56 protein-coding genes and 1 riboswitch (1 of these 57 running past the window's edge) are annotated in these 57,671 nt (G+C 35.4%); of the genes, 44 read left to right on the top strand and 12 right to left on the bottom strand.

The window, feature by feature from the left end; genetic code table 11:
• The 15 genes from H560_RS0117050 to H560_RS23435 all read left to right on the top strand — a co-directional run.
• Window positions 1–497 carry the 3' portion of a M23 family metallopeptidase gene (locus tag H560_RS0117050; protein WP_027381106.1) on the top strand. 379 nt of this gene lie to the left of the window's left edge, so the window shows 497 of its 876 coding nt (coding positions 380–876); its start codon lies beyond the left edge, outside the window; it ends in the stop codon at window positions 495–497.
• Window positions 487–1,197: a hypothetical protein gene (locus H560_RS0117045; protein WP_027381105.1), complete on the top strand. Its 711-nt coding sequence runs from the start codon at window positions 487–489 to the stop codon at window positions 1,195–1,197. Before H560_RS0117050 ends, H560_RS0117045 begins: the two co-directional genes overlap by 11 nt.
• A 16-nt stretch (window positions 1,198–1,213) precedes the next feature.
• Window positions 1,214–3,196, top strand: a complete 1,983-nt coding sequence (locus H560_RS22555; protein ID WP_051289369.1) for a hypothetical protein — start codon at window positions 1,214–1,216, stop codon at window positions 3,194–3,196.
• A 79-nt stretch (window positions 3,197–3,275) separates the two neighbouring features.
• Complete coding sequence (locus H560_RS0117035) at window positions 3,276–3,956, top strand: hypothetical protein (RefSeq protein WP_027381104.1); 681 nt, start codon at window positions 3,276–3,278, stop codon at window positions 3,954–3,956.
• A complete protein-coding gene (locus H560_RS21905) occupies window positions 3,953–9,178 on the top strand; it encodes an Eco57I restriction-modification methylase domain-containing protein (RefSeq protein ID WP_081413998.1) in 5,226 nt (1,741 codons plus the stop codon). The genes H560_RS0117035 and H560_RS21905 overlap by 4 nt, the downstream gene beginning before the upstream one ends.
• 303 nt (window positions 9,179–9,481) lie before the next feature.
• Window positions 9,482–9,664, top strand: a complete 183-nt coding sequence (locus H560_RS0117025; RefSeq protein WP_027381103.1) for a hypothetical protein — start codon at window positions 9,482–9,484, stop codon at window positions 9,662–9,664.
• Between the two features lie 224 nt (window positions 9,665–9,888).
• The gene (locus H560_RS0117020) at window positions 9,889–10,773 is read left to right on the top strand and encodes a DUF3347 domain-containing protein (RefSeq protein ID WP_027381102.1); all 885 of its coding nucleotides are present in this window, start codon (window positions 9,889–9,891) and stop codon (window positions 10,771–10,773) included.
• Window positions 10,774–10,785: 12 nt separating this feature from the next.
• The gene (locus tag H560_RS0117015) at window positions 10,786–11,307 is read left to right on the top strand and encodes a DUF305 domain-containing protein (RefSeq protein WP_027381144.1); all 522 of its coding nucleotides are present in this window, start codon (window positions 10,786–10,788) and stop codon (window positions 11,305–11,307) included.
• Between the two features lie 36 nt (window positions 11,308–11,343).
• Complete coding sequence (locus H560_RS0117010) at window positions 11,344–12,003, top strand: DUF3347 domain-containing protein (RefSeq protein ID WP_027381143.1); 660 nt, start codon at window positions 11,344–11,346, stop codon at window positions 12,001–12,003.
• Window positions 12,004–12,474 (top strand): heme-binding domain-containing protein, encoded by a 471-nt coding sequence (locus H560_RS0117005; protein ID WP_027381142.1) that lies wholly within the window; start codon window positions 12,004–12,006, stop codon window positions 12,472–12,474. It begins immediately after the preceding gene.
• Window positions 12,475–12,555: 81 nt separating this feature from the next.
• Window positions 12,556–15,093 carry a multicopper oxidase domain-containing protein gene (locus H560_RS0117000; RefSeq protein ID WP_027381141.1) on the top strand — a complete coding sequence of 846 codons (2,538 nt, stop codon included), beginning with the start codon at window positions 12,556–12,558 and terminating at the stop codon, window positions 15,091–15,093.
• Window positions 15,094–15,199: 106 nt separating this feature from the next.
• On the top strand, window positions 15,200–15,613 hold the full coding sequence (locus tag H560_RS0116995; protein WP_034753120.1) for a bleomycin resistance protein: 414 nt from the start codon (window positions 15,200–15,202) through the stop codon (window positions 15,611–15,613).
• Window positions 15,614–15,672: 59 nt separating this feature from the next.
• The gene (locus H560_RS0116990; RefSeq protein ID WP_027381139.1) at window positions 15,673–16,047 is read left to right on the top strand and encodes an ArsR/SmtB family transcription factor; all 375 of its coding nucleotides are present in this window, start codon (window positions 15,673–15,675) and stop codon (window positions 16,045–16,047) included.
• The gene (merTP, locus tag H560_RS0116985) at window positions 16,044–16,646 is read left to right on the top strand and encodes a mercuric transport protein MerTP (RefSeq protein WP_027381138.1); all 603 of its coding nucleotides are present in this window, start codon (window positions 16,044–16,046) and stop codon (window positions 16,644–16,646) included. The genes H560_RS0116990 and merTP overlap by 4 nt, the downstream gene beginning before the upstream one ends.
• Window positions 16,646–16,855 (top strand): GDCCVxC domain-containing (seleno)protein, encoded by a 210-nt coding sequence (locus tag H560_RS23435; RefSeq protein ID WP_081413999.1) that lies wholly within the window; start codon window positions 16,646–16,648, stop codon window positions 16,853–16,855. The genes merTP and H560_RS23435 overlap by 1 nt, the downstream gene beginning before the upstream one ends.
• A gap of 495 nt (window positions 16,856–17,350) precedes the next feature.
• Here the strand turns inward: H560_RS23435 and H560_RS23640 are convergent, their stop codons facing one another.
• The 12 genes from H560_RS23640 to H560_RS0116925 form a co-directional block, all read right to left on the bottom strand.
• Window positions 17,351–17,482, bottom strand: coding sequence for a hypothetical protein (locus H560_RS23640; protein ID WP_262486294.1), 132 nt, complete (start codon window positions 17,480–17,482; stop codon window positions 17,351–17,353).
• A gap of 943 nt (window positions 17,483–18,425) precedes the next feature.
• Window positions 18,426–18,983 carry a phosphatase PAP2 family protein gene (locus H560_RS0116975; RefSeq protein ID WP_027381137.1) on the bottom strand — a complete coding sequence of 186 codons (558 nt, stop codon included), beginning with the start codon at window positions 18,981–18,983 and terminating at the stop codon, window positions 18,426–18,428.
• Between the two features lie 41 nt (window positions 18,984–19,024).
• Window positions 19,025–19,447: an EamA family transporter gene (locus H560_RS0116970; RefSeq protein WP_027381136.1), complete on the bottom strand. Its 423-nt coding sequence runs from the start codon at window positions 19,445–19,447 to the stop codon at window positions 19,025–19,027.
• 85 nt (window positions 19,448–19,532) lie between these two features.
• On the bottom strand, window positions 19,533–20,810 hold the full coding sequence (gene eno, locus H560_RS0116965; RefSeq protein ID WP_228372497.1) for a phosphopyruvate hydratase: 1,278 nt from the start codon (window positions 20,808–20,810) through the stop codon (window positions 19,533–19,535).
• A gap of 14 nt (window positions 20,811–20,824) precedes the next feature.
• Window positions 20,825–21,178: a DUF190 domain-containing protein gene (locus H560_RS0116960; protein ID WP_123983439.1), complete on the bottom strand. Its 354-nt coding sequence runs from the start codon at window positions 21,176–21,178 to the stop codon at window positions 20,825–20,827.
• A 9-nt stretch (window positions 21,179–21,187) separates the two neighbouring features.
• Window positions 21,188–22,501, bottom strand: a complete 1,314-nt coding sequence (locus H560_RS0116955; protein WP_027381133.1) for a voltage-gated chloride channel family protein — start codon at window positions 22,499–22,501, stop codon at window positions 21,188–21,190.
• Window positions 22,502–22,529: 28 nt separating this feature from the next.
• Window positions 22,530–22,597: riboswitch (Fluoride riboswitch) on the bottom strand.
• 54 nt (window positions 22,598–22,651) lie between these two features.
• Window positions 22,652–23,683, bottom strand: coding sequence for an ACR3 family arsenite efflux transporter (gene arsB / locus H560_RS0116950; protein WP_027381132.1), 1,032 nt, complete (start codon window positions 23,681–23,683; stop codon window positions 22,652–22,654).
• Between the two features lie 3 nt (window positions 23,684–23,686).
• A complete protein-coding gene (gene gcvH / locus H560_RS0116945; protein WP_027381131.1) occupies window positions 23,687–24,064 on the bottom strand; it encodes a glycine cleavage system protein GcvH in 378 nt (125 codons plus the stop codon).
• An 18-nt stretch (window positions 24,065–24,082) separates the two neighbouring features.
• Window positions 24,083–24,856, bottom strand: coding sequence for a metallophosphoesterase family protein (locus tag H560_RS0116940; protein ID WP_027381130.1), 774 nt, complete (start codon window positions 24,854–24,856; stop codon window positions 24,083–24,085).
• A gap of 1 nt (window position 24,857) precedes the next feature.
• Complete coding sequence (locus tag H560_RS0116935) at window positions 24,858–25,919, bottom strand: ArsO family NAD(P)H-dependent flavin-containing monooxygenase (RefSeq protein ID WP_027381129.1); 1,062 nt, start codon at window positions 25,917–25,919, stop codon at window positions 24,858–24,860.
• Between the two features lie 52 nt (window positions 25,920–25,971).
• Entirely contained in the window at window positions 25,972–26,445 is a 474-nt protein-coding gene (locus H560_RS0116930) for a DUF6428 family protein (RefSeq protein WP_027381128.1), read from the bottom strand.
• 56 nt (window positions 26,446–26,501) lie between these two features.
• The gene (locus H560_RS0116925; RefSeq protein ID WP_002981116.1) at window positions 26,502–26,828 is read right to left on the bottom strand and encodes an ArsR/SmtB family transcription factor; all 327 of its coding nucleotides are present in this window, start codon (window positions 26,826–26,828) and stop codon (window positions 26,502–26,504) included.
• A gap of 196 nt (window positions 26,829–27,024) precedes the next feature.
• On the opposite strand from H560_RS0116925, the gene H560_RS23430 reads away from it, so the two are divergent.
• From H560_RS23430 to H560_RS0116780, 29 genes are all read left to right on the top strand, one after another.
• Window positions 27,025–27,819 (top strand): hypothetical protein, encoded by a 795-nt coding sequence (locus H560_RS23430; protein WP_027381127.1) that lies wholly within the window; start codon window positions 27,025–27,027, stop codon window positions 27,817–27,819.
• Between the two features lie 82 nt (window positions 27,820–27,901).
• Window positions 27,902–28,993 carry a hypothetical protein gene (locus H560_RS0116915; protein WP_027381126.1) on the top strand — a complete coding sequence of 364 codons (1,092 nt, stop codon included), beginning with the start codon at window positions 27,902–27,904 and terminating at the stop codon, window positions 28,991–28,993.
• Window positions 28,994–29,048: 55 nt separating this feature from the next.
• Entirely contained in the window at window positions 29,049–29,372 is a 324-nt protein-coding gene (locus H560_RS0116910) for a bacteriophage spanin2 family protein (RefSeq protein ID WP_123983440.1), read from the top strand.
• Window positions 29,373–29,412: 40 nt separating this feature from the next.
• Window positions 29,413–29,769, top strand: coding sequence for a hypothetical protein (locus tag H560_RS0116905; RefSeq protein WP_027381124.1), 357 nt, complete (start codon window positions 29,413–29,415; stop codon window positions 29,767–29,769).
• Entirely contained in the window at window positions 29,766–31,256 is a 1,491-nt protein-coding gene (locus H560_RS0116900; protein ID WP_027381123.1) for a relaxase/mobilization nuclease domain-containing protein, read from the top strand. Before H560_RS0116905 ends, H560_RS0116900 begins: the two co-directional genes overlap by 4 nt.
• 76 nt (window positions 31,257–31,332) lie before the next feature.
• Complete coding sequence (locus H560_RS0116895; protein ID WP_027381122.1) at window positions 31,333–31,983, top strand: ParA family protein; 651 nt, start codon at window positions 31,333–31,335, stop codon at window positions 31,981–31,983.
• A 45-nt stretch (window positions 31,984–32,028) separates the two neighbouring features.
• Window positions 32,029–32,622, top strand: a complete 594-nt coding sequence (locus H560_RS0116890; protein WP_027381121.1) for a hypothetical protein — start codon at window positions 32,029–32,031, stop codon at window positions 32,620–32,622.
• 135 nt (window positions 32,623–32,757) lie between these two features.
• Entirely contained in the window at window positions 32,758–33,078 is a 321-nt protein-coding gene (locus H560_RS0116885) for a DUF4134 domain-containing protein (RefSeq protein ID WP_371462110.1), read from the top strand.
• Between the two features lies 1 nt (window position 33,079).
• Window positions 33,080–33,394, top strand: coding sequence for a DUF4133 domain-containing protein (locus H560_RS0116880; RefSeq protein ID WP_027381119.1), 315 nt, complete (start codon window positions 33,080–33,082; stop codon window positions 33,392–33,394).
• Window positions 33,366–36,440: a TraG family conjugative transposon ATPase gene (locus tag H560_RS0116875; RefSeq protein ID WP_027381118.1), complete on the top strand. Its 3,075-nt coding sequence runs from the start codon at window positions 33,366–33,368 to the stop codon at window positions 36,438–36,440. Before H560_RS0116880 ends, H560_RS0116875 begins: the two co-directional genes overlap by 29 nt.
• Window positions 36,427–37,152: a hypothetical protein gene (locus H560_RS0116870; protein WP_228372496.1), complete on the top strand. Its 726-nt coding sequence runs from the start codon at window positions 36,427–36,429 to the stop codon at window positions 37,150–37,152. Before H560_RS0116875 ends, H560_RS0116870 begins: the two co-directional genes overlap by 14 nt.
• A gap of 11 nt (window positions 37,153–37,163) precedes the next feature.
• On the top strand, window positions 37,164–37,886 hold the full coding sequence (locus tag H560_RS0116865) for a hypothetical protein (RefSeq protein ID WP_051289371.1): 723 nt from the start codon (window positions 37,164–37,166) through the stop codon (window positions 37,884–37,886).
• A gap of 1 nt (window position 37,887) precedes the next feature.
• A complete protein-coding gene (locus H560_RS0116860; protein ID WP_027381115.1) occupies window positions 37,888–38,553 on the top strand; it encodes a hypothetical protein in 666 nt (221 codons plus the stop codon).
• A 6-nt stretch (window positions 38,554–38,559) separates the two neighbouring features.
• The gene (locus tag H560_RS0116855; protein WP_051289370.1) at window positions 38,560–39,390 is read left to right on the top strand and encodes a hypothetical protein; all 831 of its coding nucleotides are present in this window, start codon (window positions 38,560–38,562) and stop codon (window positions 39,388–39,390) included.
• A gap of 2 nt (window positions 39,391–39,392) precedes the next feature.
• Window positions 39,393–40,640, top strand: a complete 1,248-nt coding sequence (locus H560_RS0116850) for a membrane protein (RefSeq protein WP_027381113.1) — start codon at window positions 39,393–39,395, stop codon at window positions 40,638–40,640.
• 23 nt (window positions 40,641–40,663) lie between these two features.
• Window positions 40,664–41,278, top strand: coding sequence for a conjugative transposon protein TraK (gene traK, locus H560_RS0116845; RefSeq protein ID WP_027381112.1), 615 nt, complete (start codon window positions 40,664–40,666; stop codon window positions 41,276–41,278).
• Window position 41,279: 1 nt separating this feature from the next.
• The gene (locus H560_RS0116840) at window positions 41,280–41,633 is read left to right on the top strand and encodes a hypothetical protein (RefSeq protein WP_027381111.1); all 354 of its coding nucleotides are present in this window, start codon (window positions 41,280–41,282) and stop codon (window positions 41,631–41,633) included.
• Window positions 41,629–42,837: a conjugative transposon protein TraM gene (traM, locus tag H560_RS0116835; protein WP_027381110.1), complete on the top strand. Its 1,209-nt coding sequence runs from the start codon at window positions 41,629–41,631 to the stop codon at window positions 42,835–42,837. Before H560_RS0116840 ends, traM begins: the two co-directional genes overlap by 5 nt.
• Before the next feature lie 4 nt (window positions 42,838–42,841).
• Window positions 42,842–43,711 carry a DUF4138 domain-containing protein gene (locus H560_RS0116830; RefSeq protein WP_027381109.1) on the top strand — a complete coding sequence of 290 codons (870 nt, stop codon included), beginning with the start codon at window positions 42,842–42,844 and terminating at the stop codon, window positions 43,709–43,711.
• A gap of 10 nt (window positions 43,712–43,721) precedes the next feature.
• Window positions 43,722–44,120 carry a hypothetical protein gene (locus tag H560_RS0116825; RefSeq protein WP_027381108.1) on the top strand — a complete coding sequence of 133 codons (399 nt, stop codon included), beginning with the start codon at window positions 43,722–43,724 and terminating at the stop codon, window positions 44,118–44,120.
• A complete protein-coding gene (locus tag H560_RS0116820; RefSeq protein ID WP_027381107.1) occupies window positions 44,120–46,111 on the top strand; it encodes a type IV secretion system DNA-binding domain-containing protein in 1,992 nt (663 codons plus the stop codon). Before H560_RS0116825 ends, H560_RS0116820 begins: the two co-directional genes overlap by 1 nt.
• Window position 46,112: 1 nt before the next feature.
• Complete coding sequence (locus H560_RS0116815) at window positions 46,113–46,988, top strand: M23 family metallopeptidase (protein WP_027381106.1); 876 nt, start codon at window positions 46,113–46,115, stop codon at window positions 46,986–46,988.
• Window positions 46,978–47,688, top strand: a complete 711-nt coding sequence (locus tag H560_RS0116810) for a hypothetical protein (protein ID WP_027381105.1) — start codon at window positions 46,978–46,980, stop codon at window positions 47,686–47,688. The genes H560_RS0116815 and H560_RS0116810 overlap by 11 nt, the downstream gene beginning before the upstream one ends.
• 16 nt (window positions 47,689–47,704) lie before the next feature.
• Window positions 47,705–49,687, top strand: a complete 1,983-nt coding sequence (locus tag H560_RS22550; RefSeq protein WP_051289369.1) for a hypothetical protein — start codon at window positions 47,705–47,707, stop codon at window positions 49,685–49,687.
• A 79-nt stretch (window positions 49,688–49,766) separates the two neighbouring features.
• Window positions 49,767–50,447: a hypothetical protein gene (locus H560_RS0116800; protein WP_027381104.1), complete on the top strand. Its 681-nt coding sequence runs from the start codon at window positions 49,767–49,769 to the stop codon at window positions 50,445–50,447.
• Window positions 50,444–55,669 (top strand): Eco57I restriction-modification methylase domain-containing protein, encoded by a 5,226-nt coding sequence (locus H560_RS21895; protein WP_081413998.1) that lies wholly within the window; start codon window positions 50,444–50,446, stop codon window positions 55,667–55,669. Before H560_RS0116800 ends, H560_RS21895 begins: the two co-directional genes overlap by 4 nt.
• A gap of 303 nt (window positions 55,670–55,972) precedes the next feature.
• Entirely contained in the window at window positions 55,973–56,155 is a 183-nt protein-coding gene (locus H560_RS0116790) for a hypothetical protein (protein WP_027381103.1), read from the top strand.
• A gap of 224 nt (window positions 56,156–56,379) precedes the next feature.
• The gene (locus H560_RS0116785) at window positions 56,380–57,264 is read left to right on the top strand and encodes a DUF3347 domain-containing protein (protein WP_027381102.1); all 885 of its coding nucleotides are present in this window, start codon (window positions 56,380–56,382) and stop codon (window positions 57,262–57,264) included.
• A 12-nt stretch (window positions 57,265–57,276) separates the two neighbouring features.
• A partial coding sequence (locus tag H560_RS0116780; RefSeq protein ID WP_034753117.1) for a hypothetical protein occupies window positions 57,277–57,671 on the top strand: 395 nt, incomplete at its 3' end.

Genomic DNA, 57,671 nt, shown 5'->3' with positions numbered 1-57,671 from the left:
CATCAAAAAAACAAAGCTTTTTCAGCACGTATGATTTGGTTGAAGAACCGGCAGCATATTTTCCAAAAATTGTAATGCCTCTTAAAAACAAGATCACCATTACATCTTCTTATGGGACAAGAACTCATCCTATTTTCGGAACAAAAAAAATGCACAATGGGATTGATTTAAAAGCCAGCTATGAAAATGTCTATTCTGTAATGGATGGAATCGTTACTTCAGCCGGATGGGATTCTAAAGGTGGAGGGAATTACATCAAGGTAAAACATTTTAACCGTTTTGAAACATCTTACCTGCATCTCTCAGAAATATATTATCAAATAGGAGAAAGAGTAAAAGCCGGCTTTATCATTGGAAAAAGCGGGAATACCGGAAACTCCACAGGTCCACATCTGCATTTTTCGGTAAAAGAATTCGGACAAAGCATCAACCCTTCTCATTTTTTAAATGACCTTATTAAAGTAAACAATTTAATAGCAAACCATTATGAACACTAATACTTTACCAACAGACGAACTAAAAAAATACGGAATTATCAATGAAGATCTGTCATTCTCTAAAAAACTAAATGCAGATGATATTCAGAAATTTCTGAAGGGATACACCATTGTGGCGGACAACGACAAAAACAGGGCAACTTTTCAGCTTACGGATAATAATACTCAATTGAAAGTTATCTTTCTAGAAAGAGACAAAAGTATTTCTGAAATTCTTGTAAACAGTAAAAACAAAATTGAATACAGCGAAATTCAAGACATATCAAATCAAAAAGAAGCTGGATTTTCCATTGAGAAAAAAGCTTTCATTTTCGATAAAGAAACCAACAAAATAGTTGAGTTTGATTTTATTAAAAATGCAATAGAATTGACCGCAATTATTGCAGATAAAAAAAACACAGAAGAACTTAACCGTTACAAAGCAGAACTTCTAAAACTTAAATCTTTTCTGCAAGATAAAATTGTTCAGTTCCCAGAAATGGCAAAAGAAATTACGAATGATTTGAATATTGTGTCCAAGGAATTCAATACGGTTGCTGGAATCTCTGAAAAGCAAAATCACTCTCAAAAACAGGAAAAATCAAACGTACAACTGAATGTGAATGACCCCGATGTTTATCAGGATGCCAATCGAATGAGAGAAGAGGAAAGCCAGGAGCAGGACGAGGAAATTCAAAAATCGAGAGGATTCAGAAGATAAATTAAGAACTTGAAAAATGGAAGAGAATCTAACCTGGTTTGATAAGAATATAGTTCCCAGAACGAAGTCTTATAAAAATTTTGTGAAGGAAATCGAAAACACTTCACCTGAACAGTTTTTTCGGGACGGGGAGAGGCTGTTTACTGATAAAGAGAAAAAGTTTATGTCCATTCACCAATCTAAGGGAAGAGAAGTTATCATAGGTTCAAATTTTACATTGAAAACAATTTTTCATTCAAATCCCGATCTCGTTATTAGGGATACATTTAACAATACTGCTGAATTAGTCAGATTTATTGAAAAGCAGCAACTAGCCAATAAACATTTGATTTTGCAAAATAACAGGGCGTCTACTGAAATCTCTATAAGTAGCGAGTCAATAAAGCAGAAATTTCTCTCTGATCTCTGGGCTCAGGAATTGGAGAAAAAAACTGATTTAAGTTCCGGATTGGCCTATACACAAATTGATGAAAAGCAAGCTCATCATTATCGAAATTATGAAGTTGAAGCTGCAAAGTTATCATCAGAAGGGGTTCATGAAATTGAAATGACTGATCTGGAAGAAAATGCAGACTTTTTTTCAGATGAAGGTTTTGAAGAAAATTTAACCCCTGCATCTGACCTTCCGGACGGCTGGACCTGGAACGATTACGAGGATGGAAGTGGTTCGCTGAAGAGTCCAAGCGGTCATAGGTATTACAGCTATGATATGCAAACTCAGGAATATACATTACCGTACGGTCGGCGAGAATGGACAGGTATGAGAGATTTTTATGACGCTCCAAAAAGTTTGAACGAATTCAAAAGCTATGTCGAAAGCGACTTAAAAGCAAAAGCAGTGCAAAATAATCTTTATCCGAAACTTTCCGAAGAGGAAAAAAATGATATTCTCAATTACAGGATCTTTATGAAAGAAAACGAATTCATACTGGGGAACTTGCAGATCACAGCGAACCAAAGAAAAGCTTATTCAGAAAAAATGGAATTCGGAACAACAGATGGAGATTATTCTCTTACAAAGGCACAAATGGACACAATCCCAAATGTTATTGATGGTCATACGCTGTCAAAAAATGACAAATACGAATTGGCTTTCGGCCTATTGGAAAAACAGCTATATGGGGAATCCTACGAATTATTGGATAACGGTGAAATTCTAAAAAATTATCTGGATGAAAATGTTTTTTCAAGACACAGAATATTAACAATGAATGATATAAAATTTAACAATCAAAACCCAAACATTATGGAAACACAGAACGAATATGAACCATCTCAGTATCCGAAATTTCAATTAAAATATCTTGGTTTCGGAGAAGGAGAACAACTGCACAAAGATTTAGAAAATGGGATTAATGCTCCCGAAAAAGAGTTCGAAATTAAAACCACTTCCGACAAAACGATGCCTGGAAATGAAATGGAATTCACATTAAAATTCAATAAGATAGAAAATGGAAGTGTCTTTATGAATTTTTATAATGCTAAACTCACTAAAGAAAATGGCGACGTTATCTCCCATAATTTTCCGGTTAACAGGGTAAATACATTTACAGCTAAAGAAGCAATAAACTTGTTAGAAGGGCGGACAGTTAAAATAGAATTTCACAATCCGAAAACCGAAAAAATAGAACCTGCATTTGCCAAGCTCAATTTTAACGAACCCAAAACTGAAAAAGGAAATTATAATTTCCAGAATTTCTACAAAAATTATGGTGTTGATACGGCTCAGATCGTAGAAAAATCCAAACTGATCTTCGATAAGCCGGAATGGAAGGAAAGTACCATAAAATCTTTGGAAAAAGGAAATATCGTCAAGGTAAAATTTGAATTGGACGATAAAGTGGTAGAAGGCAAAGCGGTGCTGAATCCGCAATACAAAAATCTGAATCTGTATGATTCCGATATGAACAGAATCAACACCAACAAGCCTTTAGAAGGTTTGGAACAAGACAACAGGCACGAAAAAAATAACGTGAAAGAACAAAGTATTAAACGATAGATAAAACGTACAACCAATCATTTATTTCCCAGCGGTAAGTCAAATTAATTAGGCTGCCGCTTTTTTAAACCCTATATCTATGAAAAAACTTTTAATACTACCCAGCTTGTTTTTTCTTTTTGTAAGCACTTCCTGCCACAAAGAAATCAAATCCGAAAAAGGAGGAATCGATGTTGTCTCCAATGTCTATTTTGATGTTTCCAAAAATCTGGACAACATCCAAAGCTTTCATTTGTCAAGCCTTAATTATTCGGGAGATTCCATTATAGAAAGGATTCCGGATGCTGATGCTCCCGAAATAACCCAACAGATTTATTTCATTAAAGATTCATTGTGCTATACCATTGAAAATGAAAATCCCGGCAAAATTATTCTGTCAGACATCATAAAGAAACAAAAGCCTCTTCCTGTTGAAAAGAAAAAAGGAGGAACATTGTTTTCTCAGGAAAAAATCCCCAATTACAGAAACAGAAAAAATCTGAGTGATACGGTTTTGTTTAAGAAAAAATACAAACGATTTGAAATCAACTCACCTTGGATGTATACCCGGTTTTACATTTATCCCACGGATACTATTTTACCGTACTCTATTTACAAACACGCGGAAAAGGACTACCACGGAAGGCTCGAAAGGATTGATTCTTACAATAAAAAGACGGACATATTCGTGACTCTTCAATTAATATCAAGAAAAAACTGGGACAGTGAAACCAAAGAAATTTTTGAATTTAACCACTTCATAAAAAACAGAAAAAAGTGAAAGATGAAGATTTTTTTAATGAGATAAATGATGACATTTCTGTAGTTGAAGGAAATAAAAAGGAACTTATTGTTTTCACAAACAGTAAGGATACGCTTTCATTCTTGGAGCTTCTTCAATTGAACAAGCAAGTCAATAATAGAACATTGATTACCCTTAATTCAGGTTCAAATAGCAAAAAGTTCCTCAATAGATACCAGAATTATGATGGTAAAATGTTTCTTTGTCTTACCGGGGATAGAACGGGAAATGCAATAACCAGGAAAATTCTTACAGAATTTAATGGCAAAAATATCAAAGACGTTCGTCCTTTGTATGAAATTTCTGAAAATGGGAATCAAGACCTGACCGAATATCTACAGAATAAACTCAAGCTTCAAGATAAAAATACTAATTTAGTTGAACCAAAAATTTCTGAAAATGAAAGCAATGCAATTGAATCCGGAAGAACATCCGATTCTCAGCAAGTGGGAAACGGAACACCTGAACAAAACCCTGGAGAACCTAGCCCTAAGATCCAATCCGAGCAAAACGGAAGTTACGGAAGCGGACAAGCAGTGGGCAGCAACAATGCTGGAAATGGACTTGCAAGCGCAGAGCGGAGCAATTTGGGAAACCGAGACCGAGGAAGAGGATCCTATGACGACTCACAACAGAATAATGTTGGAGAGACTCAAGGACGTTCCGTGGGCGGAATCGTACCCGGGAGAACTGTATCCGATAGAAGAAGACCTGATGGAGGACTTTCCGAGATAAGTGAGGAGTCAACAAATAATGTAGAGTTAGATGCTCTTATTTCAAAATATAAAGGGCAAAAACTGAATAATGATCAAGTTGCAGAAGTAGTTTCTGCAGCTTGTTTTGTTTCCGACAATCACAAAATTAATCTGAAGGAAAATCTTAACATCACTTATGACTTAATAGAAATTTGCAGCCAATTCCAAAGTGGCGGGACGGCAAAAGAAGGGAGAGGGATTTTAGACGAATATTATACGCAGGAAAAAATTGTTGATTCAGTTCATAATTTAATTAAAGACCATTTCAAAACTCAAAAAGAGATTTCCGTTTTAGAACCAAGTGTTGGAACTGGAAATTTCATCTATGCTACTCACGGATTATCTGTAAATTCTAAAATTACAGGTTTTGAAATCAACGAGACCACCGCAAAAATTGCTAAAATTCTGCATCCCGAATCTGACATCAATCTTCGTTCGTTTGAAACTGAATTCATTGACGAAAAAGGAAATAAAAAGGACTTTTCTCAGCAATACGATTTGGTAATTGGAAATCCGCCCTATGGTGAACATCGGGGACTTTACAAAGGGTTGGGAGAAGAGCCTAAAATTTCAAAATACGAAGATTATTTCGTTAAACGTTCACTTGACTCTTTAAAACCAAACGGCGTTTTGGCGATGGTTCTTCCATCAGGTTGGCTCAACCGACAAAAGAATTTGCAGAATGCTAGTGTTTTGGAAGGTTTCCGTTTACCCAATGGCGCTTTTGCAGGAACACAAATCGGAACCGACATTATCATTCTAAGAAAAAACACTCAAAATATCTCGACGGATATTTCTAATTATTTTGAAAATAATCCAACAAGAATTTTGGGAGAAACCCGAGAAAAAACCAACCGTTTTGGTCGATTAGAAAAATATATTCACGGTAATTTAGATGAAGCTTTATTTAAGATTGAACAGTTTAAAAATAGGAATGAAACCCAGCGGATCGGAAATCTGTTTGAAGATTTGTTTTTAGAGGAAGAACCTAAAGCTGAAAATAAAGTTCCTGTACCCAAAAAAGGAAGTGCAGAAATCGAAGATTCTACGAGGATTACAAACCAAAATGAAAATGAACTCAATGTAAGAGAAACTCAAGAAAAAATTGACCAGGTACTTTCCAAACTTAATGACATCAAGTTTAAATCTCCCACAATTACGACTGAAATTAGCAAGTATCAAAAACTGCGCGAAGATCTAATCACAAAGCCGAAATCGTTTTCTGATGAAAAATTAAAAGAATTGATTGAAAAAAGTGATAGGATTATTTCTATTTACAATACCAAAAATCAGAACGAGTATAAACTTCAAACAAAACCGGAAATAAAGAAAGGTGTTTTAAAATATCAATTCTCAAAACAGGATGAAATTGTAAATACTTCCTTGCAAAATAGTTCTGATATTACGAAAGAACAAATTGAAGCATTCAGAGATACCTCTTATGACGGCACATTAAATAATCGTGGAAAGCACCATCAGTTTGCGAACTTCATTGATGGAAACTGGGTTCACGATTTTTATTATACTGAAGGAAATATTTACGCAAAACTGGAACAGCTGGAGCGGGATTTTTGCCGAAGTTCGGCTTCCAATTTTTTAATTAATGATAAAATTGGCGCCGGCACTGCCGGTCAATACGAAAAACAAAAAGCATTATTAGAAAATGTACTACCAAAAGCGAAATCGCTAGATGAGATTTATATCAGTCCGAATCACGAGTTCGTACACAAATTTGAGCTAGGTCAAATAGAGAAAGACCAATATAATCATGTTACAAAACGTACCGAATCAGTCATCGTAGATTACAATCTTGCCGAAAGATTCAAAGATTTTCTCGGCACTTTGTCAAGTGAAGCCTTTGCGGGTTCTTCAGCTTGGGAAGTAAAAAGTTTTGTAGATAATGAAACAGTTACAGGAAGCGATAAAGAGAGGAATGCGTTAGTCAGAGAAAGGCGAAAAGCTGCTGCGAATGATTTGTTTTACAAATTTGTCCGGGAGGAACTTTCCGATGATATTAGAAATCGTTTTGTAAAAGACTTTAACCGCAATTACAATAATATATACGTTCCGGATTATTCTAAATTCCCATTATTTTCCAGAATCTATCTGCATTTCAGAGGTCAGGAATTGCGATTGACCGAAGTTCAGAAAGCAGGAATCGGAAGACAGACCACAAAAGGAGTAGGGCTCTTAGCGCACGAAGTTGGTTTTGGAAAAACGCTTTCCGGAATCCTTTCGATGCACGAAGCAATGGAGAGGGGAAATGCTAAAAGACCAATCATCGTAGTTCCCAATGACAGCATTCTGAAACAATGGGTGGAAACCATTTTTGAAACCATTCCCAATGGTAAAGTCAATGTTTTAGGGAATTTGGGGAAAGATTATGACCTTTCAAAATTTGATAATAAAGATGGAGAAATTACCATTGTTACTTATGAGGGTTTCAATAATATTGGATTTTCATCAGAAATTACCGAAGAACTTTCTTCAAAATTCAGTTACATCTCTGCAAACGAAATGAAGGGCATTACCAATACGGAAAGAGACCTCCAAATTGAACTTCAGAAAGAAAAGGAGATTGAGGGAAAAATGAAGCGTGGTAAAATCTATGATTGGGAAGATTTTGGATTCGACCATTTGACCTTCGACGAAGTTCACAATGCCAATCATATTGTAGGAAAAGTAAAAATTGAGGACCGAAGATTTGCTTCCGATTTCAGAAGTCAAAACCAACAGACTTCCAAATTGGGAATCAATACCTGGATGGCAGCTCAGTACATTCAAGACAAAAATGATGGCAGAAATGTAACCTTGCTTTCCGCAACGCCTTTTACCAACAAACCCCTGGAGTATTATTCCATTCTTTCTTTAATAGCAAATAAAAGATTAGAAGAATCGGGGTATTTCAATGTGAATACATTCTTCGAGACCTTTATGGAAGCGGATAATGATATGGAGATTGATGCAAAAGGTGATGTGAAGTTTAAAGCCAATGTTCGGAGATTTAAAAACAATTCGCTGTTTCAACAACTGTTATCTGAATTTATCGATATAAAAGGAGAGGAGGATAACCCTGAATTGATTCGTCCCAACAAAATCAACAAAGAGTATAAAATTGAGCAGAATGATCTGACAAAAGATCAATATGACTTGCTCAATGAAAATTTCAGTGAAACCGAAAAGGGTGCAATTCTAACGCATATTCTCAATGCCCGATTAATTGCGATTTCGCCGTATCTATCACCATACTATGATGATGAAGAACCTTCTGTAAAAGAATTTATAGAAAATTCTCCGAAGTTGAAACAGACGATGGATTTAATAAGGCAGAACAAAAAAGATCTTCCCGAATCCGGACAAATTATTTATTCTGAATTAGCTGTTGCTCAATTTCCAAAACTGAAAGAATATCTCATAACAGAAATTGGTTACAAACCCGAAGAAATCGGAATTATTAATGGAGCGACCAATAAAAATCAAAGGATTTCTATTCAAAATGATTTTAATGAAGGAAAAATAAAAGTAGTTATTGGAAGTGAAGCCATTCAGGAAGGAATGAACCTTCAGGAAAATACAACAGATGTTTATATGCTAACGTTGCCATATAATTTTACTTCTTTGCGACAGGTGGAAGGACGGGCGTGGAGACAGGGAAATAAAAACGAAAATGTGAGAATTAATTTTATGCTGACCAATGACAGTATTGATGTTTTTATGCTTCAAAAACTACAATCTAAACAGGCAAGATATTTAGAAGCTATGAAAAAAGGTGCCGATGTTTTGGACGTATCTGATATTAGCACTCAAGAGCTTAAAACTTCCATCATTACCAATCCCGAAACCCGAGCCAATATTGAAATTGAATTAATGAAAAAAAGGATTGAAAGCGAGAAAAATAAGCATCTCGCAGATAGTGCTTTTGTCTTGAGAAAATACGAAGATGTTTTGAAAGTTCAAGAGTTAGTTACCAAAGCTGAGCATTCATATAATAGAATTGAAGGCTATTCGAAAAATGGCGATGCAAATGCTGAATATTGGGCAACCCAATTACCATCATATCAAAAAACAATTGACCTTCATAAAGTTCAAGTACAAGAAGTAATTGAAAATTTAGCTCAGAAAGGAATAGATGTTACTCAAATTGAATTTCAAACCAAAATGACTGAGGATAAGATTGCGGAACTGGATAAGAAGCTGGAAGAACTTCCAGCAGTTAGAGAAAGTCTAGTAGTTCAATATAAAATTGAAAAGGCGGAACAGTTGAAAATTAATGAGCATAAAGATTATGTAAAAGAGAGGACGATTGAAAATAGTGTTCTGTATAATGCTTTTCTGAAAGTAAAGTCTATTAATGATGTTGAATTTAAAAATTCTTTAGATAAATCACTAAATCAAATTGAAGAAATAAATTTGAAAGATGTACCAGCTGTAATCAGAAAAAGATAAATGAAATATTTTAATTTATACCTAACTCAAGACTGTCATAAAATACAGTATACTACATCCAATAATGATGCAACGGATTTAGCTAATAACAAACATAATTAGTAGATAGATGCTTATTAGTGAGTATAAAGGGCAATACGGATTTGATATTCTGCTTATAATGCAATGTTTAAGATTCAAAGTACATATTATAGCAATTAAAGAAATAATTTCATAATTTTGTTGTGTTGAAAACTTTTAGTAAACATATCAGCTTTATTATCTTACTATGTTTGGGCTTTTTTCTAATTCCAACCATAGGCTATGCTTGTGCAAAAAAAACAGCTAATACAGAACAAAAAAGCTGCTCTAAAGATCAATCTTCAAAAGCAGAACATAAAAGCAGTTGTAAGGATAAGTCCTGTAATAAGTGCAACGATGGTCACGACTGCAACGGTAAGTGTAAACACGGCTCTTGCAAATGTAGCACTTCTTCATCTTCATTAAGTTTACCTATACTGGTAGATATAAAAACAGAAAACCACTTTGCGGAAATTAAAACGCAAAAATTCGGTTTCAAACAAGCCTATTATTCTTCGGGTTACCATTCCTTTTGGCAACCGCCTAAAATAGGTTAAAACGATGGCTTGTAAGCCACAGTTATGTCTTGTCGAAAGCTAATATTAGTTTTCGTAAACTCTCTATTCCTTAATAATTTAAAAAAATTCAGAATGAAATCAATATCAAAAATATTGATGGTAATCATCGTATTACTATCAGCCGTAAATAGTTTTGCCCAAATCAAAAATGCAAAAACAGAAACCGTAAAAATATATGGCAATTGTGAAATGTGTAAAACAACCATAGAAAAAGCGGGAAATTTAAAAGACGTAGCCACGGTAAATTGGAATAAAGATACCAAGATGGCTACACTCAACTACGATAGTAAAAAAACAAATCAGGACGAAATTATGAAACGTATTGCCTTAGCGGGTTATGACAGCGAGAAATTTTTAGCCCCAGATGATGTATATGCAAAATTATCCGGCTGTTGCCAATATAACAGGGAACTAAAACCAGTTGCAAAAGGCAAAGATGATGGTATGAATATGAAAGCCGAACATGCCAACCACAACCCTAAAGAAATGGCTGCCACAACTACGGCAACTACTCAAAATGTACTACAACTGAAAACTGTTTTTGATAATTATTTTTTAGTGAAAGATGCTTTGGTAAAAACTGATGCAGGTAATTCATCTGCAAATGCCGCTGAATTGGTAAAGGCAATAAAAGCGGTAGAAATGGCAAAACTATCTACCGAGGAACATACCGTATGGATGAAAGTAATGAAAGATTTAACAGCAAATGCAGAGAAAATTGCTACAGCTAAAGACGTTTCAAAACAAAGAGAAATTTTCGCTTTACTGGCTGATAATATGTACGAATTATCGAAAGTTTCAAAACAAGAAACACCTGTTTATTATCAGCATTGCCCAATGTATAATAATGGTAAAGGAGCAAATTGGCTAAGCAAAGAAGAAGCAATTAAAAATCCGTACTACGGTTCTAAAATGCTTACCTGTGGAAGCGTACAGGAAACTATTAATAACAAATAAACCCCCTTTATTATGGACAATATGGAAAACCAACACGAAATGCATCATAATCCCGAAAATGAAGAACATAGCGGTAAACATTCTTTAGCAATGTACAAACGCTTTGCGATTATGGCGGTTGTGATGTTCGCAGCAATGTATTTCATTATGTATGCTATGATTGACGGTTTGCAGAACCTTATCCCCAACATAAATAATTTGTATATGACATTGCTGATGGTTTCTGCAATGTTGATAATAGAATTATGGATAATGAAGGGTATGTATGAAAATAAGAAAATCAATTGGGGCATTATAATAATTTCTGCTGCAATAGGTATCTTTTCGTGGTTTGGTATTCGGGAGCAGTTATTTGTTGGTGATAAGGAATTTGTAAAAGGTATGATACCACACCACGCAGCGGCAGTATTAATGTCTGAAAAAGCAAACCTTACCGACCCTGAACTGATACAGTTGCAAAAAAACATACTCAAAACCCAAGCAGAAGAAATAGAATTTATGAAGCGAAAGCTTAAAGAATTTGAAAATAAGTAAAAAAAAACATATTCATTATTATTTAAAATCATTACAATGAAAAATATAATCTTATCCATCATAACAATTACAACAATTGCAGGTGCTACAATTTCCTGCAACCAATCATCAAATAAAAACACGGAAGCAAAAGCGATTGATACTATCGCTACAGCAGAAAAACTATCCATAGAAAACCCAATGCGCAATGATTCAATGAGTGCATCTGCAATGGATACCACAGTAAAAAAAATTGAAAATCAAGAGGTAAAAGACCAGGTTCAAAACTTCTCTATCGCACCTATAGTGAAAGATTATTTGGCTTTAAAAAATGCACTTGTAGCAGATAATGACAGAGCAGCAGCCAATGCAGGTAAGCAATTATTGACGACATTTAAAAACGTAGATATGAAATCCATTCCTGCCGACAAGCACAGTAAATATATGGACATTGCTGACGATGCCAAAGAACATGCAGAACATATTGGTGCCAACGCCGGAAAGATAGACCATCAAAGAGAGCATTTGGCAATGTTGAGTAAGGATGTTTCAGACCTTATCGTATTGTTTGGCTCTACTCAGAAATTGTATCAAGACTATTGCCCAATGTATAATGATGGTAAAGGTGCTATTTGGATTAGCGAAGCCAAGGCAATCAAAAATCCTTACTATGGTAGCCAAATGCTTACCTGCGGTTCAGTGAAAAAGGAATTATAAATGAAAAAAGTTTTAAAGATAATTCTGGTAACTATGCTGATTATTTTTATTGCTATTCAATTTTATCAGCCTGCTCTCAATATAAATAAGGGGCAGGTTTATACAACCGATTTTACCCAAGTCTATAAAATGCCTGTTGAAGTTAAAGCGATATTTCAAACCTCTTGCTACGATTGTCACAGCAACAATACCAAAAATACGTGGTATTCTAATATTCAACCCATGGCTTTGCTGATGAAAAGACATATTGATAACGGTAAAGAAAAATTAAACTTTAATGGGTTTGGCAATTTAGGTAGGCGAAGGCAAATAAGTAAATTGGAAGGAATAGCAAACCAAATTAAAAACGATGAAATGCCATTAGCTTCTTATAAAATAATGCACAGCAATGCGAAGCTTTCAAAGGAGCGAAAAAAAATCATCATAGATTGGATTAACAAAACAGCCGACAGCCTTTCGACCGTAAATTAAAAATAATGCGTAAAATATAATGCAGAAAACTACGCAAGGTTGCCATAAATGCAATTTTTTTTAAATTAATAAAATTAATAAATGAAAAAGATAACACTAATACTATTCATCCTTTCTACATTTTCCTTTGTACAAGCACAGGATATGAAAGGTATGGATATGAGTAAAAAAGAAAAGGCTCAGCACACAACTTATACTTGCTCAATGCATCCCGAAATCCACGCCACAAAACCAGGCAACTGCCCAAGGTGTGGCATGAAATTGATAAAAGAAAAGACTAAAACAGTAAAACAATCATCGAACGAAAAGAACGATGAAATGCAGATGCCCCCAAAAGAGCAGCCAAAAAAGGTAGACAAAATGAACAATATGTCTATGCAAAAAGAAAAGCATCAAACCGTAAAAAGAATTGTAAATACAAAACCCCCAAAAACAGTTCGATACGAATTGTATGTAAAAGATACGCTTGTAAACTATGCAGGTAAAGAAAAAAGAGCCATTGCTGTAAATGGGCAAATACCGATGCCAACCCTAACTTTTACTGAAGGAGATACAGCCGAAATTGTAGTACATAATCAATTAAAAGAAAGTACATCGTTGCATTGGCATGGCGTTTTTTTACCCAATAAGGAAGATGGAGTGCCTTGGCTTACACAAAAACCCATTCCAGCAGGTTCAACTTACACCTATCGTTTCCCAATTATCCAGCACGGAACACACTGGTATCACTCTCATTCGGGTTTGCAGGAGCAGATTGGAATGTATGGCAGTTTTGTAATGAAAAAGCGTGAGGATGATAAAACTTTTAGAGAAGGAATTGATGATTTGCCCACCGTACCAATGATTTTAAGTGAGTGGACAAACTTAGACCCTGATAATATTAATCGTATGTTACATAATGCAAATGATTGGGCAGCTATCAAGAAAAATGCAACCCAGTCTTACGTTGAAGCCATTAAGGAAGGTCATTTCAAAACAAAAGTGACCAACGAGTGGAAACGCATTTTAGCAATGGACGTTAGCGATGTCTATTATGACAAAATTTTAATCAACGGAAATAATACTACAGATTTAAAAAAAGTTGATGGTAAAACACTAAAAGCAGGCGATAAAGTACGGTTGCGAATATCAAATGGTGGAGCATCCTCTTACTTTTGGTTGCGTTATGCAGGTGGTAAAATTACTGTAGTAGCCAATGATGGTAACGATGTAGAGCCAGTAGAGGTAGATAGATTAATCATTGCAGTTTCCGAAACTTATGATATAGTAGTAACAATTCCTAACGATGGAGTTGCCTATGAGTTTCTAGCCACTACAGAAGACCGAACACAATCTGCAAGCTATTTTGTAGGCAACGGCATCAAACAGCTTATTTCTCCGCTTCCTCGCCTTAAATATTTTGAGGGGATGAAAATGATGAATGATATGATGAAAATGAATGGGGATTTGGACGATATGGGAATGAAAATGAGCCTGAACCAAATGGATATGAATGTAGTGATGTATCCTGAAATTACTGGAGATGCGAAGCAAAAGCAAGACCACAGCCAACACAATATGAGGATGGATAACGACCCTAATCGTTATAATGCAAATGCTTTGGGAGAAATCAAAACGCTGAATTATGCAATGCTACAATCTCCTTCCAATACGGAACTTCCTAAAGATGCTCCAGTAAAAGAATTGAAATTTACCCTTACCGGAAATATGAACCGTTATGTGTGGAGCATGGATAATAAAATACTTTCAGAAGTTGATAAAATACCTGTGAAAAAAGGAGAAATTCTACGAATTACCATTTATAATAACTCAATGATGCGCCACCCGATGCACCTTCACGGTTTTGATTTTAGAGTAATTAATGGTAAAGGTGAAAAATCTCCCCTAAAAAATGTGTTGGACATAATGCCAATGGAAACTGATACCATAGAGTTTTTAGCAAATGAAGAAGGAGATTGGTTTTTCCACTGTCATATCCTATATCATATGATGTCGGGAATGAACAGGGTATTTGCTGTTGACGATTATCAAAATCCGAATTTACCTGACAAAAAACAAGCATATAATATGTTGCAAAGAGAAAGCAATATGCCACACTTTATGGTACAGAATGATTTTGCTACCAATGGAAATGATGGTGATGCGATGCTTCAAAACGCAAGATGGAGTTTAGGTACAGAATGGCGATTAGGTTATAATGATATGCACGGTTATGAGGTAGAAACTCACTTAGGAAGGTATATTGGAAAAATGCAATGGTTTATGCCATTTATAGGTTTTGATTGGAGGTATCGTAAAATGGGTATGGATGAACACGAAACCAATTTATTCGGACAGAAAAACGAAAAAGATACACGTAGAGCATTTAGTTTAGGTTTTATGTACACCTTACCAATGTTGGTTAATTTGCAAGCAGAAGTATATCATGATGGCATAGTTCGCCTTTCTCTAATGCGTGAAGACATTCCCATTACAAAAAGATTGAGGGCAGGTTTTATGGTCAACACCGATATGGAATATATGACAGAGCTAAAATATATTATCAATAAAAATGTGGGCATTCGTACACATTATGACAGTGATATGGGCTGGGGTATAGGATTATCTTTAAATTATTAAAACAAAGGATAAACAGCTAAGCCAGGAAACCGAAAACGTTTTTTCAACCCGTTTGTGCTGTCTCGACTATTTAGCACAATATTACAATTTAAAATTGCACAAAACAATGATAGAACTTATAAAGACAACACCCGCATTTCCTGTCAGGGAAATTGACAAAGCAGTTCAATTTTACAAAGACAAATTTGGTTTTGATTGTCGGCACAAGGAAGACACTTTTGCAATTTTGGTTCGGGGCAACATAGAACTGCATTTGTGGGCTTCCTGCAATTATAGTTGGAAATGGAAAAGCATTTTTCTATTTCTAAAACCTATTAGTAGTGGGGCAGAAAGCTTTTTAGCAGGAACACACAGTTGCAGAATTGAAGTAAAAGGAGTTGAAGAGCTGTATAAGGAGCTAAAAGAAAAAGAGGTGCTTCACAATGAAAAAACAGAGATAGAAAGTACCTATTATGGCACAAGAGAATTTGCAGTATTAGACTTATACGGAAATCTTTTATCCTTTTATGAAAATGTATAAAAATATGTTTTTAAATTTTAGTATTTGCTTAAATAAACAATTTGCATATCTTTGTACTTATGGATAATCTTTCTTGTATAAGGCAGCAGGCGGACGTTAAGCAGATAATGCGTTGCAAAGACCGGATTAGTGAAATCAAAGGGACAGTTGATTATTTATCCAGCGGACTTGAGTTAGCGGGTAACAATGTAAGACTGAAAATACTTTTTCTTCTTTATGAAGAAAAGAAACTTTGTGTTTGCGACCTAAGCGATATTCTCAGTATGACCATTTCGGCAGTTTCTCAGCACTTGCGAAAACTCAAAGACAGAAAACTCATTGAAACGGAAAGACAAGCGCAAACTATTTTCTATTCGTTGGCAAAAGAGTATGAAAAAATGCTCAAACCTTTTTTCAAAATCCTTAACGAAAACAAAATTTTGGAAGCAATATGAAAACAGAAAAAAAATTAATCGGTGCAGGACTTTTGACAGCAATTGCTTCGTCCTTGTGCTGTATTACGCCAATTTTGGCTATAGTTGCGGGTTCAAGCGGAATTGCTTCTACCTTTTCGTGGCTTGAACCTTTTCGACCTTATTTTATTGGTATGACTGTTTTAGTTCTTGGCTTTGCTTGGTATCAAAAACTGAAACCTCAAAAACAAATTGACTGTAATTGTGAAACAAATCAAAAACAAAATTTTATGCAAACGAAATCATTTTTAGGAAGTATTACCGTAATATCAGTTTTACTTCTATCATTTCCGAGTTATGCTCACATCTTTGTTCCAAAGACAAAAATCACGGCAATTGTTACCTCGACTTCTAAAATTCAGAAAGTTGAATTTACTATTAAAGGAATGACTTGTTCAGGATGTGAACATCATGTAAAGACAGAAATTAGCAAACTAAAAGGCATTGTTGAAGTTATTGTTTCTTACGAAAAAGGCAACGCAATTGTAAAGTTTGACAACAAACAAACCAGCATCGAGCAAATCGAAAAAGCTATCAACTCGACTGGTTACAAATCACTAAAAAGCAAAATTATTTCATAATGGACATCATTTTAATATCCGAAATAACTTGTCCAACCTGCGGACATAAGAAATCCGAAGAAATGCCAACTGATGCTTGTCAATTTTTCTATCAGTGTGAGAATTGCAAAACAATCCTAAAACCAAAAAAGGGGGATTGTTGCGTGTTTTGTAGTTACGGCACAGTGAAGTGCCCACCTATTCAAGAGGGAAATGCTTGTTGTAAATAAATGGAAGTGAGGTTAAATTTAGCCTCACTTTTTATAACTATGATTTTGTCATTTACAAGTTTGGGTATCAACTCATCTATAAGTAAAATTCCTAACCTTGCTATATATAGCGATCTTAAAAAAGCATCATTAAATACATTGTTATAATGCAACTTAGAGAGGATGTATTGATAGCTTTTCATTTCAACTGCTGAAGAAATTAGTTCTTTTTTAATATCTTTAAATGAGAAATTTATTTTGACAGGAGTGTTCAGTGAGAGTTCCGGATATGGTTTGCTGGATTTATAAATCTATCTTATATTCATTTCCTTCAATATCTACAATAGAAATATCGGTAATCGTCATTTTTTTGTTCTCATCTTTTGTTTAGACAAGAAAACTTACAGCAATATTTTTCGTGGCTTTATTTCCAACGACTTTTGTTATTTTGAATGAAGAATTGTCTTTTTCCGAATCGAGAATTGGATTATTAATATCAAGTACTTTTTTTATAGATTAATTTTCTAAAGACAAAGTTTTAACCGTCGATTGTAAAGCTTCGTTTTCCTTTTTGAGAGATTCACAGTTGGTCTGGCTGTACGCCAATGAAGCCAGTGATATTGAAGATAAAAATAATATTCTTCTCATCTTTTTTTATTAAAATTTTTTTGTTTAGTATTTTGATAAGAGTTTCAAATATACCAAAAAAAATGATAATGAATCTTGTGCTCTTTTTTGATATTTATCCAAAATAGTTCTATACTCATCATTTTTTCATTTTCTGCCAAACAGAATTTTTTCGGATAGTAAATAAAAGGATTCCCGTAACTGTTAAAATACATCATTGAAAATTCATTAATTAAAGCAAGTTCAATACATCATCTAACCTGCGTAATACGAATACAGGTTGAACCCCATACCTGTATAAATCAGATACAAGTTACATGAGTAAAAAGGATTATGCCAATCATCAAACCTGCGTAAAATACATACAGCTGGAATTCACACCTGCATAAATCAGATACAGCTCACCTGTATAAAAAGGATTATGCCAATCATCAAACCTGCGTAAAATAAATACAGTTGGAATTCATACCTGGGTAAATCAGATACAGGTCATCTGCAAAAAATAGGACAATATTACTCATCGAACCTGCGTAATACGAATACAGGTGCAATCTCATACCTGCGTAAATTAGATACAGGTCACCTGCGTAAAATAAGTACAGGTCAAAATCATTACAATTTGATTTACAATACGGTAGGTAAATTTTCACTTTACAAGCAATTATTATTTTTCTTTCATACTCAAAGAATTCACTTCTGTAATTTCCCAATAAAAACAAAAGAAGATTAAAACTTACTGATTATCAATAATATAAATCGATTTTCAGAACTCCGAAAAATAAGCGGCCTTTTTGGCAAGATGTGTCTTTGTATATACAAACTTTTCAAGTTTGATATCCAAAGACGATCTTGCCTTTTTTGCAAAAAGGGGAAAAAACTGCGGAACTTGTTTTTTTTAGTTTAAATAATTAAATTTATTAATCTTACCGAAAGGTTCATCTCAAGAATTCCATGAGAAAGTTATCTAAGATGTTTTTTTTTGTAAAAAGAGAGCAACGATAATTCCATAAAAAATTCCCAAGAATGCTGCCACAATAACATCCGTAGGATAATGAACACCGTTGTAAATACGGCTGTATGCAACCAAAACAGCCCAGCAGACTAAAACATATTTTAGCCAATTATATTTTCTTGGTAGCAAAAAGATTAGGAATGTTGCTAAGCCAAATGCGTTCGCAGAGTGAGACGATATAAAACCATACTGACCACCTGGTCCTGCTTTGCTTAAATGTATCAAATTTTCGAGAGATGGTTCATGTGATGGTCTTAGTCTTTTGAACGCATTTTTTATAAGATGAGATGCGGTCTGGTCACAGATCGTGATCAGAAAAGCAATTGCCAAAAGTACGTAAGCACTTTTCTTTTTAAATTCTCTCATAATGATATACAAAAGAAAAGTATAAAATGGTATCCAAAACAGTTTATCACTTGCCCAATACATGATCGGATCAAAAAATGAATTGTGCTTTCGGTTTATAAAAAGAAAAAGCTGAGTGTCGAGTTGGTTTATATTTTCGAGCATAGTAATGTCTTAATAATGAATATTTTAAGTTGTTGTTATTTTTATTTGAGAGTCAATATTAATATTCCCCCGATGATCATAAAACCGCCCACAGCAATTTTCCAGGTAAATTGCTCGTTTAGGAAGAAAAAGGAAAGAGCCAGCGTAATAATTATACTTCCCTTGTCTATTAATGCTATTTCTGAAACATTACCCACCTTCATTGCCCTGTAATAGAATATCCACGAAATTGTGGTCGTAATTCCCGAAAATCCCAGCAATAAAATATCTTTTTTGGTAAGATTTGAAAAATCTTTGGCGTTATTAAATGCGAATATATTGAGCCAAATTAGAAAAAACACAAATGAAGTCCGGACAGCCAAACCTGTATCTGATGCAACATTTTTCAGTCCTGCTTTTGCTATGACTGAGGTTAAACCTGCAAATATCATCGAAATGATGGCGAAAATTTGATATTGTTTCATAAAGTGTTGTGTGAGAATATGTGATATTAAAAGGCTAACTTTTTAGTATTGAAATTAGCCTTCAATAAATTTGATATTTTGTGTATTATTTAAACGCTTTGATTCCCGCAAACTTTGCTGCACTTCCAAGCTCCTCCTCAATTCTCAATAGTTGATTGAATTTTGAAACCCGCTCACTTCGGCAGCCACTTCCTGTTTTCAAATGCCCTGCACCAACTGCCACTGTCAAGTCGGCGATTGTTGTATCTTCTGTTTCTCCGCTTCGGTGCGAGATAAAGCAGTTGTAATTGTTTTTATAGGCCAGGTCAATCGTTTCCAGAGTTTCTGTAACGGTTCCAATTTGATTTAATTTTATCAAAACAGAGTTTCCAATTTTTTGGTCAATGCCTTCCTGTAGAATCTTTGGATTCGTACAGAAAATATCATCTCCCACCAGTTCTACTTTGTTTCCTAATCTCTCCGTCAATTGCTGCCAGCCTTTCCAGTCATTTTCTCCAAGACCGTCTTCCAACAAAACAATCGGATATTGTGATGTCCAGCTTTCCCAAAGTTCAATCATCTGTTCACTTGTTTTTTGTTCTTTGGTGCTTTTGAAAAATTCATATTTGTCATTGTTCCACATCTCACTTGTTGCAGGATCTAAGCATAACGACACATCTTTTCCAGGCGTAAAACCGGCTTTGGTAATCGCTTCTAAAATGACATCAACGGCTTCTTCATTGGATTTTAGATTTGGTGCAAATCCTCCTTCATCGCCAACTCCTGTGTAATATCCTTTTCCCTTTAAAATTTCTTTTAAGGTGTGGAAGACCTCTTCACCCATTCGAATACTCTCCTTAAAGTTTGGGGCATTGTGTGGTGCAATCATAAATTCCTGAAAATCGATATTATTGTCAGCGTGTCTTCCGCCATTGATCACATTCATACAAGGTACAGGCATGGTATATGTTGATTCATCCCTGAATTGTCGGTACAGTGGGATCTTGTTAAAGGCAGCTGATGCTTTGGCATAAGCAATGGAAACGGCTAAAATGCCATTGGCACCGAGATTAGATTTGTTGGGCGTCCCATCCAACGAGATCATCAAGGCATCTACATCGTTTTGAAGAAGCATTTCTTTACCGACCAGTGCATTAGCAATAATAGTATTGACATTACTGACTGCTTTTGAAACGCCTTTGCCCTGATAGCGTGTTTTATCGTTATCTCTTAACTCCACAGCTTCCTTTTCTCCTGTGCTGGCTCCTGAAGGAGAGATTGCTCTCCCTTTAAACTCACCATTGATGGTGATCTCTGCTTCAACTGTCGGGTTTCCTCTGGAATCGAGTACTTCTCTTGCGTGTACTTTTGTAATTTTCATAATATTTTTTGATGTATTTAGGTGAATAATATTTCAGAACTAGGTTGAATAAGTAATATTTTAGTTTGTTTTAAATGGTCTTTATTCAATTTTAAAAATTGGTCGATCTTACTTTTATTATCAATAAGTTCAAGACAGGCAGGATTCTCCAAAGCAGGAATTTCCGAAATATTGTACGTAATAGTCTTATAATTCAGGTAACCTGATTTTGCGATAAAGATGTTGGCTTGCTCTATTTTGCTCTCTTTTGCCTTCTTTAACAACAATTCACCAAGGGAATTGTTCCATAATCTTTTCCAAAACGATTGATCTTTTACAGATGCTCCGTATTCGAAATAAATCCTTGCGATCACTGTTGGTTTATTTTCCATTGTGTTCATTTATTTGGTTTCGTTTATATTTTTTCCGGACTGATTTTGAAATCTGGAATGTTTTGCTTCCCCGATGACCTGTTTGCCGTAAATGCTGTTATGACCGGAAAGAAGATATGATACCACGCAGGCAATGGCCATATAGATTCCGCTTTCAGCCCCGAAGAGTTCTATTCCCATCAGCATACAGGCTAAAGGGGTATTGGTTGCCCCTGCAAATACCGCCACAAATCCCATCCCTGCCAAAAGACCTGTCGGAAGAGGGATGAATAATGACAAGGCACTTCCCAAAGTAGCTCCGATAAAGAATAAAGGCGTTACTTCGCCACCTTTGAATCCTGCTGCGAGGGTGATAATGGTAAAGGCCATCTTCAATGCAAAATCGAAAGGCGGTAATTGCTGCTCAAAAGATTGAACAATGGTCGGAATACCCAATCCGATATATTTCGTGGTTCCCATTGCAAACACAGCGACGGCAACTATGATCCCTCCCACAAAAGGGCGGAGCGGCGGAAAAGATATTCTGGATTTGAAAATAGAAGTAACATAATGGATGACCTTGCTAAAGGTCGCTGCACAAAGGCCGAATAAGATCCCTGCCAGTATACTATAGATGATTGGCAAAGCTTCCAATTGGGGAACAAGGTCGATATGATAATGGGTGTGTTTAACCTGCCAGAGGTTAGTGACCAGGTCTGCCAGTATTGCTGAAGCAAACGCAGGAAATATCGCATCATATTTTATTCTTCCTATCAGAAATACTTCGAGACCGAACAAGGCACCCGCCAAAGGTGTTCCGAATATAGAACCGAAACCAGCAGCAATAGCCGAGATCAGTAGTATTTTGCGCTCAGGTTCAGTTAGTCTGAAAGGTTTTGTGAATTGATCAGCGATTGCTCCCGCCATCTGCAATGCCGTTCCCTCTCTACCTGCGGAACCTCCAAAAAAGTGGGTTGCAATCGTTCCTAAATAAACAAAGGGTGCCATCCTGAAAGGAATAATTTCCTTTGGATTGTGGATGCTGTCAATCAATAAATTATTTCCAGCCTCAATATCCTTCCCCAGATAATTGTAAAGCAAGCCGATTAACAGACCTGCAATTGGCAGAAAAGCAATGAGCCACAGATGATTCTCCCTGAAATTCGTAGCCCAGTCCAGTGATACCAGAAAACCTGCCGAGGCAGACCCTACACAGATCCCAATGATGGAACTGATTAAAAACCATTTAACGATGTATGGGAGAGTAGGGTATTTACGGAAAAAGATCTTTGTGTGAAGCTGAGCTGCTTTGCTGTTGGATCTAAAATGCTGATTTTTGGACATAATTTACCTGATTAAATGTGTTAACATTGTCTAATCAGGCGTCATCAGCTTTTTTAGGGCGGTTGGGTAAGGAAGAGCACCATTTCCTTTCAACAAATGTACAAAATAGTTTTTAGAAAATACTATTGACAGACATTATAATAATGTTTTTCAGGGATAATACTTTTTCTTCAGCCACAAACTAACCCTTACCAATAAAATTAAAACAGGTACTTCCACAAGAGGACCGATGACCCCAACAAATGCTTGTGAGGAATGGATTCCGAAAACCGCTATAGCAACAGCAATGGCTAATTCAAAATTGTTTCCTGTTGCAGTAAATGCAATCGATGCATTTTTGTCATAAGGCACTTTCAATGCTTTACTAATGAAAAAACTGATGAAGAATGTAAGAACAAAGTAAATTACTAATGGGATGGCAACTTTAACAACGTCCATTGGTAGCTCTAAAATTTTGTCTCCCTTTAAACTGAACATCAATACTATAGTAAACAGCAAAGCATACAAAGTAACAGGTGAAATAGCCGGAATGAATTTTCTATTGAACCAATCTTTTCCTTTTAATTTAATCAAGAAATAGCGGCTCAAAAATCCTGCAATAAATGGAATTCCTAAATAAATGAATACACTCTCGGCAACATCTTTCATTGGTACCGCAATGTTAAAATTTCCTAAGCCTAGTTTTTGTGGTAATACATTAATGAAAAGCCAAACATAAAAACTATAAAAAACCAATTGGAAAATACTGTTTAATGCGATTAGCAGAGCTGCGTACTCCCGATTGCCTTTTGCCAGATCATTCCATACAATTACCATTGCAATACATCTTGCTAAACCGATCAAAATTAGACCAATCATATAGTCTGGCTCATCTCGTAGAAAAATGATAGCTAATACAAACATTAAAATAGGACTGATAATCCAATTGAGTAGCAATGATACCGACATTACTTTTTTGTCTTTAAAAGCCATTGGTAATAGAGTATAATCCACTTTTGCCAAAGGTGGATACATCATCAAAATCAAGCCTATTGCTAAGGGAATATTAGTTGTTCCGACAGACAAAGAATTTGTGACAGTAGAAATATCAGGAAAGAAATATCCTAACCCAACGCCCAAAAGCATTGCTAAAAAAATCCATAGGGTAAGAAAGCGGTCGAGGAATTTTAATTTTGGTTGCATCTTCTAATTATTGAGTTGAGCGTATTGTTCCGCTGTTAATAAATTTTCTGTTTCTCTTACGTCTTCAATTTCAATTTTCACCATCCAGCCATTATCAAACGGATTAGAATTTACAAGCGTTGGCTCGTTTAAAAGTTGCTCATTGGTTTCAATAATTTTTCCTGAAAGAGGCATAAATAGGTCGCTGACGGTTTTAATTGCTTCTACAGAGCCAAATACTTCGTCTTGATTGAAGTTATGATTAACATTCGGCAAGTCAACATATACGATTTCTCCCAATTCCTTTTGAGCAAATGCTGTAATACCGACCGTTGCAGTTTTGTTCTCAATACTAACCCAAGTATGTTCTTTTGAATAATGTAGATCTTTTGGAAGTTCCATTTTTTTAGATTTTAAAGATTAATAGCCACGTCTTAGATTTTCTGCATACTCGTTTGGAAGAGGGCTGTCTTCCACTGCCTTTGCCGCCTTTTCAAAGTCATAGTCGAAGCGGATAAATTCTACACTGATGCTTTCTTTGTTTAAAACAGAACTATTTTCATCAACTGTCAACATCACGTAACCACCTCTGATATCATTGTCTTTCGGCTTCCCAACGGAACCGATATTTACTGCGTGACGAAAATGATCTTGTCCATCAATACCCGAATTTAAAACTCTATGATATGGTTTGTGTGTATGTCCGAAACACATAATGTCGGCATCGGCCTGTTCCATAATACGAAGCATACTTTTTTCTTCACGGTCTTCGAAAAGATATTCATTTATTTTTCTCGGACTCCCGTGTACCAAAAGCAGGTTCAGTTTGTCTTCGTTCAGTTGAAATTCTACTTTTATATGTGCTGGAAGTGTGCGCAGGTACGCCCTTTCATCATCTTTCATCAAAGAATTGGTAAATGAAATGGAGATATTTCCGTTGTCCTTCTCAGCATCTGTTTTGTAGGCGCAACCGCATTCATTACTCATTCTCCCAATGCCAAAATCGTAGTTGCCTGCAATAGTTGGTATTCTTCTTTTACGGATTTCATTGACCACTTCGTTTGGCCAAATATTGTAACCTACTAAATCTCCCAAGCAATAAATGCTGTCGGGATTTCTTTTTTCAACATCTGCAAAGAATGCTTCCAATGCAGGGAGATTAGCGTGAATGTCGCTGAATAATGCAATTTTCATTTTATTTATTTTTATTTAAGAATTCTTCTATTTCAATTATTGTTTGTTTTGCAGATCTGTTTATACCAATTAATGTTGCAGATGCATAGCCTGTCCAGTTACCATAGCCAACAAACCATAAACCTTCCATTTCCAAAGATCTGCTATCTGTGGTTTTAGCGATACCACTTTCATCTATACGGACGATTGATCTTAAGTAGGCGGTGTCATAACCAAAGCCTGTGCACCAGACAAAAGCATCAAACTCTTCTGAATTTCCATCATCCCATACCACACCTTGATCATAAATTTTATGAAATGAACCGCTTGAAACTAAAACGCCTCTTTTCTGAGCTTCTTTAACAGGAGGAACCATAACGATATTTCCTAAATTGTACTGCGATGCATCAAAGGGTTTTCCTTCTTTTTCCGCTTTGTATTTCGCTGACGCAACATTAAATAGGTAATAACCATCTACATTGTCTGGAAGAAATTGAGGTTCTCTTTTTGTAGACCATTTTGTTTCAGTAAATCTTGAAACTTCAGCTACAATCTGTGCACCTGAATTCCCTTCACCAATGACTAAAGTTTTCATTCCTATAAAGTCCTCTGGATTTTTGTAGTTTCCGGAATGAATTTGTATTCCCTTAAAACTTTCGATGCCATCTATGTTTGGAATAGTAGGGTTTCCCCAGGTTCCGGTTGCTGAAATAATTGACTTAGCTTTTATAGTGTTCTGTTGTATATCAACGATAAAAAAATCTCCATTTTTTTTGATATTATTAACCTCAAATCCCCGTCTTATATTCAGCTGATAGTGTGCTTCGTATTGCTGTAAGTAATTTATTACTTCTTGCTTAGGAGGAAATTTATTTTTAGATTTCGGCATCGCCCAGCCAGGCAAGGAACTGTAATCGGCTGGTGAAAAAAGGGTTAGACTGTCCCAAGTATGAAGCCAGGCACCTCCAGATATAATTTGTTTATCCAATATTACATAATTCAGTTTAGCTCTTCTCAAATAATATCCACAAGCTAAAGCACTTTGTCCTCCTCCAATAACAACGACGTCGTATATTTCATCCATTAATCTTTGGTTTTGATTATTTTATAATGGCAGATTAGTGAGTAAATTATGTTTAGCAGCAACCTCCGCCAGGCGTACAAGAACTGTTTTGGTTTACACCAAGTTCAATTAGATTCTTTTTTTCTTTTTCTGATGGGATTCCGCAAGCATCCTGTGCTAAACAAGCTGTAGTTTTATTTTTTAGAATAAATGTTTTTCCATTGAATTCTAAGTCATATTTTCCGATAGTATCACTTTGATATTCAACTTCAATATCAAAATCCCCGATTCCCAATTTGTCTTCAGAAAGTTTGATAATGTTGAGTAATTTGTTAGGCTTTAAACGGTGTTCAAAATCGTCTGCATTCCAAAGCTGAAAATTCACAACCTTCTCTGAACGGATGACACCGCCACAATCAATAAAGTTTTTATTAATCATTCCTACTTCTGTAACGTGAAAATGTTCCGGAACATAAGCTCCATTTTCTAACTGGAATTCAACATTTTCTAATGTTGGTAAAATTTGTTTTACTTCTGATAATTTCATAATTAAATGTTTATAGGTTAAATGCAATATTGCGATATATTTAGGTAAAAAAACGCTTAACAGCATTTTGATTTGGTAACAGTTTGTACTATTGCGGAAAAATAAGTGTTGAGAATTTCGATGGTCTTTTCGTCTATACAATAGCAGATAGCGTTTCCGGAAATGTTACCTTTTATGATCCCGGCATTTTTCAGTTCTTTCAAATGCTGAGAAACGGTAGGTTGAGCTAAGGGTAATTCATTCACGATGTCGCCACAAATACACTCATTGACTTTCATCAAATACTCAATAATAGCTATTCTGGCAGGATGTCCTAATGCTTTTGCAATAGTTGCAATTTGATTTTGTTTATCTGTAAAATGTTCTGTTTTAGTAGCTCCCATAATTGCAAAGTTTAATATTGCAATATTACGATAAATATTTTGAAGAATCCAAATTAATCCAGATTATTCTTTTTTAATCTTCGTAAGTTTCCAGACTAATCCAGATTATTCTTATTTAGCCAAAACCCATTGAATACTATTGTTTTAGAAGGTTTTAACGCCCAATTTTGTCACAGAATTTTTAATCAAAATACTAATGAAAAAATTGAGTCATCTTCTACTAACATTAATTGTACTATCAATCCAAGGTCAGGTCGGCATCAATACCCAAACGCCTGAAGCGACTTTAGAAGTTGTAGGAAAACCAAATGATGCCAATCATTATGATGGAATAATTCCTCCAAGGATTGCAGGAGACCAACTTGCGGCAAAAACATATTCATCTTCAAAAAAAGGATCTGTCGTCTTTGTAACATCTCCGGCTACCAATTTATCGGGACAAGTCATTCAAATAACTGAACCCGGATTATATTATTTTGATGGCAATTTGTGGCAAACATTTTCAAAGGAAAAGCAACCCACTGAATATAGAATTCTATTAACATTTGACCATAACAGTACTGCAGCTCTTAGTGCAACTTCTACCTGGTCCGCTCCGGTTAATTATAATGGAAATACTAATGCCTATTTAATGGCTTCCAAATTCTATACGATTGGAACCAAAAATTATGGAGGACTAAAAGGATCCGTATCATTCAGAAAAGTTAATGGTATCGTCAATGTAAAATTTCAAATATTCAGGTCGACTGATTCAGAACCAATTACTTCAGATGCACTTATAAATATTTCGGATATCTTTAGTGACATAGGGTATATCCCTAACCAGATTGTTTTTTTACATCCTGAGAATTCAACAATGCTTATTCCTGCCTTGCTTGAAAATTTTACCATAAAAATTCCTCAAGCTTCTTTAGGCGCAATATCAACATCATATTATACTTATGGAGAACTTCAGGGCTACTCAAATTGGATCAGACCCTATCTACAATAGGGTGCTAAAATTATAGCAATTAATACAAATTAAAACAGTTAATACGATTCTTAAGACCAAATGAATTTTAATAAAAAATAAAATGAAAACATTAATTTATTTTTTTCTGCCTTTCATAGCAATATCAATACAGGGACAGATTGGCATCAACACCCAGACGCCCGAGGCCACTTTAGAAGTTGTAGGGAAACCAAATGACACCAATCATTATGACGGGATTATTCCTCCACGGATTACAGGAAACCAACTCGCAGCAAAAACATATTCATCTGCAAAAAAAGGAGCTGTCGTGTTTGTAACATCTCCAGCTACTAATTTATCCGGTCAGGTCATTCATATCACAAAGTCCGGGTTGTATTATTTTGACGGTGATCTATGGAAGTCATTTATACAAGAAGACCCACTAAATACAGTTGCACTCAAGGGCAACACTTCTACGGTTGAACTTATTGTCAAGAACAGTCTTCATCTTAATTTTGATGAGAAAGAAAATTACATACTGGGCATTTCCAGAAGTCCCATCACTGGTGACTACAATTCTATTTTTGCAACCGACTCTAATATAACCTCTGGAAAAGGAAACTCAGCCAGTGCTTATGCAATGTCTCAAGGCGAAGTAACGGGCAAGCTCAATTATGGCGCAGGAGTTTCGGCATTGAATGGGATTGCAAACGGAGTGATTTCCGGAAGCAGAAATATTGGAATTGGTCCAGGAGCGATGTCCTACATTACGTCAGGAAATGATAACATATCTATTGGCTATCTGTCAGGAACAGGAAACCGAACAGGGTCTAACAATATTTTCATTGGCATTGGCGCTGGTAGTCCGGCCACAGGAAACAGAAGCGTAAGTAATAAACTAGCTATACATTCAACCCCCGTTACAACAAGTTCAACCAGCTTTTGGGATAGTATCACGAACAATTATACGGATTACAAATTTGCTTTGATCTCGGGGGATTTTTCTGAAAGATGGTTAAATATCAATGGCAAGCTAAGCGTTACACCTTCCCAAATGCCCAATGCAGACGGAGATTCATCCTATACAAAAAAAGTAGTTGCCAAAGCTGATGGCTCATTTGGTTTTGCAACAGAGACAGTTCCTAACCCTCCCTCGACCGGAACGTATATTCTGAAAAGTGTGAATGGAGTAGCGAGTTGGGTAATACCCTAAGATCAATGTAATAAAAGACTTCTACCAAGCATTTCATAATCTAAAAAACAGAACAATGACAATCTATTTCAAACTCATTATCCTGGTTATTTGTATGTGTCTCACATCCTGTAAATCTATTATTTCCAATCCTGTTAAGCCTTTAAAAGATGATTCTTTAGAATTAAATCAGAAATATGAAGTTCAGGATTTCACTACAAAAATTCATAAAATAAAAATAACATCAATTGACAGCAAAAGTATTTACGGCATTTCCAATAAAGGAGATTTTATATCAATTGATAAAAAACACATCAGGGAAGTGAAAAAAGTAAAAGTCGTGAGTTCCATTGTTGTGGGCATTATGGCAATTGCAGCGGTCATCTTCATTCCTATTTAGTAATAGCATTCATTAGATCAAACTTGATTTGAAACTGAGTATGGACGAATTAAAAGATGAGGTGATTTTGATCAGGATAAAGAGTCAAAAAAAGAAAGACTGGAAAAATCTTTGTTCCAAAAAGCAAATTTCTCTGACAAGCTTAATCATCGACTCTGTTGAGAACAGGATTTTAAATGATGAGAGGAGAAAAATATTGGCGTTCATAGAAAAACAGGATAACATTTTCGGGAAAATTGAAACCAACATCAATCAGGTAGCAAAAATAGCAAATGGTCAAAAATTTATCAGCGAAAATGAACTCAGAAATTTTTCAGATAAGTTATTGGAGATCATAATTCTGAAAAAACAACAGAACGAAATCTTTACAAAAATCTATGCAAAGCTATCGAGATGATTGTTAAGATCATGGATCCGGCAGGTCCCAGTTTTCCAGGAGTTCATTATAATGATAAGAAAATTGACAAAGGAACCGGAGAATTAATGCTGATGAAAAATTTTCCTTCCTTCATTAACGAATCAAGCAGCAAGGAAGAAGTAAGAAACTATTTGATAGCTATTTCGATTGGGAACAAAAAAGTATTAAAGCCTCAATTTCATGCGATGATCTCTACGAAATTTCAAGGACATTCGAAAGAAGAGCTTACTAAGATAGCGGAGAATTTTATGGATGAAATGAAATATAGCGGACAGCCTTTTATTGTGGTTTTTCATAAGGATACAGATAATAATCACGTACACATTGTTTCAACCCGGGTTGATAAACAGACAGGGAAAAAGATCAATGACAGTTATGAAAGGCTTAAAGCCCAAAAAGCATTAAGCGTTACAATGGAAAAATTGTATGGTCAGAAACCGGAAGAAGAACTGGAAAAACTGCTGAACTACAAAATAAGTTCGCTTAATCAGTTAGAAACTCTACTCAATAGAAATGGATATAAGATAGGCAAAAACACAAATGATGAAAATTCTTTTAACATTTTAAAAAACGGCGTAATACAGCAAACACTTTCAGGAAATCAGATTGTTTTTGATAACAGTAAAAATGATAAAAGGGCAAAGCAGATCAAAGCCATACTAAGCAAATACAAAGAATTGTATTCCACCAAGGTTTTTAAAGTGGAAGATGATAGGCAACAGCAATCGATGCTCCCAAAGGAAAAGTTACGAGAAAATGAATTAAAAATAAAAATCAGTTTTGAAAGTGAACTCCAAAAGAAGCTGAAAGATGTTTTCGGGATCGATATGGTTTTTCATCATAAAGAAGATAAAAATCCTTTTGGCTACACTTTAATCGACCACAAAACAGGAAAAGTATATAAAGGAAGTGATATTCTGAAAATGAATGAAGTGTTTGAATTTACTTATGACAGGCTGGATAAGAAGACTTTTGAAATACTGAAGGATTATAATACCCGCAGTCAGGAAACAAAAAATATCCTGTTTCAATTTTTCAATAAAAACAATCCGGAAACGCAAATCAAGGATTTTATGCTTTTTGAGAACAAAGGAAAGAAAGATCTGGAAACCTATCGAAAAGTCCAGTTTGAAGTAAAGGATTTTATTAGAAATCAAAAAAACACAAATGATGAAAAAAAAGATATTTCTATAACGACTGCTGAAGACGGAAAGCTGTATGCTGTTCATACCAGATTCCATTACGTGGGTGAACTTCAACCATTAATCGGAGAAAAGGAATATCAAAAATTTCTGAATCCGACAGGTGTAAATGAAGTGCAGACAGAAAACCGGACCGAAAACAATGAGAAATCAGAATTAAACAAAGCCGTTAACAAGATGCTGTTTGAGTTAATGAAAAGTTCGGGAACTGCAAAAGACCCTGCCGAAAATGAACTCAAAAAAAGACGAAAAAAAAGACGATAAAATTGGTAGTTGTCGGTTGATAGAAAAATCTTCTCCAGTCCAACAACATTCAACTAAAAACAAAAAACTAGACCCAATGATCATCACATTTGCCACACAAAAAGGAGGAACCGGAAAAACGACATTAGCCATCGCTTTTGCCAATTACATTTCGGCAATTTCGGAAAGGAAAATCAATGTTTTTGATTTTGATTATCAGAAATCATTTTACTACAAATGGAAAGATGATGAATTATCGGAAAGTCCGAAATTATATGAAGTGGAAATTATTGGCGATGAAGACCAACAGCCATTTTCAGACTTTGAGACCCTCATTAATTTAAAAGATAGCGATGAGATCAACCTTTTTGACTTGGCAGGGACACTCGATGCAAAATACAGCGATCTGCTCATTTACAGTGATTTTATCGTGATTCCATTTGAGTATTCAGATGTTTCTGTCAAGTCCACATTGGTCTTTATCAATATGCTGGGACTATTGGAAAGTGAGGCAGAAAGAGTATTTATCCGCTCCAAATATGATAAGGGCTACAAGTATCTGAATCAGGAAGGAATGGACATTGAGCTGAAAAAATTCGGATTGCTGCTAGAAAATCCTGTATTCAAAAAAAATGTCCTGCAAAAGATTGATACCAGAAAGCTGACCTACGAACAAAAATACGGGGTAAGAAAATCTTTCGATGAATTGATAGAATATATTAATCAAACATTGAAGATCACCCTTTGAAATAAAAAATATACCTAAGTATTAATCTCTATAACTTCAGTAAAAATGATAAAAATCTCGCTTTGCATCTTAGCTGTTTATCTGACGTATTACGCCGGAAATATCTTATACGATCTGTTTCTAAAAAAAGAAAAAGAAATCTATAAAGAAGAGACGGAGGAATTTTCGTTGTCCGAAATTTCCGAGCAGTACGAAGATCTTACTGCAACTATAGGGATTGAAGATGTAGAAAATCTCAACACTCCCAAATCCTTTAATAAAAATCCAGTCCATTCTGATATCACTGAAGGAAATGAAGAAAGACAAGATCTGGAGCATTTGAGGGAACTATTTGAATCTGAACAAGATTTGGATGAATTCGACAATCCATCAAAAAAGGATTCCACGGAAATTGAAAACCAACCTTACCCTCAAAAAGCTGAATTAAGCGATGCGTATTTTGACCAGAAAGAAAAAATACCAGACGAAATTGAAAACGAGAAACCTAACGAAGTGATTAGCGAAAACCCAATCACGGTTAGTGCAGACCAGGAAACTTCCAGAATAAAAGATTGGAAGGCGATGCTTAATCTTTCTGAAACCTTGGTTCAAATGGTGGCGAACTACGATGGATACAAAGTTTATCAATCCACGATGTAGTTAGCCAACTTAAACAAAATCTAACGCACTGATTATTAGAATTAACAGCGGATTTCCATCCGTTGTCCGGGACTTCTATGCCCAAAATTTAACACTCAATTGATTATTAACCCTTTATAAATTTTTTGAATTATGATGAAAAATTTTTTCACAAAAAACGTGACAACAAAAAAAGTTCTAACCCTAGCCTTGGCAATTATGGCAATAACCCCAGCATTTGCACAAGGAGGAGCAACCGCTATCTCCAACGCAGCAAGTGATATTACAGATTATTGGGATCCCGTAAAGCTGATCTTGAAAGCAGTGGGTGGATTGGTCGGTTTCATCGGAGGTCTTCGTGTGTATAACAAATGGACGAATGGTGACCAGGATGTCAACAAAGAGATCCTTGGTTATGGAGGAGCGATGATCTTCTTGATTGTAGTTCCGGAATTTGTAACAGCATTCTTTGCCTAGTATGGGATTCTATCTTTACAAGGGGTTGAAAAAACCCCTTGTATTCTTCGGGCTCAAAGGGAAGTACATCATTTATGCAGTCGGCGTTATCGGAGGCGGGGTGATTTCAGCATTGGTACTCTCAAAGTTCGGTCTATTAGGCTCTCTGCTTGGTCTTGCAGTCACTGCGGGAGGTGTTTACTTCATTTTCAAAAGACAGGATAAGTATGGTTTGTATGATAAAACCAAAAACTTCGATCAGATTTTAATTTTTCCAAAAAGATTACATAATAATAAACTTCTTAAGAATGGCAACAGCAAAAAAACAAGCCTTTAGCATCCCATTTATTGGATACGATTATGGAAAAGATTTCAATTGGGATTTTGATGTTCTTTTCGGACAATACGGAAACCCTATTATTGGGATTAAGGTAAAAAATATTGTCGAACAATATTCGGCAGATCCTGACAGCTATCTCAATTTCCACACGGTGTTAAATCAGGTGGTGTCGATCATTGGAGAAGGAAGAATTGTTCAGAAGCTCGATATTTTTTCTAAAAAAAGATACACCGCTGAACAATCAAACCAATTTCTACAACAAAAATATTCGGAACATTTTGACGGCAGGCTTTTCAAAACCATTGAAACGGTTCTTTTCTTTACAGATATCATCGATGATAAGCTGAAAAAGAAAATGAAGCATTATCATTTTTCGGATAAAAGCTACAAAGAATTAAGGGATAAGTGCCAAAAAGTATTGATGCTTTTGAAGCAGAACAATTGTGAACCTGAGTTTCTATTTGAGAAAGATTTCGAATACTACATTTCCGGAGTTTTGTCGATGCAGTTTTCCGAATCTCCAACATTTGATAATATCAAAAGCACCAACGAATTTTTACAGATTGGGAACCGATTCGTGAAGAATATTTCTTACGTGGATGTAGAAAATATTGATCTGCCTTCAGAAATTGAGCCTTACTCTTTTCTCGGAGGAAACGGTGCGGCAGCTGAAACGGCGGTTGATAATTTTAGTTTTATTAATGAACTGGAAGATTATGAGACCATTGTCTACAATCAGATCATTACCATTCCGCTTCAGGCACAACAACAAAGGGAGCTTGATAAAAAGAAGAAAAAACACGAAGGAGCAGCTAACAATTCTCCGTCCAACGCGATTATAGCAGATGAAATTCAGACCCTGCTTCATAATATAGCGATTGACGGACAGCTCGTTGTCAATGCTCATTTTTCAATCTTATTTTCCGCAGAAACACTGGAGAAAATGGAAAATATTCAGTCGATGATTGAAAACAAATTATTCACGAAAGGAATTATTGTTTCTAAAAATGCCTACAACCAACTCGAACTCTGGCGATCAGCCATTCCTGGCAATGGAACAGAACTTAGGGAATACGATCTATTTATGACGACAAGCGAAGCGGCCTTGTGTTTTTTTTTTAAAGAAAGTTACCCCGTGAATGAAGAATCCAATTTCTATTTACGATTTACCGATAGACAAGGTGTTCCGCTGAAAGTTGATCCTTCGGATTTACCGATGAAAACAGGAAGAATTAATAACAGAAATAAATTTGTATTAGGACCATCAGGTTCCGGAAAGTCATTTTTGATGAACAATATTATAGAGCAATATCTCACGTATAACTATGACGTAGTTATTGTTGACACTGGAGATTCTTATTCAGGAACTTGTAAATACAAAGGAGGAAGATACATCCAATACACAGAAGAAAAACCGATTACTATGAATCCTTTTCTGATGGATCAAAAAGAATTTAATATCGAAAAAATAGAATTTTTGACCAACCTGATCTTCCTGATCTGGCAAGGTCCCGATGCTGCAATGTCATCGGCTCAAAAATCCATTTTAGATAATGTTTTGATGTCTTATTACCATCAATACTTCAACTCAGGAACAGAGTGGTATGAAAATAAAACTTCTGAAGAACTCATTCTCTATCTGGGTAAATACAACATTCACGAAGATGATCTTTTTTCTGAATATGAAAACGAAGCCAAAGGACAGTATACTTACTATGACATTTTGGGAATTACTTTCGATGCCAGTTCCGATGAAATAAAGGAAGCGGGAAGAAAATTATTGAAATTTTATCATCCCGACAAGAACATTAATAACCCGGAATATGAAAGCGAAAATTTCTACAAGGTTTATGAAGCGTATGACACGCTGAACGATGAAGAAAGAAGGAAAATATACAATGAAACGCAGTTGATTTTAATCAGGTCGAATGATATCATCAGGCAACCCAGATCAGCTGAAGAATGGAATGAATCCTTTAGAAAAGCCATTATCAGAAAAATAAAAGAACTGGAAGAAAAGCTGGTTGTAAAAGAACTTTCGTTCAATGGGTTTTATGATTATTGCGATCAATTTCTTCCTATTTACCTGAATAATAAGAAACACAATATCATAGAAAAGGAATTCAATCTCCGCACCTTTTTATTTGTACTGAAAGATTTTTACAAAGGCGGAAGGTACGGAACCACTTTAAATGAAAGTGCCGATAATACGCTTTTTGACGAATCTTTTATTGTTTTTGAAATTGATAATGTTAAGGATAATCCGAAATTGTTTCCGATAGTAACGCTCATTATTATGGACACTTTTATTCAGAAAATGAGACTCAGAAAAGACCGCAGAAAAGCCTTAATAATCGAAGAAGCGTGGAAGGCCATTGCTAGTAAATTGATGGGTGGATACATTCTTTATTTATATAAAACGGTGAGGAAATTTTGGGGAGAAGCGGTGGTGGTAACGCAGGAACTGGATGACATTATTGGAAATGCAGTGGTTAAAGATTCCATCATCAATAATTCGGACACTTTTATATTGCTTGACCAGACGAAGTTCAAAGACAACTTTGATAAAATCGCTTCATTGCTATCGCTCAATAAAGTAGAGCAAAACAAGATTTTTACCATCAACAATCTCAACAACAAATTCGGAAGAAGCCGATTCAAAGAATTTTACTTAAAAAGAGGTTCAAAAGGAGAGGTCTATGGAAATGAGGTTTCATTGGAGCAATATCTCACCTACACTACAGAAAAACCGGAAAAATCGGCAGTTGAATATTATGTATGTCAATATGGCGACTATGATGAAGCATTGCGCAAAATAGTTGGTGATCTCAAAACCTTCGGAGACAGTCTGGAAAACTTAGTGTCACTGGTGAACTTATATCAAAATCCATTGGATGATAAAATCAATTCTTTCTACAGAATGATGAAAAAGGAACACAAAGGGAAGAATGTCTTCAAGACTATCACACAGGAATTAGAAGACCGCAATATCAGTTTTTCAGAATTAATCAGTAAACAAAATTACGCTTATGAAAACGTTTAGACCTATAAATTTACCAAGAGGATTTCGTCACGTTTCATCTCTGGCGAACCATATTATATTGAAGGTTTTTCTACTAATTTTCTCCTTCTGGGAGACAATGGGATTCGCTCAAAACACTTACATCGACCCTACGGTAACAGCGGCAATGATTCTTTATTCTGAAAATCTAAAAGCCAAACAGAACGAAGTCATTGATGAAACTTCAAAATTAAAGGACGCACAGACCTGGGTGGGGACTCAGATGGTGGCAGCTAATGACATTCAGAATAAAATTCTGAAGGGTTTAAAAGAGGTTTCCGGCACTTTACAAAATGGAATTCAGGCACAGGAAATCTACTCTGAACTTAATAAATGCTACAATTATTCATCACAAGTGATACAACTAGCATCAGAACATCCTGAGTATGCCATTTTTGGGGTGAAAGCTTCACAAAAAACGTATGAGCAAAGTCTAAAGATTGTTACAGATGTTTCTGATATTCTCGCTTCCGGAGAGCTGAATCTTGCAACAGCAGGAGACCGCTACAAAATTCTTCATAATATTTCAGGTAATGTCAAAAATCTGAAACTATGGCTTTTGGCGATAAAACTACGACTGGAAAAAGCCAATCGATTGGGATTCTGGAATTCCATTAATCCATTTGCAGGCTACATCAATACAGACAAAGCTATTGTTGAAAACATAATGAACAGGTACAAACGGAATTTTTAAATTTTTCTATTATGAAATCGAAAAATGAGATTTGCCGACTATGCGGAGTCAAAAAGAAAATTGTTGTCAGTTTGCTTATTCCTGTAGTTTATTTCGTATTGACATCCTCCGGTGGTGGCTCTACACCGGCTTGGCAACAGGAAAATGTATCATTTCCGATGATGGATATAGAAATCAATGCCACGATGAAAGAACACGACAGGCAAAAAGAAATGCGACAAAAACAAATTGCCAATGCTACCGTAGAAACAGCTAATAGAACCCAATGGAACCAATTCAAGGAAAAGATTACCAAAGTTCAGGACAGATTGCGGATTATTTCATTTGCCATTCAAGCTGTACCGACAGGAATAGCAATGAGCAGGGAAATAACCAAAATAACAAACAATCAGACTGCTATTATCAATGAAATAAGTGATGCTCCTTATTCAATTATTGCGGTATTGCCTTCCCAGGTTCAATTTGTTGATGATCTGCAAATGGTAACAAGGTTAGTAACAGGGATCATTTTGTCTTACGGAGCCATCAACCAAATGGAAAAATCAGAACGTAAAGTATTATTGGACTATGCTTTAGGGGAACTAAAGGCAATAAGCAGGAATTCTACGCATATGCTGCTCAAGATAAGAGATATTAAAGCCAAAGTAAAACGTAACAAAAGAGCCTTTCAATATTATGTCAATAGGGATAAGCAAGTAGTTGAAAGCATCATGGATAACATCAAATCTTTCTAAAATGAAAAAACTATTTTTTTCCGGAGTTTTATTCTTCACTGTTGCATCCGTAAAAAGCCAGCAGATAGTTATCAATGACAAACTTTTATCACAGATCACCGTAAATCACGGCGTTCGATTGGGAAGTGAACAGACTTTTTTGGATTCGTATGAAAAGCAAAAAGAACTGTATGACGATGTCAATAATAAGATAACGCAGATCATAGCCATTCAGGAATACATCTATCAACAACTGAAAAATGTGAATTCAGCCCTGACCCAGAGTAAAAAACTCATTTACCTCTATCAATATTTGGGTAAAATAGTGACGAACTCCAACAAAATGCTGGATTTATCGGCACAACATCCTGAATACGCCGTCTTGGTATCAAAATATTATGTTGAGATAGGCAAGCAAACGATCAAACTTCAGCAGGAAGTTACCCAGGATATTCTCAATGAAGATAAAGATTTTCTGATGGATGCTATGGATAGGGAAATGCTTATTGAAAAGATATTTACCCGTGTCAGAAATATCAACGGAAATATTCTGTACATCAATCTGCGATTAGAGAATGCCAAGAAAATCCCTTATCTGTATCAGGTTCCGGTTCTCCGCAATTACATCAATATAGACAAAGCCATTGTTGGCGACATCATCACTAAATACCAGTACCTCTTTAATTAAAAAATTATGGAAAATCTACTAAAAAAAATCAGTCTATTTCAGTTGCTCTTTTTTGCAGCCACTGTGTTTGCACAATTGAGTGTAAAGAGATTGAATGACCCTTCCATTGTTGCCCAGCATAAAAGAATGGTCTTTCAAGATTGGGGAGATTGGAGACCTTACCCAAAATATTTTTTAGGCATTCAAACCAATTTTGCCTACGCCACGGTTTGGGGAATGTGGGCTCCGAAAATTAACAGGGATTATAAAGATGGCGAAGACATTCGACCATTAAAACCTACCGGAGTGCAAAATCAAAGATTCGCTCAATTAAAATTTCAGGAGGAAGAGGCAAAAAATATAAAAGCAGCTTCAGACACTATTCATAAAAGAAGTATTCAGGATTTTGCCCATTGGACTTCCGCTACTGTCGATGCAGACCCTCTATGGTTATTGTATTACAAACGAATGCTAAAACCAATTACCGAATTCCCCGATACACCTCAAAATTTTCAAGAATGGCGACTGAAATACCAACAAACGTTTGAAACACTCAGCTCAACAGGCACCATAAGAAGACTTCAGGAAGAATTGGATCTCATCAAAGAAAAATATTCAATGTCGAGAAGTATGGATATGCCAAGGGGAAAACGATTCATTATGTACCACGAAACCCTTATCAAATGGAGAAAATTTGTAACGGAATTAAGGAAGCACAATAATAAGACAACACTTCTTACAGATTATAAAAATATTTTGAAAAACCATTCAAATTATGCCTTACCACCGGGATGGATACCTGCTTCAGACCAGCAGATCGTTCACAATGTGATGAGCCAATATAAACACCGATATTAAAAATGAATAAAACGATAACCGTAACTTTTTGCGTATTCGCAATTCTACTGCCTGTCATGGGTTTCGCCCAAACAGACGGCGATTACAGTAATCTACTCCAATTTTTAAAAGGAGATGGCGCCTTTGAAAAATGGTTTATGGAGGTTTTTACCAAATTAGATAATAGTGTACAAGATAGCGCAGCAGGATCTGCTTTGGTAGGAAAAGCGATAGGCGGATTAGGCGCTCTTATGTACCTCGGATATATGGGTTGGCAAATGGCAGCAGGAGATAGAGAATGGGAAATCACCCCAATGCTGAAACCAATTCTTATCGGATTTACACTTGTTTATTGGAGCGGATTTGTCAATATGATTCAAGCGCCATTTGAAGCCATTGCAGAACCAGGAATCTCAATTTTCAGTGAGATAGAGTCTGAAGTCAATGATTTGCGGGTCGAGAGATTTAAAAAGCAACAGCAATTGCTCGATGCTGTTATAAAACTGAAAGCGGAAGAAGATGCGAAGCAGGAAGTCATTGAGAACACTACCGAAGATGCAGATGATTCCTGGTTTGACATCAGCGAGGGATTAGATAAACTCATTCAGCCCATCAAAGAATGGCAGATAAGAATGGAATTCCAAATGCAGAAATTAGTTGCAGAACTTATTGAATTTTTTTGCCTTTCCATTCTTCGGGTTTGTGTTTATCTCATTTTCTTCATTCAAAAAATATGGGCTTACATCCTGATTATTTTAGGGCCGATAGCCGTGGGGATGGCTCTTGTCCCTGGATTTGAAAGCTCTTTATATAGCTGGGTGTCCAAGTTCATCAATATTAACCTTTACACTTTTGTTGCCTACACCATAATCAATATTGGTCAGCAATTAATTGCTTCAGGCTATACAATGGAGATTGAAAGGTATGATACACTTTTATCCAACGGAACAATCACCAACCTTGATGCTTTGATGGTTTATGTTTCAAATTCAGGAATGATCTATAATCAGCTGTTCACCTGTGTTGCTTATGTTGTTACAGGAATCGGGGTTTTAATGACCCCAACCATTGCAGACAGTATTGTTTCAGCCGGAGGAGCGGGGACGATGACCAAAATGAAAAATGCTGCAGGAAAAATGGCAAGCAGTGCAAAAACAGCAATATTGGCAGCCAAAACAGGAGGCGCTTCAGTAGCAGCAGCTACAGCAAAAAATGCAGCAGCAGGTTCTGCATCGGGAAGAGCTCAGGGAGCGATGAAAAACGGAAAATAACCTTTAAAAAATACCAAAACAAAATGCTTATCAAAAATATAGAACAAAGAATTAAGATCAACAAGGTCGTTTCATTATCTGCCATTGCTTTTGCTGTTTTCATTGTTATTGCGGGATTTTTTTTTGCATACAGAATGATCGAGGATTCCAGAAAATCAATTTACATTTTAGACAATGGCGTTCCGGTACTTGCCAAGCAGACTGATGTTTTGCTTAACCGACCTGTTGAATATAAAGCTCAAATTGAATTATTCCACCGATTGTTTTTCACACTCGCTCCTGATGACACCTATATCAAAGATAATATTCAAAAGTCATTATATCTCATTGATGACAGCGGAAAAAAAGAATATACCAACTTAAAGGAAAAAGGATTTTACAATCAGATCATCGCCTCTAGTTCAATGGTAAGTATCCATACCGATTCAATTGCACTCAATATGGAAAAGAAGAAATTTTCTTTTTTTGGGAAACAGATGATCACACGAAAATCTTCTGTCATCACCAGGAAGCTCATCACCGAAGGATTCTTTGAAGACATCATTAGAAGTCCCAATAATCCTCACGGTGTGATTCTTAAAAACTGGCGAATCATCAATAACGAAGAACTATCCAATCAAAACAAAAACTCTTACTAAAATGAATACGACATTAAAACAAAAGGGTCAGAAGTGGCTGCAATGGGCAGTTCAAAATCCAAAGAAATTCTTCACCTATTCAATGATTCTACTGTCGGTTTCATTTATTGGGTCTATCATTCAAGGTGTCTTTTTCCCTTCCGACAGTACGTTCAAAATCAAACCTCCGGTTTTATACTCTAAAAATAAAACTACTCAAAATCTGAGCGTAAACAATGAGAAAGAAATGGAGAAAATTGTGACTGAACTTAAAACTTTAAAAGTGAAAAGAGACCAAAACGAACTGAAAAAAGAAGACAGCTTACGAATTGACTATCTGTTTAACCAATACCAAAAATTAAAAAATGGACATTAAAAAAATCAATTTTAAAGAAAAAAAATATGTTTTGCCACTATTGGCTCTACCGTTTCTTTTTCTTTTTGCTTACGTAGGAGCGCAGTTTGTCAAAGAGGACACGTCTGAAAAAGACAAGCCAAAAGAATTATCTCTTTCATTGGGCGACACTCAGGATTCTATTATGACAAAAAATGATGCTTATGATGCGTTTTTCAAAAAAGAGGATAACAGAACAATGCTTGGTGGATTGGATAAGGAAGAAGATAGTTTATTGAACTATGATGACCAATTGTCTTTAGCTCAAAAGAGAAAAATAGATTCATTAAAAGCAGTCAATGGCAGACAAAATCAATATGAGGCAAAAGGAAAGCAATCCTCATATTACAAGCCAAATCAACAGCAAAGGGAAGATAAAGATTACAACAGGTCTTCGGAAATCATCAAAATGCTGAATGACAAATCTTACGGAAACCAGGAAGAAAAATACGCTGATACACCTAAAGAAAAGACACAAAGTGTCCAACCAGACCCTGTAAAATATCTGAAAGAACAAATGCTCGTGATGGATTCTTTAGAAAAATCCCGTGATCCTGAGTACCAAAGTAAACTCGCAGCAGAACAAAAACTGAAGTCCAACAAAGAGAAAATGGAAGATTTTCTTAATTCAACTTTCAAGGTGAGCAAATCCGGAATCAACAGTGGTTTCAATGCTTTCTATAAGGAGAAAGAAAACAGCTTTATCAAAGCGGTCATTGACGAAAATAACAAAGGTTTTCTGGGAAGCAGGATCAGATTCCGGTTGCTGGAAGACATCTTTGTCGGAAACAAAAAAATAAGCAAAGGTTCCATTTTATATGGTCAAATCTCAGGATTTTCCATGCAAAGAGTAAATCTGAATATTGTGTCGGTTTTTACGAAAGGAGAAATCTACCCAGTCAACCTGTCCATTTATGATATTGATGGAATGAAGGGATTATACGTTCCACAAAGTGTTTTCAGAGATATGATGAGGGAAATGGGAAGTAACTCCGTACAAGGAACTCAGATGGATATGGGCGGAAAAGGATTCTTCTCAAGCATTGGATCCAGCCTGTTTACATCAACATCCAAATCAATTGCCAACCTGATCAAAGAGAACAAGGCAAAATTGAAGTACAATTCTTATGTCTTTTTAATCGACGAAAAACAACTGAAAGAATCACAAAACCAACAAAAAAAATAAATCAATGAGAACTTTATTATACACCCTTTTAATTTTCGCAGCTCAATTTTTCACAGCTCAAACAGCAACCAAGGAACAGATTATTTCCGACTTACCGGAAATTGAAATTACCGAAGGGATCAATCTGCATATTATTTCGCCTGAGCCCATTCAGTATGTGGATCTTTCAACAGAAAAACTGACTGGAGATTTACCAGCCACAAATATTGCCAGGATAAAAATCACAGACCATCCTGATTCTGACGAGAAGGGAAAAATCAAAATACCATCGGTTCTTTTTAATGGAGATAAAATCGGAGTGATAACCGTCGTTGCTCAATCTTTCATCGCTCAGTACAAAGTTGTTTACAGAAATCAGGACAACCTAAACACAATTACCAATATCCATATTCAACCCGAAGCGATGCAACCCATTGAGTTTGAAAAAATGGTTTTTTCAGATCTTGAATTAAGAAAATTCGCAATGGACATTATTCAGAAAAAATCTGAGAAAAATCCGATAAGGGAAGAAAAAAATCTCAAACTAAGCTTTCAGCTCAATAATGTCTATGTAATAAGCGACTATATTTTTTTAGATATGACCATCAAAAACAATTCTAATCTGAGCTATGACATTGAGGATTTGAAATTCTCCTTAGAAGATAAAAAAATCCATAAAGCAACTAATAACCAAAGTGTAGGTCTTACCCCAATTTTACAACTCAATCCTCAAAAACATTTCAGAAAGAATTTCAGAAACATTTATGTTTTCAAAAAATTCACCTACCCGAACTCTAAAGTAATGATGATAAGATTAATTGAAGAACAACTCTCTGGACGCACCATCGAAATGAAAGTTAACTATTCTGAAATTCTTAAAGCCGATACCTTTTAATTTTTTTATTATGGAATACTTAATTGACAATGTGAAAAATCTTTATATCGTTCTATTATTTACAGTGATTGTATTAGTGGTTTTAGATATAATTTTTGAAAAACGAAAAAATAGAAAACTAGAAAGGGAACTTGAAATCTATAAATTGGAATACCAAAAATTGGAAAAACATTTCAGTGAGTTTAAAGATAATGTGTTGAAAAATATTGAAGATGCAAGCTGCTCATACATTATTAAGAACGTCGAAAAAAGAGGAAATGAATTAATTAATCGATTGAATCTGTTGAATGCCAAACTTGTTAAAATACAGGAACATCATAAAAATTTGCAGGAACGGCAACAGAAGCTACACGATAGTTTACTAGATGAACACAAATTACTGAATCAATATTTCGAAAATTATTCTTAATGCAAGAGCAACAACACCAAATAAAGATCTATGGCTTTTTACAAAAAACGGTGTACGCAGTCGTAGCACTCGATTGTGCTTCGCTTTTCTACCTTAATGGCAATGTTCCGGTAGTATCAAACTTGTTGAAGAATTTTTCAAAGCTGAGTTTTATTTACCCACCTATCAATGCCAAATTTGCAACATTGATTCTGATTGGATTAGTGGCTGTCGGAACAAAAGCCAAGAAAAAGAAAGACCTTAATATTAGTAAAGAGATTATTGCTCCTATGATTTTGGGATTGCTGATGATTTTTTCTTCACTGGTTTGGCAGAATGAAGCAGGAAATGAAAAACTTCCAAGAGTGTTTCCCGGATTCAATCTCTATCAGGTAATCTATGCAGTTCTTTCTTTTTTAGGAGCAGTTATACTTCAAATGGGTGCAGACAGTATTTCAAAACTGGTGCAGCAGAAAATGGGAAAAGACCGATGGAATGTTGAAGAAGAATCCTTCGATCAAAATAGAGAATTGGTGAACACTGATACTTCGATTAACATTCCTTATATCTTCAGATATAACAATAAGACTTATGAAGGGTATATTAATATTGATCCTTTTAGAGGAACGATGGTCATCGGAACACCAGGTTCTGGAAAGTCGTTTGGTGTCATCAATCCTGCCATAAGACAAATGATCGCCAAAGGTTTCTGTCTCTGCATCTACGATTTTAAATTTCCTGATCTAGCACAGATTGCATACTACCATTATTTGTTGAAAAAAAGTAAGGAAGCAGACTACGGTTACAATTTCCACGTCATTAATCTGAACGAGGTTGAAAAATCAAAACGAGTCAATCCATTTCATAAGAAGTACATCCAAACTTTAGCAGAAGCCCAGGAAATGGCAGAATCAATGGTTTCATCTTTGCAAAAAGGAGGTTCCAGTTCTGGAGGTGGTTCTGAAGCTTTCTTTACCCAATCTGCGATAAATTTCCTTTCGTCCTGCATTTATTTTTTTGCAACATTCGAAAATGGAAAATATTCTGATTTGCCTCATATTCTTTCCTTTATGAATAGAAGCTATAAAGAAATTTTCGACACGCTTTTTACCAATGAAGAAATTTTCTCTTTGCTGTCACCTTTCAAGACGGCCTATGACAACAAAGCATTTGACCAATTGGAAGGACAAATCGGAACACTCAAAATTTTCCTTTCAAGATTGGCAACTAAAGAAAGTTTTTGGGTGTTTTCAGGAGATGAAGTGGAATTGAAGATAACCGACAGAGATAATCCTTCTATTATTATTCTGGCATCAGACCCGGGAACACAGGATATTAATTCTGCATTGTATTCTTCGGTATTAAACAGGACTTTAAGATTGATCAATTCCAAACACAATTTGCCGGGAGGAATTATCGCAGACGAATTTCCGACGATTTACATTCATAAAATTGATAACATCGTAGCAACTGCAAGAAGCAATAAAGTCGCTGTAATGCTTGGACTTCAGGAAATTCCGCAGCTCAGACAGTTCTACAAAAAAGAAGTTGCTGATACAATTTCTGCCATTGTCGGAAATATTCTTTCCGGATCTGCCAGAGACAAAAATACATTGGATTGGTTGGAAAAACTTTTCGGAAAAATTAAGCAAAAATCATACTCACAATCCATTTCTCAGCAAGGAACAACCACCAGTATCAATGAAAAGATGGATAATATGATTCCGGCAGGTAAAATAGCAGCCTTGAAAACCGGAGAAATGGTAGGAATGATCGCACAGGGAGTAGAAAATGATGCTGAGGAGTACAAAACCTCTGCAGTCAGCGGTAAAATTAATTTGGATAAGAAAACCATTCAAGAAGAAGAAAAAAACTATGTGAAAATGCCCTCATATTACTCCTTTGTGGATAAAAAAGGAGTTAACCGAAAAGAAGAAGTGTTGATGACCAATTTTAGAAAAATCAATAAAGAAGTGGAACTCATTGTAAATGAAAATATAAAAGCTGCATAAAATGAAAAAACTAAAATACATATTTACTTTGATGGCATTGTCCTGCAGTTACTTATCATTTGCGCAATTCAATACGATTACAGCAACAATACAAAAGAAATCTGAAAATCCGAATGTATCAGAAAAATCTAATATCGAAGAAACGGTACAACGAAAGAAGGCTAAGAAATCTTGGAAGCAAGTTTTAAATATCACCACTAAATCAGATTTAAAAAATGAAACCAAAGGTTCGACGAAATGGCTAACGAGTCAAATCGATTCTTTGAAAATGTTGATGAAAGAGTATAGCAGTGTAAAAGAAGTACAAAGAAATGAGTTTCAAAAACTGAAAGATTCTTTGATGTTGCTAACACAGAATAAATTAGAAGAAACAAAGCAAACATCAAAAAAACAAAGCTTTTTCAGCACGTATGATTTGGTTGAAGAACCGGCAGCATATTTTCCAAAAATTGTAATGCCTCTTAAAAACAAGATCACCATTACATCTTCTTATGGGACAAGAACTCATCCTATTTTCGGAACAAAAAAAATGCACAATGGGATTGATTTAAAAGCCAGCTATGAAAATGTCTATTCTGTAATGGATGGAATCGTTACTTCAGCCGGATGGGATTCTAAAGGTGGAGGGAATTACATCAAGGTAAAACATTTTAACCGTTTTGAAACATCTTACCTGCATCTCTCAGAAATATATTATCAAATAGGAGAAAGAGTAAAAGCCGGCTTTATCATTGGAAAAAGCGGGAATACCGGAAACTCCACAGGTCCACATCTGCATTTTTCGGTAAAAGAATTCGGACAAAGCATCAACCCTTCTCATTTTTTAAATGACCTTATTAAAGTAAACAATTTAATAGCAAACCATTATGAACACTAATACTTTACCAACAGACGAACTAAAAAAATACGGAATTATCAATGAAGATCTGTCATTCTCTAAAAAACTAAATGCAGATGATATTCAGAAATTTCTGAAGGGATACACCATTGTGGCGGACAACGACAAAAACAGGGCAACTTTTCAGCTTACGGATAATAATACTCAATTGAAAGTTATCTTTCTAGAAAGAGACAAAAGTATTTCTGAAATTCTTGTAAACAGTAAAAACAAAATTGAATACAGCGAAATTCAAGACATATCAAATCAAAAAGAAGCTGGATTTTCCATTGAGAAAAAAGCTTTCATTTTCGATAAAGAAACCAACAAAATAGTTGAGTTTGATTTTATTAAAAATGCAATAGAATTGACCGCAATTATTGCAGATAAAAAAAACACAGAAGAACTTAACCGTTACAAAGCAGAACTTCTAAAACTTAAATCTTTTCTGCAAGATAAAATTGTTCAGTTCCCAGAAATGGCAAAAGAAATTACGAATGATTTGAATATTGTGTCCAAGGAATTCAATACGGTTGCTGGAATCTCTGAAAAGCAAAATCACTCTCAAAAACAGGAAAAATCAAACGTACAACTGAATGTGAATGACCCCGATGTTTATCAGGATGCCAATCGAATGAGAGAAGAGGAAAGCCAGGAGCAGGACGAGGAAATTCAAAAATCGAGAGGATTCAGAAGATAAATTAAGAACTTGAAAAATGGAAGAGAATCTAACCTGGTTTGATAAGAATATAGTTCCCAGAACGAAGTCTTATAAAAATTTTGTGAAGGAAATCGAAAACACTTCACCTGAACAGTTTTTTCGGGACGGGGAGAGGCTGTTTACTGATAAAGAGAAAAAGTTTATGTCCATTCACCAATCTAAGGGAAGAGAAGTTATCATAGGTTCAAATTTTACATTGAAAACAATTTTTCATTCAAATCCCGATCTCGTTATTAGGGATACATTTAACAATACTGCTGAATTAGTCAGATTTATTGAAAAGCAGCAACTAGCCAATAAACATTTGATTTTGCAAAATAACAGGGCGTCTACTGAAATCTCTATAAGTAGCGAGTCAATAAAGCAGAAATTTCTCTCTGATCTCTGGGCTCAGGAATTGGAGAAAAAAACTGATTTAAGTTCCGGATTGGCCTATACACAAATTGATGAAAAGCAAGCTCATCATTATCGAAATTATGAAGTTGAAGCTGCAAAGTTATCATCAGAAGGGGTTCATGAAATTGAAATGACTGATCTGGAAGAAAATGCAGACTTTTTTTCAGATGAAGGTTTTGAAGAAAATTTAACCCCTGCATCTGACCTTCCGGACGGCTGGACCTGGAACGATTACGAGGATGGAAGTGGTTCGCTGAAGAGTCCAAGCGGTCATAGGTATTACAGCTATGATATGCAAACTCAGGAATATACATTACCGTACGGTCGGCGAGAATGGACAGGTATGAGAGATTTTTATGACGCTCCAAAAAGTTTGAACGAATTCAAAAGCTATGTCGAAAGCGACTTAAAAGCAAAAGCAGTGCAAAATAATCTTTATCCGAAACTTTCCGAAGAGGAAAAAAATGATATTCTCAATTACAGGATCTTTATGAAAGAAAACGAATTCATACTGGGGAACTTGCAGATCACAGCGAACCAAAGAAAAGCTTATTCAGAAAAAATGGAATTCGGAACAACAGATGGAGATTATTCTCTTACAAAGGCACAAATGGACACAATCCCAAATGTTATTGATGGTCATACGCTGTCAAAAAATGACAAATACGAATTGGCTTTCGGCCTATTGGAAAAACAGCTATATGGGGAATCCTACGAATTATTGGATAACGGTGAAATTCTAAAAAATTATCTGGATGAAAATGTTTTTTCAAGACACAGAATATTAACAATGAATGATATAAAATTTAACAATCAAAACCCAAACATTATGGAAACACAGAACGAATATGAACCATCTCAGTATCCGAAATTTCAATTAAAATATCTTGGTTTCGGAGAAGGAGAACAACTGCACAAAGATTTAGAAAATGGGATTAATGCTCCCGAAAAAGAGTTCGAAATTAAAACCACTTCCGACAAAACGATGCCTGGAAATGAAATGGAATTCACATTAAAATTCAATAAGATAGAAAATGGAAGTGTCTTTATGAATTTTTATAATGCTAAACTCACTAAAGAAAATGGCGACGTTATCTCCCATAATTTTCCGGTTAACAGGGTAAATACATTTACAGCTAAAGAAGCAATAAACTTGTTAGAAGGGCGGACAGTTAAAATAGAATTTCACAATCCGAAAACCGAAAAAATAGAACCTGCATTTGCCAAGCTCAATTTTAACGAACCCAAAACTGAAAAAGGAAATTATAATTTCCAGAATTTCTACAAAAATTATGGTGTTGATACGGCTCAGATCGTAGAAAAATCCAAACTGATCTTCGATAAGCCGGAATGGAAGGAAAGTACCATAAAATCTTTGGAAAAAGGAAATATCGTCAAGGTAAAATTTGAATTGGACGATAAAGTGGTAGAAGGCAAAGCGGTGCTGAATCCGCAATACAAAAATCTGAATCTGTATGATTCCGATATGAACAGAATCAACACCAACAAGCCTTTAGAAGGTTTGGAACAAGACAACAGGCACGAAAAAAATAACGTGAAAGAACAAAGTATTAAACGATAGATAAAACGTACAACCAATCATTTATTTCCCAGCGGTAAGTCAAATTAATTAGGCTGCCGCTTTTTTAAACCCTATATCTATGAAAAAACTTTTAATACTACCCAGCTTGTTTTTTCTTTTTGTAAGCACTTCCTGCCACAAAGAAATCAAATCCGAAAAAGGAGGAATCGATGTTGTCTCCAATGTCTATTTTGATGTTTCCAAAAATCTGGACAACATCCAAAGCTTTCATTTGTCAAGCCTTAATTATTCGGGAGATTCCATTATAGAAAGGATTCCGGATGCTGATGCTCCCGAAATAACCCAACAGATTTATTTCATTAAAGATTCATTGTGCTATACCATTGAAAATGAAAATCCCGGCAAAATTATTCTGTCAGACATCATAAAGAAACAAAAGCCTCTTCCTGTTGAAAAGAAAAAAGGAGGAACATTGTTTTCTCAGGAAAAAATCCCCAATTACAGAAACAGAAAAAATCTGAGTGATACGGTTTTGTTTAAGAAAAAATACAAACGATTTGAAATCAACTCACCTTGGATGTATACCCGGTTTTACATTTATCCCACGGATACTATTTTACCGTACTCTATTTACAAACACGCGGAAAAGGACTACCACGGAAGGCTCGAAAGGATTGATTCTTACAATAAAAAGACGGACATATTCGTGACTCTTCAATTAATATCAAGAAAAAACTGGGACAGTGAAACCAAAGAAATTTTTGAATTTAACCACTTCATAAAAAACAGAAAAAAGTGAAAGATGAAGATTTTTTTAATGAGATAAATGATGACATTTCTGTAGTTGAAGGAAATAAAAAGGAACTTATTGTTTTCACAAACAGTAAGGATACGCTTTCATTCTTGGAGCTTCTTCAATTGAACAAGCAAGTCAATAATAGAACATTGATTACCCTTAATTCAGGTTCAAATAGCAAAAAGTTCCTCAATAGATACCAGAATTATGATGGTAAAATGTTTCTTTGTCTTACCGGGGATAGAACGGGAAATGCAATAACCAGGAAAATTCTTACAGAATTTAATGGCAAAAATATCAAAGACGTTCGTCCTTTGTATGAAATTTCTGAAAATGGGAATCAAGACCTGACCGAATATCTACAGAATAAACTCAAGCTTCAAGATAAAAATACTAATTTAGTTGAACCAAAAATTTCTGAAAATGAAAGCAATGCAATTGAATCCGGAAGAACATCCGATTCTCAGCAAGTGGGAAACGGAACACCTGAACAAAACCCTGGAGAACCTAGCCCTAAGATCCAATCCGAGCAAAACGGAAGTTACGGAAGCGGACAAGCAGTGGGCAGCAACAATGCTGGAAATGGACTTGCAAGCGCAGAGCGGAGCAATTTGGGAAACCGAGACCGAGGAAGAGGATCCTATGACGACTCACAACAGAATAATGTTGGAGAGACTCAAGGACGTTCCGTGGGCGGAATCGTACCCGGGAGAACTGTATCCGATAGAAGAAGACCTGATGGAGGACTTTCCGAGATAAGTGAGGAGTCAACAAATAATGTAGAGTTAGATGCTCTTATTTCAAAATATAAAGGGCAAAAACTGAATAATGATCAAGTTGCAGAAGTAGTTTCTGCAGCTTGTTTTGTTTCCGACAATCACAAAATTAATCTGAAGGAAAATCTTAACATCACTTATGACTTAATAGAAATTTGCAGCCAATTCCAAAGTGGCGGGACGGCAAAAGAAGGGAGAGGGATTTTAGACGAATATTATACGCAGGAAAAAATTGTTGATTCAGTTCATAATTTAATTAAAGACCATTTCAAAACTCAAAAAGAGATTTCCGTTTTAGAACCAAGTGTTGGAACTGGAAATTTCATCTATGCTACTCACGGATTATCTGTAAATTCTAAAATTACAGGTTTTGAAATCAACGAGACCACCGCAAAAATTGCTAAAATTCTGCATCCCGAATCTGACATCAATCTTCGTTCGTTTGAAACTGAATTCATTGACGAAAAAGGAAATAAAAAGGACTTTTCTCAGCAATACGATTTGGTAATTGGAAATCCGCCCTATGGTGAACATCGGGGACTTTACAAAGGGTTGGGAGAAGAGCCTAAAATTTCAAAATACGAAGATTATTTCGTTAAACGTTCACTTGACTCTTTAAAACCAAACGGCGTTTTGGCGATGGTTCTTCCATCAGGTTGGCTCAACCGACAAAAGAATTTGCAGAATGCTAGTGTTTTGGAAGGTTTCCGTTTACCCAATGGCGCTTTTGCAGGAACACAAATCGGAACCGACATTATCATTCTAAGAAAAAACACTCAAAATATCTCGACGGATATTTCTAATTATTTTGAAAATAATCCAACAAGAATTTTGGGAGAAACCCGAGAAAAAACCAACCGTTTTGGTCGATTAGAAAAATATATTCACGGTAATTTAGATGAAGCTTTATTTAAGATTGAACAGTTTAAAAATAGGAATGAAACCCAGCGGATCGGAAATCTGTTTGAAGATTTGTTTTTAGAGGAAGAACCTAAAGCTGAAAATAAAGTTCCTGTACCCAAAAAAGGAAGTGCAGAAATCGAAGATTCTACGAGGATTACAAACCAAAATGAAAATGAACTCAATGTAAGAGAAACTCAAGAAAAAATTGACCAGGTACTTTCCAAACTTAATGACATCAAGTTTAAATCTCCCACAATTACGACTGAAATTAGCAAGTATCAAAAACTGCGCGAAGATCTAATCACAAAGCCGAAATCGTTTTCTGATGAAAAATTAAAAGAATTGATTGAAAAAAGTGATAGGATTATTTCTATTTACAATACCAAAAATCAGAACGAGTATAAACTTCAAACAAAACCGGAAATAAAGAAAGGTGTTTTAAAATATCAATTCTCAAAACAGGATGAAATTGTAAATACTTCCTTGCAAAATAGTTCTGATATTACGAAAGAACAAATTGAAGCATTCAGAGATACCTCTTATGACGGCACATTAAATAATCGTGGAAAGCACCATCAGTTTGCGAACTTCATTGATGGAAACTGGGTTCACGATTTTTATTATACTGAAGGAAATATTTACGCAAAACTGGAACAGCTGGAGCGGGATTTTTGCCGAAGTTCGGCTTCCAATTTTTTAATTAATGATAAAATTGGCGCCGGCACTGCCGGTCAATACGAAAAACAAAAAGCATTATTAGAAAATGTACTACCAAAAGCGAAATCGCTAGATGAGATTTATATCAGTCCGAATCACGAGTTCGTACACAAATTTGAGCTAGGTCAAATAGAGAAAGACCAATATAATCATGTTACAAAACGTACCGAATCAGTCATCGTAGATTACAATCTTGCCGAAAGATTCAAAGATTTTCTCGGCACTTTGTCAAGTGAAGCCTTTGCGGGTTCTTCAGCTTGGGAAGTAAAAAGTTTTGTAGATAATGAAACAGTTACAGGAAGCGATAAAGAGAGGAATGCGTTAGTCAGAGAAAGGCGAAAAGCTGCTGCGAATGATTTGTTTTACAAATTTGTCCGGGAGGAACTTTCCGATGATATTAGAAATCGTTTTGTAAAAGACTTTAACCGCAATTACAATAATATATACGTTCCGGATTATTCTAAATTCCCATTATTTTCCAGAATCTATCTGCATTTCAGAGGTCAGGAATTGCGATTGACCGAAGTTCAGAAAGCAGGAATCGGAAGACAGACCACAAAAGGAGTAGGGCTCTTAGCGCACGAAGTTGGTTTTGGAAAAACGCTTTCCGGAATCCTTTCGATGCACGAAGCAATGGAGAGGGGAAATGCTAAAAGACCAATCATCGTAGTTCCCAATGACAGCATTCTGAAACAATGGGTGGAAACCATTTTTGAAACCATTCCCAATGGTAAAGTCAATGTTTTAGGGAATTTGGGGAAAGATTATGACCTTTCAAAATTTGATAATAAAGATGGAGAAATTACCATTGTTACTTATGAGGGTTTCAATAATATTGGATTTTCATCAGAAATTACCGAAGAACTTTCTTCAAAATTCAGTTACATCTCTGCAAACGAAATGAAGGGCATTACCAATACGGAAAGAGACCTCCAAATTGAACTTCAGAAAGAAAAGGAGATTGAGGGAAAAATGAAGCGTGGTAAAATCTATGATTGGGAAGATTTTGGATTCGACCATTTGACCTTCGACGAAGTTCACAATGCCAATCATATTGTAGGAAAAGTAAAAATTGAGGACCGAAGATTTGCTTCCGATTTCAGAAGTCAAAACCAACAGACTTCCAAATTGGGAATCAATACCTGGATGGCAGCTCAGTACATTCAAGACAAAAATGATGGCAGAAATGTAACCTTGCTTTCCGCAACGCCTTTTACCAACAAACCCCTGGAGTATTATTCCATTCTTTCTTTAATAGCAAATAAAAGATTAGAAGAATCGGGGTATTTCAATGTGAATACATTCTTCGAGACCTTTATGGAAGCGGATAATGATATGGAGATTGATGCAAAAGGTGATGTGAAGTTTAAAGCCAATGTTCGGAGATTTAAAAACAATTCGCTGTTTCAACAACTGTTATCTGAATTTATCGATATAAAAGGAGAGGAGGATAACCCTGAATTGATTCGTCCCAACAAAATCAACAAAGAGTATAAAATTGAGCAGAATGATCTGACAAAAGATCAATATGACTTGCTCAATGAAAATTTCAGTGAAACCGAAAAGGGTGCAATTCTAACGCATATTCTCAATGCCCGATTAATTGCGATTTCGCCGTATCTATCACCATACTATGATGATGAAGAACCTTCTGTAAAAGAATTTATAGAAAATTCTCCGAAGTTGAAACAGACGATGGATTTAATAAGGCAGAACAAAAAAGATCTTCCCGAATCCGGACAAATTATTTATTCTGAATTAGCTGTTGCTCAATTTCCAAAACTGAAAGAATATCTCATAACAGAAATTGGTTACAAACCCGAAGAAATCGGAATTATTAATGGAGCGACCAATAAAAATCAAAGGATTTCTATTCAAAATGATTTTAATGAAGGAAAAATAAAAGTAGTTATTGGAAGTGAAGCCATTCAGGAAGGAATGAACCTTCAGGAAAATACAACAGATGTTTATATGCTAACGTTGCCATATAATTTTACTTCTTTGCGACAGGTGGAAGGACGGGCGTGGAGACAGGGAAATAAAAACGAAAATGTGAGAATTAATTTTATGCTGACCAATGACAGTATTGATGTTTTTATGCTTCAAAAACTACAATCTAAACAGGCAAGATATTTAGAAGCTATGAAAAAAGGTGCCGATGTTTTGGACGTATCTGATATTAGCACTCAAGAGCTTAAAACTTCCATCATTACCAATCCCGAAACCCGAGCCAATATTGAAATTGAATTAATGAAAAAAAGGATTGAAAGCGAGAAAAATAAGCATCTCGCAGATAGTGCTTTTGTCTTGAGAAAATACGAAGATGTTTTGAAAGTTCAAGAGTTAGTTACCAAAGCTGAGCATTCATATAATAGAATTGAAGGCTATTCGAAAAATGGCGATGCAAATGCTGAATATTGGGCAACCCAATTACCATCATATCAAAAAACAATTGACCTTCATAAAGTTCAAGTACAAGAAGTAATTGAAAATTTAGCTCAGAAAGGAATAGATGTTACTCAAATTGAATTTCAAACCAAAATGACTGAGGATAAGATTGCGGAACTGGATAAGAAGCTGGAAGAACTTCCAGCAGTTAGAGAAAGTCTAGTAGTTCAATATAAAATTGAAAAGGCGGAACAGTTGAAAATTAATGAGCATAAAGATTATGTAAAAGAGAGGACGATTGAAAATAGTGTTCTGTATAATGCTTTTCTGAAAGTAAAGTCTATTAATGATGTTGAATTTAAAAATTCTTTAGATAAATCACTAAATCAAATTGAAGAAATAAATTTGAAAGATGTACCAGCTGTAATCAGAAAAAGATAAATGAAATATTTTAATTTATACCTAACTCAAGACTGTCATAAAATACAGTATACTACATCCAATAATGATGCAACGGATTTAGCTAATAACAAACATAATTAGTAGATAGATGCTTATTAGTGAGTATAAAGGGCAATACGGATTTGATATTCTGCTTATAATGCAATGTTTAAGATTCAAAGTACATATTATAGCAATTAAAGAAATAATTTCATAATTTTGTTGTGTTGAAAACTTTTAGTAAACATATCAGCTTTATTATCTTACTATGTTTGGGCTTTTTTCTAATTCCAACCATAGGCTATGCTTGTGCAAAAAAAACAGCTAATACAGAACAAAAAAGCTGCTCTAAAGATCAATCTTCAAAAGCAGAACATAAAAGCAGTTGTAAGGATAAGTCCTGTAATAAGTGCAACGATGGTCACGACTGCAACGGTAAGTGTAAACACGGCTCTTGCAAATGTAGCACTTCTTCATCTTCATTAAGTTTACCTATACTGGTAGATATAAAAACAGAAAACCACTTTGCGGAAATTAAAACGCAAAAATTCGGTTTCAAACAAGCCTATTATTCTTCGGGTTACCATTCCTTTTGGCAACCGCCTAAAATAGGTTAAAACGATGGCTTGTAAGCCACAGTTATGTCTTGTCGAAAGCTAATATTAGTTTTCGTAAACTCTCTATTCCTTAATAATTTAAAAAAATTCAGAATGAAATCAATATCAAAAATATTGATGGTAATCATCGTATTACTATCAGCCGTAAATAGTTTTGCCCAAATCAAAAATGCAAAAACAGAAACCGTAAAAATATATGGCAATTGTGAAATGTGTAAAACAACCATAGAAAAAGCGGGAAATTTAAAAGACGTAGCCACGGTAAATTGGAATAAAGATACCAAGATGGCTACACTCAACTACGATAGTAAAAAAACAAATCAGGACGAAATTATGAAACGTATTGCCTTAGCGGGTTATGACAGCGAGAAATTTTTAGCCCCAGATGATGTATATGCAAAATTATCCGGCTGTTGCCAATATAACAGGGAACTAAAACCAGTTGCAAAAGGCAAAGATGATGGTATGAATATGAAAGCCGAACATGCCAACCACAACCCTAAAGAAATGGCTGCCACAACTACGGCAACTACTCAAAATGTACTACAACTGAAAACTGTTTTTGATAATTATTTTTTAGTGAAAGATGCTTTGGTAAAAACTGATGCAGGTAATTCATCTGCAAATGCCGCTGAATTGGTAAAGGCAATAAAAGCGGTAGAAATGGCAAAACTATCTACCGAGGAACATACCGTATGGATGAAAGTAATGAAAGATTTAACAGCAAATGCAGAGAAAATTGCTACAGCTAAAGACGTTTCAAAACAAAGAGAAATTTTCGCTTTACTGGCTGATAATATGTACGAATTATCGAAAGTTTCAAAACAAGAAACACCTGTTTATTATCAGCATTGCCCAATGTATAATAATGGTAAAGGAGCAAATTGGCTAAGCAAAGAAGAAGCAATTAAAAATCCGTACTACGGTTCTAAAATGCTTACCTGTGGAAGCGTACAGGAAACTATTAATAACAAATAAACCCCCTTTATTATGGACAATATGGAAAACCAACACGAAATGCATCATAATCCCGAAAATGAAGAACATAGCGGTAAACATTCTTTAGCAATGTACAAACGCTTTGCGATTATGGCGGTTGTGATGTTCGCAGCAATGTATTTCATTATGTATGCTATGATTGACGGTTTGCAGAACCTTATCCCCAACATAAATAATTTGTATATGACATTGCTGATGGTTTCTGCAATGTTGATAATAGAATTATGGATAATGAAGGGTATGTATGAAAATAAGAAAATCAATTGGGGCATTATAATAATTTCTGCTGCAATAGGTATCTTTTCGTGGTTTGGTATTCGGGAGCAGTTATTTGTTGGTGATAAGGAATTTGTAAAAGGTATGATACCACACCACGCAGCGGCAGT

Origin of the sequence: Chryseobacterium daeguense DSM 19388 (assembly GCF_000430825.1) — a bacterium.
Lineage (GTDB): Bacteria > Bacteroidota > Bacteroidia > Flavobacteriales > Weeksellaceae > Chryseobacterium > Chryseobacterium daeguense.
The sequence above is the reverse complement of the archived record's forward strand: the minus strand, read 5'-3'. Positions and strand labels throughout refer to the sequence as shown.

Excerpts from the sequence above, each read along its gene's own strand:
- H560_RS23430 (WP_027381127.1), top strand. The coding sequence starts at position 27,025 with ATGAAAAAATTGAGTCATCTTCTACTAACATTAATTGTACTATCAATC.
- H560_RS0116910 (WP_123983440.1), top strand. The coding sequence starts at position 29,049 with ATGACAATCTATTTCAAACTCATTATCCTGGTTATTTGTATGTGTCTC.
- gcvH (WP_027381131.1), bottom strand. The coding sequence starts at position 24,064 with ATGGAACTTCCAAAAGATCTACATTATTCAAAAGAACATACTTGGGTT.
- H560_RS0116785 (WP_027381102.1), top strand. The coding sequence starts at position 56,380 with ATGAAATCAATATCAAAAATATTGATGGTAATCATCGTATTACTATCA.
- H560_RS0116850 (WP_027381113.1), top strand. The coding sequence starts at position 39,393 with ATGAATAAAACGATAACCGTAACTTTTTGCGTATTCGCAATTCTACTG.
- H560_RS0117005 (WP_027381142.1), top strand. The coding sequence starts at position 12,004 with ATGAAAAAAGTTTTAAAGATAATTCTGGTAACTATGCTGATTATTTTT.
- H560_RS0117035 (WP_027381104.1), top strand. The coding sequence starts at position 3,276 with ATGAAAAAACTTTTAATACTACCCAGCTTGTTTTTTCTTTTTGTAAGC.
- H560_RS0117010 (WP_027381143.1), top strand. The coding sequence starts at position 11,344 with ATGAAAAATATAATCTTATCCATCATAACAATTACAACAATTGCAGGT.
- H560_RS0116860 (WP_027381115.1), top strand. The coding sequence starts at position 37,888 with ATGAAAAAACTATTTTTTTCCGGAGTTTTATTCTTCACTGTTGCATCC.
- H560_RS0116865 (WP_051289371.1), top strand. The coding sequence starts at position 37,164 with ATGAAATCGAAAAATGAGATTTGCCGACTATGCGGAGTCAAAAAGAAA.
- H560_RS0116960 (WP_123983439.1), bottom strand. The coding sequence starts at position 21,178 with ATGGAAAATAAACCAACAGTGATCGCAAGGATTTATTTCGAATACGGA.
- H560_RS22550 (WP_051289369.1), top strand. The coding sequence starts at position 47,705 with ATGGAAGAGAATCTAACCTGGTTTGATAAGAATATAGTTCCCAGAACG.
- H560_RS0117025 (WP_027381103.1), top strand. The coding sequence starts at position 9,482 with ATGCTTGTGCAAAAAAAACAGCTAATACAGAACAAAAAAGCTGCTCTA.
- H560_RS0116825 (WP_027381108.1), top strand. The coding sequence starts at position 43,722 with ATGGAATACTTAATTGACAATGTGAAAAATCTTTATATCGTTCTATTA.
- H560_RS0116990 (WP_027381139.1), top strand. The coding sequence starts at position 15,673 with ATGGATAATCTTTCTTGTATAAGGCAGCAGGCGGACGTTAAGCAGATA.
- H560_RS0116840 (WP_027381111.1), top strand. The coding sequence starts at position 41,280 with ATGAATACGACATTAAAACAAAAGGGTCAGAAGTGGCTGCAATGGGCA.
- H560_RS0117000 (WP_027381141.1), top strand. The coding sequence starts at position 12,556 with ATGAAAAAGATAACACTAATACTATTCATCCTTTCTACATTTTCCTTT.
- H560_RS0116890 (WP_027381121.1), top strand. The coding sequence starts at position 32,029 with ATGATAAAAATCTCGCTTTGCATCTTAGCTGTTTATCTGACGTATTAC.
- H560_RS0116895 (WP_027381122.1), top strand. The coding sequence starts at position 31,333 with ATGATCATCACATTTGCCACACAAAAAGGAGGAACCGGAAAAACGACA.
- H560_RS0117045 (WP_027381105.1), top strand. The coding sequence starts at position 487 with ATGAACACTAATACTTTACCAACAGACGAACTAAAAAAATACGGAATT.
- merTP (WP_027381138.1), top strand. The coding sequence starts at position 16,044 with ATGAAAACAGAAAAAAAATTAATCGGTGCAGGACTTTTGACAGCAATT.
- H560_RS0116940 (WP_027381130.1), bottom strand. The coding sequence starts at position 24,856 with ATGAAAATTGCATTATTCAGCGACATTCACGCTAATCTCCCTGCATTG.
- H560_RS0116885 (WP_371462110.1), top strand. The coding sequence starts at position 32,758 with ATGAAAAATTTTTTCACAAAAAACGTGACAACAAAAAAAGTTCTAACC.
- H560_RS23640 (WP_262486294.1), bottom strand. The coding sequence starts at position 17,482 with ATGAGAAGAATATTATTTTTATCTTCAATATCACTGGCTTCATTGGCG.
- H560_RS0116930 (WP_027381128.1), bottom strand. The coding sequence starts at position 26,445 with ATGAAATTATCAGAAGTAAAACAAATTTTACCAACATTAGAAAATGTT.
- arsB (WP_027381132.1), bottom strand. The coding sequence starts at position 23,683 with ATGCAACCAAAATTAAAATTCCTCGACCGCTTTCTTACCCTATGGATT.
- H560_RS0116925 (WP_002981116.1), bottom strand. The coding sequence starts at position 26,828 with ATGGGAGCTACTAAAACAGAACATTTTACAGATAAACAAAATCAAATT.
- H560_RS0116970 (WP_027381136.1), bottom strand. The coding sequence starts at position 19,447 with ATGAAACAATATCAAATTTTCGCCATCATTTCGATGATATTTGCAGGT.
- H560_RS0116975 (WP_027381137.1), bottom strand. The coding sequence starts at position 18,983 with ATGCTCGAAAATATAAACCAACTCGACACTCAGCTTTTTCTTTTTATA.
- H560_RS0116995 (WP_034753120.1), top strand. The coding sequence starts at position 15,200 with ATGATAGAACTTATAAAGACAACACCCGCATTTCCTGTCAGGGAAATT.
- H560_RS0116855 (WP_051289370.1), top strand. The coding sequence starts at position 38,560 with ATGGAAAATCTACTAAAAAAAATCAGTCTATTTCAGTTGCTCTTTTTT.
- H560_RS0116915 (WP_027381126.1), top strand. The coding sequence starts at position 27,902 with ATGAAAACATTAATTTATTTTTTTCTGCCTTTCATAGCAATATCAATA.
- H560_RS23435 (WP_081413999.1), top strand. The coding sequence starts at position 16,646 with ATGGACATCATTTTAATATCCGAAATAACTTGTCCAACCTGCGGACAT.
- H560_RS0116870 (WP_228372496.1), top strand. The coding sequence starts at position 36,427 with ATGAAAACGTTTAGACCTATAAATTTACCAAGAGGATTTCGTCACGTT.
- H560_RS0116955 (WP_027381133.1), bottom strand. The coding sequence starts at position 22,501 with ATGTCCAAAAATCAGCATTTTAGATCCAACAGCAAAGCAGCTCAGCTT.
- H560_RS0116935 (WP_027381129.1), bottom strand. The coding sequence starts at position 25,919 with ATGGATGAAATATACGACGTCGTTGTTATTGGAGGAGGACAAAGTGCT.
- H560_RS0116790 (WP_027381103.1), top strand. The coding sequence starts at position 55,973 with ATGCTTGTGCAAAAAAAACAGCTAATACAGAACAAAAAAGCTGCTCTA.
- H560_RS0116880 (WP_027381119.1), top strand. The coding sequence starts at position 33,080 with ATGGGATTCTATCTTTACAAGGGGTTGAAAAAACCCCTTGTATTCTTC.
- H560_RS0116815 (WP_027381106.1), top strand. The coding sequence starts at position 46,113 with ATGAAAAAACTAAAATACATATTTACTTTGATGGCATTGTCCTGCAGT.
- H560_RS0116900 (WP_027381123.1), top strand. The coding sequence starts at position 29,766 with ATGATTGTTAAGATCATGGATCCGGCAGGTCCCAGTTTTCCAGGAGTT.
- H560_RS0117020 (WP_027381102.1), top strand. The coding sequence starts at position 9,889 with ATGAAATCAATATCAAAAATATTGATGGTAATCATCGTATTACTATCA.
- H560_RS0116905 (WP_027381124.1), top strand. The coding sequence starts at position 29,413 with ATGGACGAATTAAAAGATGAGGTGATTTTGATCAGGATAAAGAGTCAA.
- H560_RS0116830 (WP_027381109.1), top strand. The coding sequence starts at position 42,842 with ATGAGAACTTTATTATACACCCTTTTAATTTTCGCAGCTCAATTTTTC.
- H560_RS0117015 (WP_027381144.1), top strand. The coding sequence starts at position 10,786 with ATGGACAATATGGAAAACCAACACGAAATGCATCATAATCCCGAAAAT.
- H560_RS22555 (WP_051289369.1), top strand. The coding sequence starts at position 1,214 with ATGGAAGAGAATCTAACCTGGTTTGATAAGAATATAGTTCCCAGAACG.
- H560_RS0116810 (WP_027381105.1), top strand. The coding sequence starts at position 46,978 with ATGAACACTAATACTTTACCAACAGACGAACTAAAAAAATACGGAATT.
- traK (WP_027381112.1), top strand. The coding sequence starts at position 40,664 with ATGCTTATCAAAAATATAGAACAAAGAATTAAGATCAACAAGGTCGTT.
- H560_RS0116875 (WP_027381118.1), top strand. The coding sequence starts at position 33,366 with ATGGCAACAGCAAAAAAACAAGCCTTTAGCATCCCATTTATTGGATAC.
- H560_RS0116800 (WP_027381104.1), top strand. The coding sequence starts at position 49,767 with ATGAAAAAACTTTTAATACTACCCAGCTTGTTTTTTCTTTTTGTAAGC.
- H560_RS0116820 (WP_027381107.1), top strand. The coding sequence starts at position 44,120 with ATGCAAGAGCAACAACACCAAATAAAGATCTATGGCTTTTTACAAAAA.